The 57,671-nt window shown below is 37.3% G+C and carries 60 protein-coding genes (1 of these 60 running past the window's edge); 41 read left to right on the plus strand and 19 right to left on the minus strand.

Going from position 1 to position 57,671, the window contains the following annotated elements; genetic code table 11:
* The 5 genes from BW964_RS22685 to BW964_RS00025 form a co-directional block, all read left to right on the plus strand.
* The coding region (locus BW964_RS22685; protein ID WP_228437928.1) for a phage baseplate assembly protein V at nt 1-993 on the plus strand (993 nt) is incomplete at its 5' end.
* Nucleotides 993-2,042: a hypothetical protein gene (locus tag BW964_RS00010; protein WP_076503736.1), complete on the plus strand. Its 1,050-nt coding sequence runs from the start codon at nt 993-995 to the stop codon at nt 2,040-2,042. The genes BW964_RS22685 and BW964_RS00010, both read left to right, overlap by 1 nt.
* Nucleotide 2,043: 1 nt before the next feature.
* Nucleotides 2,044-2,646: a hypothetical protein gene (locus tag BW964_RS00015; protein WP_076503738.1), complete on the plus strand. Its 603-nt coding sequence runs from the start codon at nt 2,044-2,046 to the stop codon at nt 2,644-2,646.
* Nucleotides 2,647-2,652: 6 nt separating this feature from the next.
* Nucleotides 2,653-3,030 carry a DUF4280 domain-containing protein gene (locus tag BW964_RS00020; protein WP_076503739.1) on the plus strand — a complete coding sequence of 126 codons (378 nt, stop codon included), beginning with the start codon at nt 2,653-2,655 and terminating at the stop codon, nt 3,028-3,030.
* 313 nt (nt 3,031-3,343) lie between these two features.
* The gene (locus BW964_RS00025) at nt 3,344-5,797 is read left to right on the plus strand and encodes a hypothetical protein (protein ID WP_076503741.1); all 2,454 of its coding nucleotides are present in this window, start codon (nt 3,344-3,346) and stop codon (nt 5,795-5,797) included.
* 184 nt (nt 5,798-5,981) lie between these two features.
* Here BW964_RS00025 and BW964_RS00030 read toward each other — a convergent pair whose 3' ends face one another.
* A complete protein-coding gene (locus BW964_RS00030) occupies nt 5,982-6,875 on the minus strand; it encodes a cation diffusion facilitator family transporter (RefSeq protein WP_076503742.1) in 894 nt (297 codons plus the stop codon).
* 304 nt (nt 6,876-7,179) lie between these two features.
* Between BW964_RS00030 and BW964_RS00035 the strand changes: the two genes are divergently transcribed.
* Nucleotides 7,180-7,437: a hypothetical protein gene (locus BW964_RS00035; protein ID WP_076503744.1), complete on the plus strand. Its 258-nt coding sequence runs from the start codon at nt 7,180-7,182 to the stop codon at nt 7,435-7,437.
* A 60-nt stretch (nt 7,438-7,497) separates the two neighbouring features.
* Here the strand turns inward: BW964_RS00035 and BW964_RS00040 are convergent, their stop codons facing one another.
* The 5 genes from BW964_RS00040 to BW964_RS00060 form a co-directional block, all read right to left on the minus strand.
* Nucleotides 7,498-7,788, minus strand: a complete 291-nt coding sequence (locus BW964_RS00040) for a hypothetical protein (RefSeq protein ID WP_076503745.1) — start codon at nt 7,786-7,788, stop codon at nt 7,498-7,500.
* Nucleotides 7,789-7,887: 99 nt separating this feature from the next.
* Nucleotides 7,888-8,736, minus strand: coding sequence for a transporter (locus BW964_RS00045; RefSeq protein ID WP_076503747.1), 849 nt, complete (start codon nt 8,734-8,736; stop codon nt 7,888-7,890).
* 344 nt (nt 8,737-9,080) lie between these two features.
* A complete protein-coding gene (locus tag BW964_RS00050) occupies nt 9,081-9,272 on the minus strand; it encodes a cold-shock protein (protein ID WP_073331040.1) in 192 nt (63 codons plus the stop codon).
* A gap of 91 nt (nt 9,273-9,363) precedes the next feature.
* Complete coding sequence (locus BW964_RS00055; RefSeq protein WP_073331043.1) at nt 9,364-9,555, minus strand: cold-shock protein; 192 nt, start codon at nt 9,553-9,555, stop codon at nt 9,364-9,366.
* A 91-nt stretch (nt 9,556-9,646) separates the two neighbouring features.
* Entirely contained in the window at nt 9,647-9,838 is a 192-nt protein-coding gene (locus BW964_RS00060; protein ID WP_073331043.1) for a cold-shock protein, read from the minus strand.
* Between the two features lie 669 nt (nt 9,839-10,507).
* Here BW964_RS00060 and BW964_RS00065 point away from each other — a divergent pair.
* The 3 genes from BW964_RS00065 (at nt 10,508) to BW964_RS00075 (ending at nt 13,914) form a co-directional block, all read left to right on the plus strand.
* Nucleotides 10,508-10,939, plus strand: a complete 432-nt coding sequence (locus tag BW964_RS00065) for a hypothetical protein (RefSeq protein WP_076503748.1) — start codon at nt 10,508-10,510, stop codon at nt 10,937-10,939.
* Nucleotides 10,940-11,441: 502 nt separating this feature from the next.
* On the plus strand, nt 11,442-13,463 hold the full coding sequence (locus BW964_RS00070) for an ATP-binding protein (protein WP_076503750.1): 2,022 nt from the start codon (nt 11,442-11,444) through the stop codon (nt 13,461-13,463).
* A 76-nt stretch (nt 13,464-13,539) separates the two neighbouring features.
* A complete protein-coding gene (locus BW964_RS00075; protein ID WP_076503752.1) occupies nt 13,540-13,914 on the plus strand; it encodes a response regulator in 375 nt (124 codons plus the stop codon).
* A 97-nt stretch (nt 13,915-14,011) separates the two neighbouring features.
* Here the strand turns inward: BW964_RS00075 and BW964_RS00080 are convergent, their stop codons facing one another.
* Nucleotides 14,012-14,368, minus strand: a complete 357-nt coding sequence (locus tag BW964_RS00080) for a response regulator transcription factor (RefSeq protein WP_076503754.1) — start codon at nt 14,366-14,368, stop codon at nt 14,012-14,014.
* A gap of 261 nt (nt 14,369-14,629) precedes the next feature.
* On the opposite strand from BW964_RS00080, the gene BW964_RS00085 reads away from it, so the two are divergent.
* From BW964_RS00085 to zwf, 7 genes are all read left to right on the plus strand, one after another.
* On the plus strand, nt 14,630-16,660 hold the full coding sequence (locus BW964_RS00085; protein WP_076503756.1) for a TonB-dependent receptor: 2,031 nt from the start codon (nt 14,630-14,632) through the stop codon (nt 16,658-16,660).
* An 80-nt stretch (nt 16,661-16,740) separates the two neighbouring features.
* On the plus strand, nt 16,741-18,057 hold the full coding sequence (locus tag BW964_RS00090; protein ID WP_076503758.1) for a PQQ-dependent sugar dehydrogenase: 1,317 nt from the start codon (nt 16,741-16,743) through the stop codon (nt 18,055-18,057).
* 392 nt (nt 18,058-18,449) lie between these two features.
* A complete protein-coding gene (gene tkt / locus BW964_RS00095) occupies nt 18,450-20,459 on the plus strand; it encodes a transketolase (protein ID WP_076505340.1) in 2,010 nt (669 codons plus the stop codon).
* Nucleotides 20,460-20,530: 71 nt separating this feature from the next.
* The gene (locus BW964_RS00100; RefSeq protein WP_076503760.1) at nt 20,531-21,007 is read left to right on the plus strand and encodes an RpiB/LacA/LacB family sugar-phosphate isomerase; all 477 of its coding nucleotides are present in this window, start codon (nt 20,531-20,533) and stop codon (nt 21,005-21,007) included.
* 216 nt (nt 21,008-21,223) lie between these two features.
* Nucleotides 21,224-21,847 carry an HAD family hydrolase gene (locus BW964_RS00105; protein WP_076503762.1) on the plus strand — a complete coding sequence of 208 codons (624 nt, stop codon included), beginning with the start codon at nt 21,224-21,226 and terminating at the stop codon, nt 21,845-21,847.
* A gap of 1 nt (nt 21,848) precedes the next feature.
* Nucleotides 21,849-23,285 carry an NADP-dependent phosphogluconate dehydrogenase gene (gene gndA / locus BW964_RS00110; protein WP_317044316.1) on the plus strand — a complete coding sequence of 479 codons (1,437 nt, stop codon included), beginning with the start codon at nt 21,849-21,851 and terminating at the stop codon, nt 23,283-23,285.
* A 37-nt stretch (nt 23,286-23,322) separates the two neighbouring features.
* Entirely contained in the window at nt 23,323-24,837 is a 1,515-nt protein-coding gene (zwf, locus tag BW964_RS00115; protein ID WP_076503764.1) for a glucose-6-phosphate dehydrogenase, read from the plus strand.
* A 417-nt stretch (nt 24,838-25,254) separates the two neighbouring features.
* Here the strand turns inward: zwf and glk are convergent, their stop codons facing one another.
* Nucleotides 25,255-26,331 carry a glucokinase gene (gene glk / locus BW964_RS00120; RefSeq protein WP_084175488.1) on the minus strand — a complete coding sequence of 359 codons (1,077 nt, stop codon included), beginning with the start codon at nt 26,329-26,331 and terminating at the stop codon, nt 25,255-25,257.
* Between the two features lie 181 nt (nt 26,332-26,512).
* Here glk and BW964_RS00125 point away from each other — a divergent pair, with 181 nt between their 5' ends.
* The gene (locus BW964_RS00125; RefSeq protein WP_076503766.1) at nt 26,513-27,214 is read left to right on the plus strand and encodes a MarR family winged helix-turn-helix transcriptional regulator; all 702 of its coding nucleotides are present in this window, start codon (nt 26,513-26,515) and stop codon (nt 27,212-27,214) included.
* Between the two features lie 38 nt (nt 27,215-27,252).
* On the plus strand, nt 27,253-28,449 hold the full coding sequence (locus tag BW964_RS00130) for an FAD-dependent monooxygenase (RefSeq protein WP_076503767.1): 1,197 nt from the start codon (nt 27,253-27,255) through the stop codon (nt 28,447-28,449).
* Nucleotides 28,450-28,572: 123 nt separating this feature from the next.
* Here the strand turns inward: BW964_RS00130 and BW964_RS00135 are convergent, their stop codons facing one another.
* The 3 genes from BW964_RS00135 to BW964_RS00145 all read right to left on the minus strand — a co-directional run bounded on the left by BW964_RS00135 (nt 28,573) and on the right by BW964_RS00145 (nt 30,970).
* Nucleotides 28,573-29,058 carry a hypothetical protein gene (locus tag BW964_RS00135; protein WP_076503769.1) on the minus strand — a complete coding sequence of 162 codons (486 nt, stop codon included), beginning with the start codon at nt 29,056-29,058 and terminating at the stop codon, nt 28,573-28,575.
* A gap of 109 nt (nt 29,059-29,167) precedes the next feature.
* On the minus strand, nt 29,168-29,998 hold the full coding sequence (locus tag BW964_RS00140; RefSeq protein WP_076503770.1) for a helix-turn-helix domain-containing protein: 831 nt from the start codon (nt 29,996-29,998) through the stop codon (nt 29,168-29,170).
* Nucleotides 29,999-30,970: an aldo/keto reductase gene (locus BW964_RS00145; RefSeq protein ID WP_076503772.1), complete on the minus strand. Its 972-nt coding sequence runs from the start codon at nt 30,968-30,970 to the stop codon at nt 29,999-30,001.
* Between the two features lie 250 nt (nt 30,971-31,220).
* On the opposite strand from BW964_RS00145, the gene BW964_RS00150 reads away from it, so the two are divergent.
* From BW964_RS00150 to BW964_RS00160, 3 genes are read left to right on the plus strand one after another with little or no spacing between them, the layout of a single operon-like run.
* Nucleotides 31,221-32,027, plus strand: coding sequence for a helix-turn-helix domain-containing protein (locus tag BW964_RS00150; protein WP_123911979.1), 807 nt, complete (start codon nt 31,221-31,223; stop codon nt 32,025-32,027).
* A 60-nt stretch (nt 32,028-32,087) separates the two neighbouring features.
* The gene (locus BW964_RS00155) at nt 32,088-32,894 is read left to right on the plus strand and encodes an inositol monophosphatase family protein (RefSeq protein WP_076503775.1); all 807 of its coding nucleotides are present in this window, start codon (nt 32,088-32,090) and stop codon (nt 32,892-32,894) included.
* Between the two features lies 1 nt (nt 32,895).
* Entirely contained in the window at nt 32,896-33,522 is a 627-nt protein-coding gene (locus BW964_RS00160) for an NAD(P)-dependent oxidoreductase (RefSeq protein ID WP_076503777.1), read from the plus strand.
* A 120-nt stretch (nt 33,523-33,642) separates the two neighbouring features.
* Here BW964_RS00160 and BW964_RS00165 read toward each other — a convergent pair whose 3' ends face one another.
* Nucleotides 33,643-34,494: a helix-turn-helix domain-containing protein gene (locus tag BW964_RS00165; RefSeq protein ID WP_076503778.1), complete on the minus strand. Its 852-nt coding sequence runs from the start codon at nt 34,492-34,494 to the stop codon at nt 33,643-33,645.
* 98 nt (nt 34,495-34,592) lie between these two features.
* Between BW964_RS00165 and BW964_RS00170 the strand changes: the two genes are divergently transcribed.
* The 6 genes from BW964_RS00170 to BW964_RS00195 all read left to right on the plus strand — a co-directional run bounded on the left by BW964_RS00170 (nt 34,593) and on the right by BW964_RS00195 (nt 40,073).
* Nucleotides 34,593-35,558, plus strand: a complete 966-nt coding sequence (locus BW964_RS00170) for an alpha/beta hydrolase (protein WP_076503780.1) — start codon at nt 34,593-34,595, stop codon at nt 35,556-35,558.
* Nucleotides 35,555-36,136: an NAD(P)H-dependent oxidoreductase gene (locus BW964_RS00175; RefSeq protein WP_076503784.1), complete on the plus strand. Its 582-nt coding sequence runs from the start codon at nt 35,555-35,557 to the stop codon at nt 36,134-36,136. Before BW964_RS00170 ends, BW964_RS00175 begins: the two co-directional genes overlap by 4 nt.
* A gap of 168 nt (nt 36,137-36,304) precedes the next feature.
* A complete protein-coding gene (locus BW964_RS00180; protein WP_076503785.1) occupies nt 36,305-36,901 on the plus strand; it encodes a methyltransferase domain-containing protein in 597 nt (198 codons plus the stop codon).
* A 113-nt stretch (nt 36,902-37,014) separates the two neighbouring features.
* Nucleotides 37,015-38,280: a chloride channel protein gene (locus BW964_RS00185; RefSeq protein WP_076503787.1), complete on the plus strand. Its 1,266-nt coding sequence runs from the start codon at nt 37,015-37,017 to the stop codon at nt 38,278-38,280.
* A gap of 484 nt (nt 38,281-38,764) precedes the next feature.
* Entirely contained in the window at nt 38,765-38,956 is a 192-nt protein-coding gene (locus tag BW964_RS00190) for a cold-shock protein (RefSeq protein ID WP_073330934.1), read from the plus strand.
* A 145-nt stretch (nt 38,957-39,101) separates the two neighbouring features.
* A complete protein-coding gene (locus BW964_RS00195; protein WP_076503788.1) occupies nt 39,102-40,073 on the plus strand; it encodes a hypothetical protein in 972 nt (323 codons plus the stop codon).
* Between the two features lie 60 nt (nt 40,074-40,133).
* On the opposite strand, the gene BW964_RS00200 is transcribed toward BW964_RS00195, so the two are convergent.
* A complete protein-coding gene (locus BW964_RS00200) occupies nt 40,134-40,817 on the minus strand; it encodes a hypothetical protein (protein WP_076503789.1) in 684 nt (227 codons plus the stop codon).
* 427 nt (nt 40,818-41,244) lie between these two features.
* Here BW964_RS00200 and BW964_RS00205 point away from each other — a divergent pair, with 427 nt between their 5' ends.
* On the plus strand, nt 41,245-41,613 hold the full coding sequence (locus BW964_RS00205; protein ID WP_076503791.1) for a hypothetical protein: 369 nt from the start codon (nt 41,245-41,247) through the stop codon (nt 41,611-41,613).
* A gap of 39 nt (nt 41,614-41,652) precedes the next feature.
* On the opposite strand, the gene BW964_RS00210 is transcribed toward BW964_RS00205, so the two are convergent.
* Nucleotides 41,653-42,303 carry a hypothetical protein gene (locus BW964_RS00210; protein WP_076503792.1) on the minus strand — a complete coding sequence of 217 codons (651 nt, stop codon included), beginning with the start codon at nt 42,301-42,303 and terminating at the stop codon, nt 41,653-41,655.
* A gap of 152 nt (nt 42,304-42,455) precedes the next feature.
* Between BW964_RS00210 and BW964_RS00215 the strand changes: the two genes are divergently transcribed.
* The 13 genes from BW964_RS00215 to hisIE all read left to right on the plus strand — a co-directional run bounded on the left by BW964_RS00215 (nt 42,456) and on the right by hisIE (nt 53,178).
* The gene (locus BW964_RS00215; RefSeq protein WP_104669462.1) at nt 42,456-43,028 is read left to right on the plus strand and encodes a C40 family peptidase; all 573 of its coding nucleotides are present in this window, start codon (nt 42,456-42,458) and stop codon (nt 43,026-43,028) included.
* A gap of 25 nt (nt 43,029-43,053) precedes the next feature.
* A complete protein-coding gene (locus tag BW964_RS00220) occupies nt 43,054-43,380 on the plus strand; it encodes a LytR/AlgR family response regulator transcription factor (RefSeq protein WP_076503794.1) in 327 nt (108 codons plus the stop codon).
* 105 nt (nt 43,381-43,485) lie between these two features.
* Complete coding sequence (locus BW964_RS00225) at nt 43,486-43,857, plus strand: DUF2255 family protein (RefSeq protein ID WP_076503795.1); 372 nt, start codon at nt 43,486-43,488, stop codon at nt 43,855-43,857.
* Nucleotides 43,858-43,996: 139 nt separating this feature from the next.
* Complete coding sequence (locus BW964_RS00230; RefSeq protein ID WP_076503797.1) at nt 43,997-44,809, plus strand: 2,3,4,5-tetrahydropyridine-2,6-dicarboxylate N-succinyltransferase; 813 nt, start codon at nt 43,997-43,999, stop codon at nt 44,807-44,809.
* 125 nt (nt 44,810-44,934) lie between these two features.
* A complete protein-coding gene (locus BW964_RS00235) occupies nt 44,935-46,032 on the plus strand; it encodes a glycosyltransferase family 4 protein (protein WP_076503798.1) in 1,098 nt (365 codons plus the stop codon).
* Nucleotides 46,033-46,281: 249 nt separating this feature from the next.
* A complete protein-coding gene (gene hisG, locus BW964_RS00240; RefSeq protein ID WP_076503799.1) occupies nt 46,282-47,139 on the plus strand; it encodes an ATP phosphoribosyltransferase in 858 nt (285 codons plus the stop codon).
* 2 nt (nt 47,140-47,141) lie between these two features.
* Nucleotides 47,142-48,416 (plus strand): histidinol dehydrogenase, encoded by a 1,275-nt coding sequence (gene hisD, locus BW964_RS00245; protein ID WP_076503800.1) that lies wholly within the window; start codon nt 47,142-47,144, stop codon nt 48,414-48,416.
* 4 nt (nt 48,417-48,420) lie between these two features.
* Nucleotides 48,421-49,449: a histidinol-phosphate transaminase gene (gene hisC, locus BW964_RS00250; RefSeq protein ID WP_076503801.1), complete on the plus strand. Its 1,029-nt coding sequence runs from the start codon at nt 48,421-48,423 to the stop codon at nt 49,447-49,449.
* Entirely contained in the window at nt 49,449-50,543 is a 1,095-nt protein-coding gene (gene hisB, locus BW964_RS00255; RefSeq protein WP_076505348.1) for a bifunctional histidinol-phosphatase/imidazoleglycerol-phosphate dehydratase HisB, read from the plus strand. Before hisC ends, hisB begins: the two co-directional genes overlap by 1 nt.
* Before the next feature lies 1 nt (nt 50,544).
* Complete coding sequence (gene hisH, locus BW964_RS00260) at nt 50,545-51,123, plus strand: imidazole glycerol phosphate synthase subunit HisH (RefSeq protein WP_076503802.1); 579 nt, start codon at nt 50,545-50,547, stop codon at nt 51,121-51,123.
* A 3-nt stretch (nt 51,124-51,126) separates the two neighbouring features.
* A complete protein-coding gene (gene hisA / locus BW964_RS00265; protein WP_076503804.1) occupies nt 51,127-51,849 on the plus strand; it encodes a 1-(5-phosphoribosyl)-5-[(5-phosphoribosylamino)methylideneamino]imidazole-4-carboxamide isomerase in 723 nt (240 codons plus the stop codon).
* A complete protein-coding gene (gene hisF, locus BW964_RS00270; protein ID WP_076503805.1) occupies nt 51,842-52,594 on the plus strand; it encodes an imidazole glycerol phosphate synthase subunit HisF in 753 nt (250 codons plus the stop codon). The genes hisA and hisF overlap by 8 nt, the downstream gene beginning before the upstream one ends.
* Complete coding sequence (gene hisIE / locus BW964_RS00275; protein ID WP_076503807.1) at nt 52,591-53,178, plus strand: bifunctional phosphoribosyl-AMP cyclohydrolase/phosphoribosyl-ATP diphosphatase HisIE; 588 nt, start codon at nt 52,591-52,593, stop codon at nt 53,176-53,178. Before hisF ends, hisIE begins: the two co-directional genes overlap by 4 nt.
* 84 nt (nt 53,179-53,262) lie before the next feature.
* Here the strand turns inward: hisIE and BW964_RS00280 are convergent, their stop codons facing one another.
* The 5 genes from BW964_RS00280 to rpmI form a co-directional block, all read right to left on the minus strand.
* Nucleotides 53,263-54,450: a M28 family peptidase gene (locus tag BW964_RS00280; protein ID WP_076503809.1), complete on the minus strand. Its 1,188-nt coding sequence runs from the start codon at nt 54,448-54,450 to the stop codon at nt 53,263-53,265.
* A gap of 87 nt (nt 54,451-54,537) precedes the next feature.
* Nucleotides 54,538-55,722 carry a M28 family peptidase gene (locus BW964_RS00285; protein WP_076503810.1) on the minus strand — a complete coding sequence of 395 codons (1,185 nt, stop codon included), beginning with the start codon at nt 55,720-55,722 and terminating at the stop codon, nt 54,538-54,540.
* A gap of 27 nt (nt 55,723-55,749) precedes the next feature.
* Nucleotides 55,750-56,925 carry a M28 family peptidase gene (locus BW964_RS00290; protein ID WP_076503812.1) on the minus strand — a complete coding sequence of 392 codons (1,176 nt, stop codon included), beginning with the start codon at nt 56,923-56,925 and terminating at the stop codon, nt 55,750-55,752.
* A gap of 235 nt (nt 56,926-57,160) precedes the next feature.
* Nucleotides 57,161-57,505: a 50S ribosomal protein L20 gene (rplT, locus tag BW964_RS00295; RefSeq protein ID WP_034705993.1), complete on the minus strand. Its 345-nt coding sequence runs from the start codon at nt 57,503-57,505 to the stop codon at nt 57,161-57,163.
* A 120-nt stretch (nt 57,506-57,625) separates the two neighbouring features.
* Nucleotides 57,626-57,671 carry the 3' end of a 50S ribosomal protein L35 gene (gene rpmI / locus BW964_RS00300; protein WP_047453167.1) on the minus strand. Its footprint extends 152 nt past the window's final position, so 46 of the gene's 198 nt are visible here — the last part of the coding sequence; its start codon lies off the right edge, out of view; it ends in the stop codon at nt 57,626-57,628.

The raw sequence follows: 57,671 nt of genomic DNA on the forward strand, positions 1-57,671 counted from the left end.
TTTGACTGGCAATTGAATGATACTACTCATTTTATCCGAATGATGAGCCCTGATGCAGGTGGCACAGATGCAGTAAGCCAGAATAGAGGCTTTGTAGCCGTTCCGGAAATTGGAGACCAGGTAATGGTGAACTTTGAATACCATAATCCAGATTTTCCTTTTGCAATGGGGGGGATGTTTCACGGTGGTGTAGGCTTGGGAGGTGGAGTGGATAACCGTGTAAAATCCTTACAGACCAGAAGTGGACATAGATTAGTATTTACAGAAGATGAAAGTATCTTATTGACCGATAAAAGTGGCAATGAGCTGAAGTTTGATACAGAAGGAAGCAACATCAACATCACTGCTCCTGAAACCATTACCATAAAATCCAAGAACCTGAAATTTGATATTGAAGAAAATATTGAAACCAAAGCAGGTAAGGATATGGATACCAATGTCGGACAGAATATCAAGATTATTGCAAGACAAGAAATCAGCCAAGACAGTGGGAAGAGAACTATTATTTCTGCTGGAACCAATACTGAAATATCAGCAAAAGCCCACCTGGACCTTTATGGTAAAGAAAAATTCATAGGTTATACCGATGGACAGACAGAGTTTGGAGCAAAGGATAGAATGCATGTCTATGGTTCAAACTCATTATTAACAGCTAAAGATAAGATTGAGTATAAAGCACCACAGATGAATAAGCTTCCAGAGAATGGGAAGTTTGAATACAACAAGGAAAAGCAATTAGTAAACATCCAATGGATGGATGATGTAGTTGAAAATAATATCCAACAATCTCATCGGGGAAATAAAGTAAGTGTTTTGGCATATACAAGAAACTATGAAGAAGGAGAAACTGTTAGTTTAAAGGTAATTGATAAAAATGGTAAAGAAATTAAGGATGGACAGAAAGAACTTACTTTGTCAGGAACTGTTGATAAAGAAGGATTTGTCATATTGAGAGAAGCAATAGAAATACCCAAAACGAATAATAAAGCATAATGGATGAATTGAATTTAGTACTATCAGAATTTGATGGTAAGAGCATCCTTGACTGGGGGGTTACTTTAGATATAAAAGGTGCAAAAAAGTATATTTTAGTTGCAGGAATAGATTATCATACTGGAAACTCTTTTATTAAATACTGCAAAGATTATAAAGCAAAAATTATTGCTAATAATAAGAGTAAAGAAGATTTGACATTTATCATTATTGACATGAAGGGGACGATTGAAACTATAGATAATGGAAAATCAATATCTGTTGAAAACTATGATAAAATTTCTAAAGCAAACTACCCAGCAAGTAAAGGACATGGATTTGATTCGTTAGGCAAATCAAAATACATTACTAAAAAGAGTATTTATGAGATTGTTGAGGAAATTGGAACTGATGACCCTAATACATTGCAAGAAATAAATGTTTTTTCACATTCTTATGCACTAGGTCCTATTTTAGGTAACTCAAGAGAAACTGATGCGATTGATTTAGACATGAGAGTAAATGATGTGAAAAATAAAACTTTTGATTATGCAAAATTTCAAAAAGCTTTTACACCAAGTGGTCTCGTAAAAATTTGGGGATGTAATATGAATCGTTTTACTAATAATTTGATAAAGCAAATAATGAAGAGTAGCAAGTATTTAAGAAATGGAAAAACCTCTGATTCTACTATTTTCACTATAAAAGATACTCTTTTTCAAAATGGAGATGGAACTCAGCATTCAGTTTCAGAATACATCTACACAGACTGTAGAACAGCTCCTAAAAATGGACTTTTTGAAATGACAATGTTGCAAGTTAAAAAACAATTTGCAAGAAATTATTGGGATTCATATCCTGCTTGGCTTTCAAACAACTGTAATATTAAAGTTTTGTCAGCATTACCTTCCACTTATGCTTTGTTTAGCAGTCCAGATTTATTTAGAATTTCAGATGACACTAGAGGCAATATAAATTTTTTTGAAAAATATTTGAAAATTACAATTGGTGAACACAACTATGGTATCTATGACCAGAGTACTGTTCAAGAAATGCTTAAATTTGGTTAAGATGAAAAAACACTTAATATTTATAATTTTATTCACTTGTTATAATGCTTTTTCTCAACAGTTTAAAAGCACAAAGTTTATTGATAGTGATGTAGATAGTATAAGACTTATAACAGTATATTACCCATCAATGGATGAAATACATGAGTTGAAACCAAGAAATACAAAAGATTTCCCTCGTATACTTAGTGATGAAGAAATAAAAAAACAAAAAGCAATTAGTCAGGAAGATTCAATAGTGAAAAGCCAAAACATTCCTAAGAAAATTGATAGTTGTACATTAAGTAACTTAGAAACAAGAAAAGTTTTAAATCTAATTAAAAAGCCAAATTACGGGCATGCATTACCAGGAGAATATGACATTCAATTAGACTTGTATAAGAATAATAAAGTGGTTCAAATTGTTACAATTTCTTCTCAAACAGAAAACCTAGTTATTAAAAAAGCAGGATGCAAAACCCATATTGATGAAAATGGGCAAGAAATTGACCCTTGCTTCTTTAGAGGGATGGTTTCCGAAAATTTAAAGAAATACATTATTAGTTTGTTGAAAAGTAAAAAACTTTGGAATAAAGAACAACAATTTATGGAGGATTATAAATGATATACTATGTCTCAATATATAACAGATACAACCCAGCTAAAATGGGACAAAGGAGCTTCACCAACTCCGCTCACAGTAACCAGTCAATCCTTTATGAGCATTGATGGAAAGCTACAGGCCACGGAAGAGGACAAACATCCTGATTTTAACATTAAGCCTTTTGGAATGTATCATGTGTTAAGGTCTTCCTGTTCACCCTCACCTATTAAGTGGGACAATACCTCTGATTTTGAAATTGAGGTTAAAAAAGAGCTGTTAGATAGCTCTACATGCCAGTGTTCTGTTGGTGGCAAAATGTCAGTTGTAAAGTCAGCCCAGAGCTTTGTTGAGGAGCAAAAAACAGTCTGGTTTTTAGTTAAAAATCCAATCTGCCTTTTGTTTTAAATAACTAGCTGATAATCAATTTTTTGATATTTAAAATAATGTCTTTACGTTATTACGAGACATTTCAATATAAAAATTCCCTAGATTTTACCCATCTCCAGGTTAAGTTTTCTGAAGTTCAGAAGAAGAAAATTATTAATGAATGCATTAATATAAACATTTTCATTACTATTGTTAAGTAATATATTTTATTAATTGTACAAAATGAAATAGGATAGCCCAATTTTTGCAATAGTTCAATTCTGTGGTCATTCTAACTATAAAACGGAATGAACTAATTATAAAATATATTAAATCCACCAGCTAAATAGATATGAAAAAGATTTTTATCCTGTTGTTATCATTCGGGTACCTCAGCATTTTTTCACAGTCAAAAGTTATTGTAAGGAATTCCGGAGATCAGTCCCCAATTTCTAATGCAAAAGTTTCTTGTAACAGTAAAATAATAGGCAGAACAGATCCATCAGGGACTTCTGTTTTTACAACAAAATGTAAAAAAGTAGAAATTTCTGCAACCGGATTCCAGAATGATGATATTGTTGTTGACAAGGTGATGGAGGTATTTTTAACCAAGGCAGACCCTAACGTCAAAAATATTCAGGCTATTGTTCTGGATAATAAAAGTGATCCCAGGGCATTGGAAATTCTCAGGAAAGTCAACGAAAATTACAATGAAAACTCTCCTAAGAGTCTAGAATCTTACGCATTCAAATCCTATGAGAAAATTTCTCTGGATTTTGACGAAGACAGCATCAAAGCTTATAACGTTTATATCGCCAACCGTATAGATTCACTTAAAAAGCTCCCTCAACTTCCCGTAAAAGCAACGAAAAGAAAGGATTCTTTGGAGTCTGTTAATCTGATGAAGCTTGTAGGGGAAAGCAAAATGTTTTTGTGGGAAAGAGCTTCTCAAAATTTATATTCAAAAAAGTATGGTGAGAAAATCAATATTCTGGATAACAAAGTGGCCGGTCTTAAAGAGCCTATTTATGAGCTGATGGCTTTTCGTTCCAACAGAAATCAGATCCCCAAGGAGGTACGTGAGGAAAACAGGAATCTTTATCGTTTCTTTTTAACGGATTCTATTGAAATAGAAGGACGTGAGAATTATGTGATCCGTTTTCGCCAGGTTGATTATAAGCAATCTCCCAAACAAACAAAATTCAATGGTTATCTGTATGTAGACAAAGCTACCTACGCACTGAAAAAAATCGAAAGCAATAGTAAGATTAAAAGTGAAGGAAGTATTACGAGCATTTGGAAACCTATTGAAAATAAATGGTTTCTTGTCAAAGAAAACTATAAACTGAAAATGGGGTCTGCCTCTTTTGATAATGATGATAAAAAGGATAAAAAAAGAACTGAAGAAGAAAAAGACTCCGAAAAAAAGCATATAAAAAAGTTTGGCAATTATGCTTTTGTCACTGCTGATTATTTTGATTTCAAAACGTCTATTGAAGAAAAACCGGAAGATTTTAAAGGCTATACGATCAGCGTTAAAAATTCTGACGGAGATAAGATTGATCAATACCGTACTGAAAATCTGACAGAACGCGAACAAGCCACCTATACAAAAATCGACAGCTTGAGCGCCAAATATAAACTCAGCCAGAAAGCAAAAGCATTAACAGGTTTGCTCAAAGGTAAAGTAAGGCTGGGGATGCTGGATTTCGACCTTTCTAAAGTCATTGGTTACAACAAATATGAACATATCCGACTGGGGGCTGGTGTCAAACTGAATGAAAAGTTCAACAGGTATATTTCTCCGGATGCTTATTTTGCTTATGGTATTTATGATAAGGATTTTAAATACGGAGTGGGTATTGACGTACGTACAACCTTGGAGAAAAATTCATTTTTCCGTGCTGAATATTTTGATGATGTCATGGCAGCCGGACGCTTTTCAGAAAACCTGTGGAATTTCAGAATGAAAATAATGAATTCCGGAGTTGCTCTGAATAATAACGTATTTTTTGGATATAAAGGTTTTAAGGTGAGTTATGAAAATGACTTTACCAATGCATTAACGATCAATATTTCCACTAAAAGAAGCCAGGAAGAATCTAAATTTAACTATAATTTTAAAGAGCTTGGAAATCGTTTCGATATTACGTCATCTACCATCACCCTAAAATATTCTCCCAACTCTAAAAATATTATGACCCCTACCGGAAAATATACCTATGAACAGAATCTTCCGGAATTCTATCTGAATTATGAGCAAGGGTACAAGGCTCTTGGAGGTGATTTACAATTCAGCAGATTTGATGCACTATTTGTTCAGAATTTTAAGACTAAGCTTGGTCTAACCGGAGTGAGATTGTATGGAGGTTTAGTGACGGGTGATGCTCCGATCTGGAAGAATTTTACACTGAACGGCCTGGGGAATGGAAATGGAGGATTGAATTTTAACCTTACTTCCTATCTTGGTTTTGCAACAATGGAAGGTGGAAAATATTATAATGACAAATTTTTGGGAGCTTATCTGACGCATAGACTGCCATGGTATTTTAAAAGCTTTGGGAAGAATGTTTCAAGTTTCGATGTGATCTATAGAGGGACCATTGGGGATATGAAAAATCCTGAATTTCATCAATTTGAATTTAAAAAATTAGATCACTTATACAATGAGTTGGGTCTGGAATGGAATAATTTTTTATCCTCACAATTTAATTTAGGATTTTTCTATAGGGTAGGGCATTACAATACTCCAAAATTTAAAGATAATTTTGCCATTCAATTTAAACTTAAACTTCTGGGCTTTTAAAAACGACCTGAAATATAACTTAAAATGACTCTTCAAAAGAAGAGTCATTTTTTATAAAGAATAAATGAGGATAGATTATAGATAGGGGTTAATCTTATCAATTCAGTACATAGAATCAGATCTGTCAACAATAGTACTGATATATTGAAAAGAAAGGGATGGTAAGATGACAAATTGGATTATTCTATTCCGGCTGAATGATGACAAACCGGACCAACGGAAATTCATTTTTTATATGTTCACGAATGCGTTGTATAGCTTCGGTAATCTCTTCCGTATCCAGATGATCTTCAAAATCTATGATGAGCATTAATACTACTTCTTCCGGTGATTGGTAGGTAGAGAGTATACTTTTTGTTTTGACCACAGCCGCATCTTTTTCAGCTAGCTTTGCAATCTTGTCTCTTGTTTCAGGAGCTATTCCTTCTCCCATCAGCAAGCTCCTGCTTTCCCTGGCCAGGATAAAAGAAACAAAAACCAGTATTAATCCCACAATTACCGATGCAAGCCCATCTAATTCCGGAATTTGAAACGAATGGCTGATTCCCATCAATGTCATGACAATGATCAGGCCGGCCACTGCTGCGCCATCTTCAAAAACAACAAGAAAGCTTGCGGGATCTTTACTTTTGATGATGGCATCCCACCACCCAATGCCATGACGTGTTTTATTAAATTCTTTTACTGCGATAAACAGAGAAGTTCCCTCGAAAATAAGGGAAAGAGATAATACAATATAGTTCCAGAATGGATCTTTCATCAATTCTGGCTCCAGAATATGTGAAATTCCCTGGTAAATAGATAAAGCACCTCCCAAACCAAATATCAAAATAGAAACAACAAAAGACCAGAAATACAGTTCCTTTCCATATCCAAAAGGATGAGATTCATCTGCCGGCTTTTTACTTCTTTTCATTCCATATAAAAGCAGCAGCTGGTTCGTGGTATCAACCGTTGAATGAATACCTTCAGAGATCATGGAAGAACTATTGGTAAATGCCCCGGCAATAAACTTTGTTAATGCAATTAACAGGTTGGCGGCAAGTGCACTATAAATTGATTTATGATTGTTGGTCATTGATGATTGTTATCAGTATAGAAGGATAAAATTTAAACCTTTAAAAAATCTTTATCTCAGTTCATATAATTAATGATCTAATAAAATTATTGCTTTTAATCCAGAATAAAAAATATCTGGAAAAATAGTCAACTTTCCTTTTTTTTGACCAATTAAACAGAATAAAATACAGCAAACTTTCAGAATGCCCTAAAACGGCTAAAGCTCCCTGTCCTAAAGACAAATTAAAATTCATTGATTGATCAATTCTGGCTTAGTATTTGTAAAAAAAATATTTTAAACAGACAATTAACTTTTTTATATTATGAAAATTACCACTGACATAAAGGATAACGTTTTAACCCGTACCAAACTTATTGATAATATTGAGATTATTTATGGAAAGAAAAAAATACATAATGGAGCGTTATCAGCAGTAAGGCATGAGCCGTTTGAAGTAAAGATATTGGATGATCAGTGTAAGGACGATCCGGAACATATAATCGATTTTGACCTTGCGCAGCAAATAACAATCAAATTTTTTGACGGAACATTGAAAACCTATCAGGATGAAGTTGAATAACTATTATTTACTATTCATACCCTGATTGAATGATAACAATCTATTACGATGAAAGTCTGCTTAAATAAAAGCAGACTTTTTCTGTTTAATGTAGGGAGAATGAACTTCAGTAGCTTCATCACAAAATAAGTGAGTGAAATATGATTTATGATCTGTCTTTGGATCTGTGAATATTTCTGATTGAAGGCGTGTTTTAAATTCCCAGGTATCCCATTTACAAATTCCTTTTTCATAAGGATTGAATGTACAGTGTAATTCGTAATGTTTTTTATTTTCATCGCTGTGAAATTCCACAATGATACTTTTATCACCCGGATGAATTTCCTCCCGTACGGTAGCCATAAGTTTCATAATCTACTTTTTTTCAAAGCTATATTCATTATGCGACAAAAGATGTCGTATAATAAAGGATATTATATTTACCGATCAATAAAATTGTTATATCAGATCTTAAAGGCGATAGGAGGCCCCAATAAAATAATGTTTTGCTGCATCATGCTGTATTCCATAATTAATGCCTGCATCCAGCTTAAAATCTCTTGCCACTTCCATCTGAATAGCGGCATTAAAGAAATTGGAAAATTGATGGGCTTTAAAATCATAGGTATAGTATGTTTCTGCTATTGCGTCAATTCCTTTAGATAAAGGATGACTGATGGTGAGTGTCTGCAAAAACTCAGTGTGCATTGCCTCTTGATCTAGGTCTTTGAGCCGATCAATTTCTACCTGGACTCCAAGTTTCCAATCACCCGGCAGTTGGTAAGACATGGGGACAATAAGACCGCCTTCAAAGCGGCTTTCCTCATCATATTTTGAAGAGGGAAATTTAACGTAAGGTAATACAGCCAATGCAAATTTACCGTGGTCATTTCCTATTAAGTTCTGTTTAATCCTTAGCGTTACATCACCAATCCCGTCACTCATGGTGACAGAACCTGAACGAAGATCCGTATCTTTTTGCCTGCCATAGGTTTGGAATCCAATCTGTATCGCTGTACTACCGGTAATTCCAATTTTCAGGTTAGCCTGATTGATGAGTAAAGTACTTGTTTTCTGTACATCAGATTTCTCTTTGATCAGCCTGACTATGTCTGTTTCATACTGAAAATGTCCTGCATCCACTGTATAAGGAGATTCAGTGACATCAGGCCGGTCGGTCTCCATTTCTCTCATGAGAGCACGCGGGACAGGATTAAAAAGAGAGTGTTTTTGATGAGGTTCTTCTTGTTGTGCGTAGCATACCAATGGCAGAAACAAGCAGCCTAAAACTAATTTGAAAAGGTTTTTATAGTTATTCATAGTTTTTATTTAATGTTTTCCCTTTATTTTATAAAACATTTTTTCTCGAAACTTAAAGAATAAAATTCCTGTTAATAATGATTTATAATATTTCGTAAGGCAATAACAAAGCCACATTCAAAAGGATAAGAAAATATTTTATTCTGCATTCTATTTTTAATTGCAGTTGATTCAGAAAACAATCACTTTTCGTTATTACAAAATGCTTCGGTTACTTTATAAATCTTAACGATTAATAATACTCCCCAAAATTAAATTGATCCAGGAACAAAAAAAAGCAGAGAACATGATGTCCCCTGCTGATATTTATATTGAGAAAAAGCTGTTTAAGCTTTTATCTTAATCTATGCTACTTTTACGTTAACTGCGTTAACGCCTTTGTTCCCGTTTTGAAGATCGAATGTTACGACATCATTTTCACGAATAGTGTCTACTAAACCTGACATGTGTACGAAAACATCCTGACCACCATTTGAAGGTGAGATAAAACCAAATCCTTTGGCATCGTTAAAGAATTTTACTGTTCCTTGTTGCATTGTATTGTAATATAAAATTGTTGTATTGACTTATAAATTGTATTTGGCAGTTGCCATCACTGTGATGATAACATCAAGCAGTTTTTTAAATTTAGGCTATTTTTACGTTAACCGCGTTAACGCCTTTGTTGCCGTTTTGAAGATCAAATGTTACGACATCATTTTCACGAATAGTGTCTACTAAACCTGACATGTGTACGAAAACATCCTGACCACCATTTGAAGGTGAGATAAAACCAAATCCTTTGGCATCGTTAAAGAATTTTACTGTTCCTTGTTGCATTGTATTGTATTATAAAATTGTTGTATTGACTTATAAATTGTATTTGGCAGTTGCCATCACTGTGATGATAACATCAAGCAGTTTTTTAAATTTAGGCTATTTTTACGTTAACCGCGTTAACGCCTTTGTTGCCGTTTTGAAGATCAAATGTTACGACATCATTTTCACGAATAGTGTCTACTAAACCTGACATGTGTACGAAAACATCCTGACCCCCGTTTGAAGGTGAAATAAAACCAAATCCTTTGGCATCGTTAAAGAATTTTACTGTTCCTTGTTGCATTGTATTGTATTATAAAATTATTGTATTAACTGATCAACTGTTTTTTGATGAGACTATCAAGGCATTGATAATTACGTCAAAACAGTAATAAATCGATTTGAAAACAAAAAAGGATGTTGGTATTTTTAGAATCTTGAAATATTCAAGCTGAAAAAAGGGACTGCATCTGATAAATTGATGACAAAAATTAGCGGCTGAAAAAGCGAAGACTGATAGGGAATTGTAATTCAAGAATTTCAGAAGAAGCGTCGGCAGGGGCCTGATTATTTTACAAATGTACGCATAATTTATTGAAAACCAATATTTTTATTTCTGATGGTATTATTTGATGCAATAATAATAAATAAAAGGACGGTAGATCTGGAGTGGTTTGGCCCACTGATCTTTTTTTTCATGAATTAAATTTTATATTAAAGGATGAGCTCCAGTAGATAAGAATTTATCACATCTTTACCTATTGTAAAATGTCTTTTCTTGAGTTTCTGCCTTTTTTTGATGTGAATTGTAGAATCAATAGAACAAAATGTAATACTTTAAAATTCAAATAAATAAGAATCTATCTAATTTTTCAACTCTGTAAAAGCCTTCAACAATAGGGTTGAATGATTTTAAAATGACCATCTGTGGCATAACTTATGATATATAAAGAGAACACTAAAATCATATCATATGTCGGTAAAAGTAAAGGTAGCATATTGCACCCAATGTAATGGATATTATTCGTCAACCCCAGCAGAAATAGGACATTCTAACCATCCTGATATTGTCGATCATTTTTTTTATCACGGTGAACCCTGGTTTACTTTAGATCATCAGACTTTTGCGAAATATAAAAGGTATGAGAATATCGAAATAAGAATTATAAAGCTGGCTGATCATGTAAAAAACGATCTTACCTATTGCAGATGCAGCAAGAAAAAATCTGTACAAAAAATAGCTTACAGACAAGAATTGAAAGAACTGCCAATCAATACTGAATCAGTAGAAAAATATCAAATTGACACAGATATTTATTTTAGAGACTTATACTATACTTCAAAGAACTTTCATGGAAAGACGTATCATGGAATAACAGGTAATGAAAAAAGAATGAGTATTTGAGAAAAAAATACAGATGAAAATGGCATTCAATCGTTCAGATGAAGGATATGAATGTATTTTACACCAATAAAGGTTTAGCTATTCGCTAAACCTTTATTGGTGTAAAATATCCAACTAAAATTACCCAACCTTTCTGTTTCTCCGGAAAATGGCAGAAAACGTTAATCTTTTTTTCGTGCACTTTACCATAGACAATAAAAAAGAAATGTAAAAATAGGATGACAAAGTTATTTTAGCTTTGGTTCATATAAGTAACTTTATTATCCGTGTTTTATATCCAACGAATGGTAAAGTCCTAATCCTGTAATCTTTAGTTGCAGTCCTTCTAATTATTACATTTTACGAATTAAAGATTGAAAAAAAATGTCAAATTACGTTGTATATTTGTTAATTGATATTATTTTAATCCAGTCCGAATTTGGTTCAAAAAATTTTTGATTTGATTGAATGAGATCATCTTAAAAATAGCTTTTTGACTGCCCAATAAAATTTTATATATCAAATGAATTCTCCAGAGTATATCCCATCCGAAAAATTGTTGTCGATTCTTTTTTATTCTCCCAATGCAACCGCTATTTACAGCGGATCGGACATTACCATAGTGAGTGCAAATGAGGCAATGCTTAAATTCTGGGGGAAAAATCGGGAGGTTGTGGGGCAGACATTCGACCAGGCTCTTCCGGAGCTCCATGATCAGCCATTTTCTGGTATTTTGAAAGAAGTCTGGAATACAGGACAAACATATAATGGCAGAGATTATCCTGCTATTCTTAAGGTGGATGGTATCATGCAAAAGTTTTATTTTGATTTTGAATACAAGCCTTTTTTAGATGCTCAGGGCAATACCGAATTTATTTTGCATACCGCATTTGAAGTCACGGAAAGAAAAGAATCACAAAACAGATTGGAAGAAAAATTCAAGTCGGAACAGCAACTTATAGATGATCTATCTGCACTGAATGAAGAATATCTCACAACCAATGAAGACCTGATATCCAAACATGATGAGCTCTATGCTGCCAACAATGAATTACTGGAAGCAAGAAAACAATTGCTGAAAGCCAATCATAGTCTTGCGGAAAATGAAAAACGTTTTAAAACCTTAGTCGAAAAATCACCTGTTGCCATGGCCTCCCTGAAAGGAGAAAATTTCGAGGTCGATATCGTCAATGATATGGTTTTAAAAATATGGAATAAAGATAAGTCCGTTATTGGACTCCCTTTAATACAGGCGCTTCCTGAATTGGAAGGACAGTCTTTTATTGAAATTTTAAATGGAGTTTATCATAAAGGAGAACCTTATTACGGTCAGGAAATTAAAGCTCATATAGCAGAAAATGAAAATCTTGTTGAACGATATCTCAATTTTGTCTACCAACCGATATTTGACGAAAACAACAAAAGCATTTCAATACTCATTGTTGCCAATGACGTCACAGATCAGGTTATCGCAAGGAATTCCGTCACTGAAATGAATAACCGTCTAGAGATTGCATTAGACGCAAGCCGTTTAGGTTCAACCGAAGTTGATCTTAAAACCGGAATCATGCAAAGTACCCATCAGTTTAAATATAACTTTGGATACTTGCCTGAAGAAGAATTTAATTATCCTGATCTTTTTGATGCCATGTTTCCTGAATATCGTGATAAAATAAGAGCTTTAGTACAGGAAGCGATACAGACCAACGGAATTTATAAAGCAGAATACCCTATAAAATGGAGGGATGGAAGCATTCACTGGATACAGGCCCATGGTAGAGCCAGGTACGATGAAAATGGAATTGCCAACAGAATGATTGGGATGACTGCCGACATCACGGATAAAAAACTTATTGAGCAGCGCAAAGACGACTTTTTAAGTGTAGCGAGCCACGAGCTGAAAACACCTCTTACCGCTGTGAAAGCCTCCATACAGTTGTTGAACCGTATTAAAGAACGTCCCTATTCCGATATTCATGTTAAGCTCATTGAGCAGTCAAATAAAGGAATTGATAAGATGAGCGTTCTTATTGACGACCTTCTCAATATGAGTAAGATGGGCCAGGATCAGTTGCATTTGGAATGCAATACGTTTAATCTGCATGACATGTTGCATAAAAGCTGCAGCCACGTTCGTTTAGAAAATGAATATCAGATCATTGTCAATAGCGACAATAGTCTGCAAATTTATGCTGATGAGCACAGGATAGAACAGGTCGTTGTTAATTTCGTCAATAATGCCATCAAATATGCAAAGAATTCTAAAGAGATTCATATTTCTACAGAATTAGTCAACGATCATATTAAAATTTCAGTCAAAGACTTTGGACCGGGAATACAGGAATCGGAGATCCCCCATATTTTTGACCGGTATTACCGTTCCAATCATTTAGGGAAATCCTATTCCGGAATTGGCTTAGGACTCTATATATGTTCCGAAATTATTAAAAAACATTCTGGTAAAATTGGTGTCGACAGCATCAAAGGAGAAGGAAGCACGTTCTGGTTTATCTTGCCTCAAAATATAAAAATTGAACAAAATTAATCATGAAATTTTAAAATAAGGACAAGTTTTTTTTCCTGATGATTTAATTTCTTTACCGCAGATATAAAATATAAAAATGGAGAACAGAAAAAAGAAAATTTTGGTTTTTGATGATGAAAAAACAATTTTAGATGTTTTTACAATCATTTTTGCCGAGAGTGGATATGAAGTTGAGATCTCTGAAACTTCACATGACATACTTGAAAGAGTAGAAAGCTTCCAGCCGGATTTAATTTTAATGGATAACTGGATCCCCAATATTGGAGGAGTTCAGGCCCTGAAACTCCTTAGAAAAAAAGAAGAGTATAAAAAGATTCCTGTGATCTATACCAGCGCGAATAGTGACATTAGCGCACTGGCAAAAAAAGCAGAAGCCGATGATTACATAGCTAAACCTTTTGATCTGGAAGCCCTGGAAAATCTGGTAGAAAAATTTCTTTGTAAAAATTAATGATAAGTTACAAAATCACCGCTTACAGTCCTTGTAAGCGGTGTTGTTTTTCGTCAATCGATAGAGTAATTGAACAGTAGACCAGAGATCTTCTCAATTAATGAGTCAGATTTTTAATTTTCCCAAGAACATCATCGATATCAAATGGTTTGGCAATGAAATTGTCAGCATTGCATGATTGGATGATATGATCAGCTTTGGCATGCGCACTGATAATCATTACAGGAATATGGGAGGTGGCCGGTTCTTTCTTCAGTTCATTGCATACTTCAGTTCCGGATCCGTCAGGAAGCATCACATCCAGTATAAAAATATCAGGATTTACAGATAAGTCGCGGTTCTTGAATGCCTCTACAGTAGAGAAAGAACGTACATCATAGTTTTCAAATGACAGGAGCAACTGTAATGCATCTCTGATGCCTGTCTCATCTTCTAAAATATAAATTGTTTTCATACCCTTGTTTGGCAAAAACAAAGCCAATGATAAAAGAATTAAATTTTTTTTAATAAAAATTAAGAGCAATGAAAATGAAATAAAAGAAATAAATAGGGTGGAAGAATGCCCCTTATCTGAAAAAAAGAAACCTTAAATCCAAAAAATGCTTCCTCCTATTCACAGAGAGGTATTCCTTTAAATGACAATAGAAAATTGAACAGGTCAAAAAGAAAGATCTGCTTACAAAGAAAAAGTATAGTTTTTGCTTTATCTGATACAATGAAAAAAATATACCTTTTCCTTCCTGTATTGTATGCTTCGTTTGTATGGTCTCAAAAAAGAGATTCGACAACATTGATATCACAAGTTCAAATCGATGCTTATAAAAAACCGGCAAGCTTTCTTTCTTCCACAAAATCGGTTTCCGTCGTTTCTGAAAATATGCTCAGTCAGAATACGCCCGAAAGAATGCTGGAATCTATCAATCAGATAGCAGGCGCAAGAATGGAGGAACGCTCGCCGGGAAGTTATAGAATCTCTCTTCGGGGGAGTACTTTGAGATCCCCGTTCGGCGTCCGGAATGTAAAAGTTTATCTCGATGATTTTATTTTGTCCGATGCCTCAGGAAATACCTATTTCAACGTGATATCTCCCGAACTCATCGACAGAATAGAAATCTACAAAGGCCCGGAAAGCGGAGATTACGGAGTGGTTACGGGGGGTACTGTTCTTCTTAAAACTAAAGAATCGGAAAACCTTTCCGCCAATGTATCGATGGGAAGTTATGGAACTTTTAATCAGAGTTTTGATTGGTCAAAACAGAGGGGAAAACATTTTATAGAGGTTTTTCAGAATTATTATCAAACAGATTCTTACAGACAACAGTCTAAAGTACAGCGCAAGCAGGTGTTCATCAAAGATCATTTTCAGTATTCAGAAAAAGGCTTGCTCAAAGCGATGCTCATGTATACGGATCTGGAGTACCAGACTCCCGGTGGATTGACTTTGGAGCAAATGCAGATTGACAGAAAACAGGCAAGACCAGGAACTCCCGCGCTTCCCGGTGCTAAGGAGCAAAACGCAGGAATTCGCAATAAAATGGTTTTAGCCGGACTTTCAAACGAATATACATTTAACCACAACTTTTCCCATTTTATTTTAATTCAGGGGTCCTATGTTGATTTTGAAAACCCCTTCATTACCAATTTTGAGAATCGTTTTGAAAAGAATTTTGCACTACGGACACACCTGAATTATGAGAAAAACTGGAACAACATTTCATTAGCGTACAGATTCGGTTTCGAAGGCGGTATTAACGATATTTTAGTTAAAAACTATGATAATAATAAAGGATATGAAGGCAGCCCGCAAAATTTCGACCGGATCAAAAATACTTCAGGCTTCTATTTTCTCTCACAAAAATTCAATATTAATTCAAAACTCTTTACTGATATTTCGATCAGTCTCAATTCCAGTTCCTATCAGTGGGAACGGCTTTATCCGCAGTCAGAGAACAATAAAGTAGCATTTAAGAATCAATGGCTTCCGAATTTTGGACTCACCTACATGCTGGGAAAAGGCTTTTCAATACGAGGAAAGATAGGTAAGGGAAATTCGGCACCCACCAATGAAGAAATACGCTCCTCCACTCAGGAATTTAATGCCAACCTGAATCCTGAATTCGGTTGGAATAAAGAAGCCGGCATTAGAAAACAGTTCGGGAATTCTGTTTTTGTGGAAGGAAGTTATTTTGACTTCCGGATGAAAGATGCGATTGTTAGAAGGCAAAATGAAGCCGGACAGGAATACTTTGTCAATGCAGGAGAAACGATTCAGAAAGGACTGGAAGTTCTTCTTGAATCCAAAAACTTTGATTTGAAAAATGATTTTTTCACTAAGATCAAATTCCGGTTTTCAGGAGCATTTTACAGGTTTAAGTTTCAAAACTACCGGCAAAACGAAAAAGATTTTTCAGGAAATGATCTGACAGGAGTTCCAGGAACAACGCTCAACAGCTTAATGAATTTCACCTTTTTTAAAAACCTTTCCGTTGATTATTCCCATTTCTATACCTCAAAAATACCTTTAAATGATGCCAATTCCGTATGGTCTGATCCAGGCTTTATCGGAAATATTCAATTCCGGTTTCCGGTAAATCTTGATAAAACCACCTTGAATCTATATCTGCAGATTCAGAACCTTTATAATAATGACTATGTTTTAGGCTTTGATATCAATGCTTTTGGGAACCGGTATTATAATCCGGCCTCTAAAAGAAATTTTGTATTGGGTGTTAAAGCGCAATTTTAATCCGATAAGACTTCAATCGCATTGTGTGAGGTCTGATATTTGTATTGATATTAATTTTAAACATCACATCTCAAAAAAATATGAAAAATTATCTTTTACCAGCAGCAGTGCTGCTTATGGTCGGCTGCAAAGAAAAAAATAAGGCTGAAAAAGGGGCTGACGGTGCTGAAGTTCTCACACAGACCGATACCTTAAAATTGCCCCCGCCTGACGAAAAAAGTTCCAAAAACAAATTCAGTAACGTCATAGGATGGCCTAAAGACAAAGCTCCGACCGCTCCCGAAGGTTTTACCGTAACCCGTTTTGCTGAAAACATTAAAAGCCCCAGAAATATGATTCAGGGCGACAATGGAGACATTTTCGTGGTGCTTTCCAATTCAGAGCGTTCTGCCACAGAAAAAATAAAAAATGACGTGAGTGGAAAGAGTGGCGCTGAAGTTGATGGGAAATCCGCCAACAGAATCATCCTCTACAGGGATGCCAACAAAGATGGAGTGGCAGAATCCTCATCTGTATTTTTAGACAATTTGAACCAGCCTTATGGAATGCTCATTATCAAAGATCAGTTTTACGTAGCCAATACAGACGGTCTGTGGGTATATCCGTACAAAGCAGGAGAAACAAAATTAACAAAACCTGGAAAGAAGATCGTTAATCTGCCGGCAGGAGGCTACAATAACCACTGGACCAGGAATCTCATCACCAATAAAGATCAGTCTAAGATTTATATTACCGTAGGTTCCGGAAGTAATGTGGGCGAAAACGGAATGAAAAACGAAGTGAGAAGAGCGAATATTCTGGAAGTAAACCCTGACGGAAGCGGCGAAAAAATATATGCAGCAGGACTTAGAAATCCCGTGGGGATGAGCTGGAATCCCGTAACCGGAGAATTGTGGACCGTAGTGAATGAGAGAGATGAATTAGGAGATGAGCTGGTTCCCGACTATCTTACCAGTGTGAAACAAAATACATTTTACGGCTGGCCTTACGCCTATTTCGGGAAAAATGAAGATCCCAGAAGAAAGGGGGAAAAGCCTGATCTGGTAGCCAAGACTATTGTTCCGGATGTTCCTTTGGGAAGCCACACCGCTTCTTTAGGGTTAACATTTTATACCGGAGCTCAGTTTCCTGACAAATACAGAAATGGAGCCTTTATCGGGCAGCATGGTTCCTGGAACCGTTCGTCATTGGTGGGCTATCAGGTAGCATTTGTCCCTTTTAAGAACGGAAAAGCCTCTGGTTCTTATCAACCTTTCCTCACAGGTTTTATCGCCAATGAAGCGAAAGGCGATGTCTATGGGAGACCCGTTGGTGTTCTTCAGATTGCGGACGGTTCCTTATTGGTGGCAGATGACGTGAGTGGAATTGTATGGAGAGTTTCTTATCCTGAAAAATAACCTGAACAATAAAAGCAACTGACAACAGTTGCTTTATTTTTTTCAAACTTATATTGGTTAAAAGCTGAGTCAACAGTTAAAATAAAGATAAATAGAATCTTTCGATGGGCAATAAAAAACTGAAGTTTAGATTTTAAAATGGTCACAGTTTTGATGTAGAATCCAGAGTAGTAAATGATTTACCTTATTTTTTTATTTCATTCAGATAGCTGAAAAAACTTAAATAGTACGGTTTATTTTAATATTTACTCCCGTTTTTTGGCCCGTATAGCTTCGAAATAATTGAAGAATTTTTATCAAATGGTCTTTTAATGATCTCAATAACTACAAACGCTTTATTCAATGGTAATCTTCGTAAAAGCGGAAAAATAAGTAAAAAAAGAAATATAAAAATGGACAATAAAAATTTAATTCAAAAAAGTATTGATACCGTAAGAGTTTTGGCAGCCGATGCCGTACAAAAAGCAAATTCCGGACATCCCGGAACGCCCATGGCCTTAGCCCCGTTAGGTCATGTATTATGGTCGGAATTCATGCATTATAATCCTCAAAATCCAGAATGGGCAAACCGTGACAGATTTATTCTTTCCTGTGGTCATGCATGCATGTTGCAATATAGTTATCTGCACCTGACCGGTTATAAAATTACCCTTAAAGACCTTGAAAATTTCAGACAATTACACAGCATTACCGCAGGCCATCCCGAATATGGACTTACTCCCGGAATTGAAGTGACGACAGGTCCGCTGGGACAGGGATTTGCCAATGGAGTAGGAATGGCCATTGCCCAGCAATATATGGCAAAGCGCTATAACCAGCCGGATTTCAATATTTTCGATTATAAAATTTATGCAATTTGCAGTGACGGAGATCTTATGGAAGGCGTTTCAGCCGAAGCCGCATCACTGGCAGGTCATTTAGGGTTGGGAAATATGATTTATTTTTACGATAGCAATCATATTACGATAGAAGGCGATACTGATTTAGCTTTTGATGAAGATGTATCTAAGAGGTTTCAGGCTTACGGATGGCATGTGCAGGATCTGCCGGACATCAATGATCTGGAAGCTTTGTCCAGTGCGATAAAGAGCGCACAGCAAGAAACTGGCCGCCCATCGTTAATAAAAGTTCGCAGCCATATCGGCTACGGAAGTCCCAATAAACAGAATACTGCTGCTGCTCACGGTTCACCCTTAGGGAAAGATGAGGTTCGTTTGGTGAAAGAAAATTTCGGTTTTGATCCTGATAAGAGTTTTGTGATTCCTGATGAGGTTTCAGCCTTTTACCGTGAGGCAGGAAAAAAATCTTCTCAAAACGAAGATGAGTGGAATGAACTCTATAAAAATTATAAGAAGAGATATCCTGATCTTGCTAAAGAATATGAGTCTGTGACTTCAGGGAAATTACCAGAAGGCTGGCAAGAAAAACTTCCGGTATTTGAACCCGGTGAGGAAATAGCCACCCGCAAGGCTTCAGGGAAAACACTGAATGCTATTGCAGAATATTTACCACAGTTGATCGGCGGTTCAGCGGATTTATCTCCTTCCACGGATACGGTTCTGGACGCTTACCAATCCTTTTCAGCAAAAGACCGGGACGGACGTAATTTCCATTTTGGAATCCGCGAACACGCCATGGGAGCGGTTCTCAACGGAATGGCTCTCAGTAATTATTTAGTTCCGTATGGCGCAACATTTTTAATATTTTCAGATTATATGCGTCCACCGCTTAGGTTGGCTGCTATCATGAAAATACGTCAGATTATGGTTTTTACCCATGATAGTATTGCTCTTGGTGAAGACGGAACGACCCATCAGCCCGTAGAACAATTGATTGGATTACGAACAGTTCCCAATATGACCGTTATTCGACCGGCAGATGCCAACGAAACCGCACAGGCCTGGCGTGTCGCCATTGAACATAAAGATGGACCAGTCGCTATTGCATTAACCCGCCAGGGAATTCCGGTGATCGATCAAAACAAATATGCAAAAGCAAAAAATCTTGAGAAAGGAGCCTATATTCTTTCAGATTCAGAAGGAGAACCGGATATCATTCTCATGGCCACCGGATCAGAAGTTCATTTAATCCTTGAAGCACAGGCAGAATTAAAGAAAAGCAACATTAAGGCACGGGTGGTAAGCATGCCATGCTGGAATTTATTTGATCAGCAAACTGATGCTTATAAAGAACAGGTTTTACCAAAGAGAAATAGAAAAAGATTGGCAGTAGAAGCAGGCTCCTCTGTAGGCTGGATGAAATATACAACCGACGATGGTGATGTGATTGGAATCGATAAATTTGGAGAATCTGCACCCGCAGAAGAAGTAATGAAAGAATATGGATTCACCGTGGAAAATGTAGTGAAAAGAGCCAATGCTTTATTTTTAAAAAAGGGATAAGATTTTTCACGAACTTAGTATACATTCTATTCCGTTAAAAAATCATTTCTGAACTTACTAAAAAAAGAACAATGTCAATAATACTGAGAAAAATAGGTATTTGCGCGGATCACGGCGGGTTTGAACTCAAAGAAAGAATGAAATCTTTTTTAATTGAAAACCAATTTGAACCGGTAGACTACGGCGCAATGGAGCTCGATAATACAGATGATTTTCCTGATTATGTAATTCCACTTTCAAAAGCAGTAGCGGCCGGAGAAGTTTTCCGTGGTATTGCCATTTGTGGAAGTGGAGTCGGTGCCTGTGTGGCTGCCAATAAAGTCTCCGGCGTCAGAGCAGGTTTAATTACGGATCATTTCTCGGCGCACCAGGGGGTCGAAGATGATGATATGAATTTAATCTGTCTTGGTGGTCGGGTGACAGGCTATGCAAATGCGGAAGAGTTGGTTTTGGCGTTTCTCAATGCGCAATTTATAGGTGCGGAAAGACATCTTCGCCGTTTGAAAAAAATTCAGGATTTGGAAAGTAATAATCTGCGTAGACTTTAATAATGGATGTATGGAAATTGTAAACCCTTAAGAAACTTTAGGAGTTTAGGAACATTAAGAAGAGATCCAGGGAATTTTTTTAAGCTGTTCGCCTTAAAGCGAAACTCAAAATTAATATTCTGAAAATCTTAAAAACATCCTCATGGTAGAAATCTAGGATTTACTAAATAAGCTATCAGTAACGGTTCAGGGTAGTAATAATATAAAAAATAAACAATGACTGAGTTTAACGTATCGAAAATAAAAGTGATCTTTATGGATATTGGAGGGGTATTGCTTTCCAATGGCTGGGATTACAATTCGCGGGAAAAGGCTGCGGAAATTTTTAATTTTGATTTTAAAGAAATGAATATTCTGCACAATTTCATCTACAATGTTTTTGAAATAGGCAGCGTTTCATTCGATCAATATTTGAATACCGTTTTATTTCATAAACCCCGTGATTTTACGAAAGAGGAGTTTAAAGAATTTATTTTTTCCCAATCCACAGAATTACCATATATGCTAGAATGGCTGAAAAAATGGAAAAAACAAACCGACCTGCCCTTATTTGCCCTCAGTAATGAAAATGTAGATCTCAACGAATATCGGATTCAGACTTTTAAATTACATCAAGTGTTTGATGGCTTTTTCTCATCATGTTATGTTGGGGTGAGAAAACCGGATCCGCGAATTTTTAAAATGGCAATGGATATCGCTCAGGTTAAACCCGATGAATGCATTTATTTTGACGACAGACCCATGCTGGTGGATGCTGCTAAAAATTTGGGAATTAATAGTATCCTGCACGAAGACTTCGAAACGACTAAAACAATTCTCCAAAATTTTATAAGAAAATAATATGATGGAACACGAAAATAAAAATCAGAACGCATTCGGAATGATCGGTTTGGGGACCATGGGCTCCAACCTTTTACAGAATATTACCGACCACGGTTATCATTGTGCCGGATACGACAACAGTGTGGATAAAGTAAATGCCCTTAACCATTTAAACAATCAAAATATCCATGGATATTCAGATCTGAAGGAATTTACCGACAGTCTTAAAAGTCCGAAGACGGTGATGTTGCTGGTTCCTGCCGGTGAAATAGTGGACAGCGTTATTAAAGAATTGCTGGCTGTTTTGGATACGGGAGATATCATTATTGATGGCGGTAATTCGCATTATACGGATACCGAACGAAGATATAAAGAATTGGAAGATAAAGGACTGCATTTTGTAGGAATGGGTGTTTCCGGAGGTGAAGAAGGAGCACGGAGAGGTCCAAGCATGATGCCCGGCGGTGATAAGGAAGCCTACGAAATCATAAAACCTGTTCTTGAAAAAATTGCCGCACACGTCAATGGTGAACCTACCGTTGCGTTTATGGGAGATCGTTCCGCGGGTCATTTTGTAAAAATGGTACACAATGGAATTGAGTATGCGATCATGCAGCTCATCTCTGAGTCCTATGAAATCATGAAGAAAGGACTTCAAATGGACAACCACCAAATACATGAAGTCTATAAAAAATGGAATGATGGTCACTTAAAATCTTATCTGTTAGAAATTACCACTGATATTTTTAAGTACAAAAACGACGGAGAAGATCATCTTTTGCTGGATAGTATCAGAGATGAGGCGAAAGCCAAAGGAACAGGTAAATGGACTTCCCAAGCAGCCATGGATTTACATCTACCCACTCCAATTATTGACATTGCCGTTTCGATGCGTGATCTTTCCAGTTTAAAAGACCTGCGTGTGAAGGCTTCGAAAATATATCCGGATGTAACCGAAATGCACTATCAAGAAAATAAAAGTGACTACTTAGATAAACTGGAAGATGCTTTTTATTTTGCGATGGTTTCCGCTTACGCACAAGGAATGCATTTGCTTTACCAGGGAAATGAAGAATTTAAGTATCAGCTGAATTTAGATTTAATTGCAAAAATCTGGCGTGGAGGCTGCATCATCCGATCTGAATTTTTGGAAGATATTTATGCCGCTTTCAACAAGAATCCGAAACTGCAACATTTACTTTTGGATGAAAATGTTGCAGGAAGTCTTACTAAAAGCATTCCGGGCATTCGCACTGTCGTTTCTGATGCGGTGATTCACGGTATTTCTATACCAGCGTTTTCTGCTGCACTAAGTTATTTCGATGATTTCCGAAGTGAAAATATGCCGACCAACCTCATCCAGGCACAACGTGATTATTTCGGTTCACATACTTATGAACTCAAAGGGAAAGAAGGCGTTTTTCATACCGAGTGGATGGAAAACAGCAAAAATTAAAGTGTTTTTTAATCATCATTTTTATAAAAATTAAATAATGGCAAACCCATCAAATATAAAAGTAAATCCCACTGTTATCATTATTTTCGGGGGTAACGGAGATTTAACGAAACGAAAAATTATTCCGGCTTTATACAATCTTTTTCTTGAAAACCGGCTTCCTGAACAATTTGCTATAATCGGGACTTCGAGGACCGGTTTTACGGATCAAAAATATCGGGATTCTTTATTGGAAGGAATTAATGAATTTTCAAGGACAGGAAAGGCTAAAAAAGAAGCATGGGCTAAATTTTCTTCAAATATTTCTTATCAGGCATCGGATATTAAGGATGTTGCTTCTTACAATGAGTTTGATTCGAAAATCAGCACATTGAAAGAGGAGTGGAAACAAGACCCTTCAATACTGTATTACTGCGCGGTTTCGCCGGATTTATTTTGTACCATTGCAGAGAATATTTCAAAAAGTAAATTAGACAATCATAAGGAAACCACACGCATCATTATTGAGAAACCATTTGGCAGAGATCTCGAATCTGCAAAGGCTTTGAATACAAAATTGCTGACGATCTTTGATGAAAAACAAATTTATAGAATCGACCATTACTTAGGAAAAGAAGTCGTTCAGAATGTCATGGCTTTCCGTTTTGCCAATACGATTATGGAACCACTTTGGAACCGTACCCATATTGAGCATGTGCAGATTTCCGTTACCGAACAGATTGGGGTAGAAGACAGAGGCGGATATTTTGATCATTCCGGAATTTTGAGAGATATGATTCAAAATCATTTGCTGCAATTATTGTGCATCATCGCCATGGAACCGCCTGTCAACTTTGATGCAGACCTTGTGCGTGATCGAAAAGTGGATGTGCTGAAAGCGATACGAAAAATTGTACCGGGAACAATTGATACAATGGCGGTGAGAGGACAATATGGTCCGGGTTGGGTCGAAGGAAAAGAAGTTTCCGGATATCGTGAAGAAGTGGATGTAGCCCCGGACTCTAACACCGAAACCTACGCTGCGATGAAATTCAATATCGATAACTGGCGCTGGCAAGGGGTTCCTTTTTATCTGCGAACAGGCAAAAGACTTTTTAAATCAGCTTCACACATTATCATACAGTTTCGGGAAGTTCCCCATAATATGTTCAATAACGGAGAGCAAAATGTTCTAAAACAGAACCTATTGATCATCAGTATTCAACCCGATATGGCAATCAGGTTTCAACTCGAAAGCAAAATACCGGGTCTTGAAATGAATTTGAACACGGTGGATATGGTATTTGATTATTCAGCGAAAACAAAAATAGATGCTCCTGAGGCCTATGAAACCCTTTTGCTGGATGTTATTTCAGGAGATCAGACTTTATTTATGCGGGCAGATCAGGTAGAGGCAGCTTGGGAAGTGGTCATGCCGGTTCTTGACTATTGGAAAAAAAATACAATGAACAACTTTCCGAATTATCCCGCTAACTCGTGGGGTCCCGAAAATGCAGAAGCACTCATCGCAAAAGATGGCTTTCACTGGATCAATCTGCCGGACAAAAAATAAAAATATGGAGAGGCGGGTTAAATTGAAGTCAAGAATTAATACAACTGTTAAACCATTAAGAACATTGAAGAAGTTAACCTTCCATGAGAAAAATCAGATAGATTTTTAAATACATCTTAAAGCGGAGATAAACTTAATATTCTTCACTTCTTAATAAGATCTTAATGGTAAAAATTTAAAGGTGAAAAATGTTAAAATTTAAACAGGGTCCTAATTTTTGGATTCTTCCTTAACCAAGCTTTTTACAAAGTAAAATAATAAAATATTAAAAAATGTTTCCTACAATACATCCCACAGAAACCAATTAGCCGCCAATCTACTTCCACAACCGGATAATAATGATGAAATAGACTCCCACGATGCTTCTGCCAAAGGATTGATCAATGGGTTAAAAAGTGGCGGTATGAATCGTTGTTATCATTTCAAAATTCCCATTGCCGCATAATAGGCCGCTCCCATCAAAGCTGTTTTATCATTAAGCACGACTTTGATGGGAACGGTTTTTAGCAAATGTTCCATTCGTCCGACATTAATAAAATTTTTGTAAAATTCTTTCTTATCAATCAAACTGAGAATTTTCGGGGGAATTCCTCCGCCAATATAAATTCCGCTGGTCGCTTTAGCTTTTAAAGCAAGTTGGCTGGATTCTACAGCCAGGTATTTTAAGAACAGCTGCATGGTTTCAACACATACAGAATCTGTTTTTTCAATGGCTGCCGATGATATTACTTTGGAGGGGTTGTCACCTTTTAATTGTTCCGTAAGCCAGTCAGGTTCTTTTTCGTTCCTGTAATTTCGTAAGAATTCGTATATATTGTTGATGCCTTGCCCGGAAATCACTCTTTCCCAGCTTACATGGTTAAATTTCTTATTTAAAAATTTCCATAATTCCAGATCCAGTTCATTGCCTGGCGCAAAATTAGAATGTCCGCCCTCTGTGGCGTATGGATGGTAGCATGTGCCGTCCCAATACATGCCTGCTTCACCAAGACCTGTTCCCGGTGAAATAACGACCGCATTCCCTTCATTTTTTTCTCCTTTGGAAATCGTTTCAAAGTCGGAAGCTTTAAGGGCAGATAAGCCGTAAGCATTGGCCTCAAGATCGTTGATAAGCAATACCGTCTTTATATCCAAATCAACTTCTAATGTATGGGCGTCTATTTCCCATGCAAAGTTAACGCCCTGAACTTTATCACCATCTACCGTACCGGCAACGCCTAAACAAGCACAATCAATAACAGAATTTTTATCCTGGTGGAAATGGCGGATGGCTTTTACAAATGAATGATGATCTGTAGTGGCGTACCGTTCACTTTTGATGGAAACCAATTTGTTTTTTTTAATCTGGAAAAGCGCCAGTTCTGTTTTGGTTCCGCCTACATCTGCTGCTAAGACGATTCCTGATTCCGGTAATGTTTTTTGCCCGGAAGGATACGCCATTGATAAAGTAGTATGCGAAAGGTCAGGTAAGCTGATTTCTTGAAAATTCTTCATTGGGGTGGCATTGGTAATTAACAGGTTAATTTAGCTAGATTTTTTGACATTTAATTGTTTAAGCACGTTATAAAAAATATAATATTTTCGTCGTCAGCCTTTTTACATTCAAAATACTGCTGTTATTTTAGAATGTATTCGTATTTTTATTTATATATTTACAACGTAAACATTTTAATTTATGGCTTCCAAAGAAATTTTGAAACAACTGATCGATCATTTGTATGAATTTGATAGCCAATATCAGGGCAACGAAGATTACACGATGACTGATTTTCTGGGGTTTTTAAACGCAAGTCAGGGCAATCAGCTCCACAGCACACGGGAACTGGCAGGGGGTGAAGAAGAGTGGGTTCGCGATAATCAGGATCAGAATACTGAAATTGCAAGAATGCTGGTATTTATTCATCGGTATGCGGTAATCTATTTTAAAAAGGCACTAAAGGAAAGTACTATTAATACTTTAGATGAATTCTCATTTTTAATCGTCCTGATGACTTATCCTTTTCTCACGAAAACCGAACTGATTAATAAGCTGATTATGGAAAAAACTTCAGGGGTTGAAGTCATCAAACGGCTGCTAAAACAGGAACTGATTCGTGAATTTGACAATCCAAATGATAAACGAAGCGTCATGGTTGCTATTACTCCAAAAGGAAAACAGGAATTATCCGAATTGTTACCTAAAATGGGACTGGTGGGCAGTGTAGTGGTAGGTAATTTAAAGCCAACAGAGATTAGTTCTTTGTCATTCCTCTTACAAAAGCTCGACTATCATCACAATGATATTTTTATGAACTATAAAAGTCTGGGTCTGGAAGAGCTTTTCCAAAAAACAGAAGACCTGAAAAAAGGAGATAAAAGATTTGATAACAACAACTGAGAGCATATTACCAATTGAAAATTTAATAGATAAACAAAATGAATAGTAAAAGAAAAGTACTCATATCCGGTGCAAGCATCGCAGGGCCCACCTTAGGTTTCTGGCTGGCTAAGTATGGCTTTGAAGTAACGATTGTGGAACGTTCCCGGTCGCTGAGATTGGGCGGCCAGAATCTGGATGTCAGAGGAGCCGGTCGCGCTATCGTAAGAATGATGGGCATTGAGAAAGAAATATTAGCTGCTAATACAGGAGAGATCGGTTTACAATTCGTCAATCGCAATAACGAGGTTGAAGCTGAATTTCCGGCAGAAGGAGCGAACAGCTTTACCAGTGAGGCAGAAATATTAAGAGGAGATTTAGTGAATATCTTACATGAACACACTAAAAATGACGTCAAATATGTCTTTGGCAAATCCATTACATCAATCCATCAGAAGCCTGATAAAATTGAGGTTACATTGAATGATAAGGAAAGTGAATTGTTCGACCTTCTGATTGCCGCTGATGGAGTGAGATCTACAACGAGAACGTTAATTTTTGGCGACGAACCCGAATTAAAATTTGCAGGACTTTATAACGCCTGGTTTACGATACCCAGAATGGAAAGAGATACTCAGTGGGCACGCTGGTATACAGCACCGGGATCGCGGGTTATGCTTCTTCGGCCAGATAATCATGGTACCATTAGGGCTTCCTTCAGTTTTCTGTCAGATGATAAAAAGTATCCCAATCAATCTGATAGGGAACAAAAAAAAGTATTAAAAGATAAACTATTGGGTGCCGGATGGGAAGAAGATCGTTTAATGAAAGAAATTGATGATAACAATGAAGTGTATTTTGATGGCATCAGTCAGGTCAAAGCCCCACGATGGTTCGATGGCCGGGCTGGGATGATTGGTGACGCTGCTTATTGTCCGACTCCTTTAACGGGGATGGGTACTACACTCGCTATGGTAGGAGCCTACTTACTGGCCGGTGAACTTTCCCGCCGTGATCGTCATGAAGATGCATTTGCAGCATACGAAAAAAGGATGCGTCCATTCGTTGAAAAAGTTCAGAAGTTGCCACCGGGGGTTCCCTGGCTTGCGCATCCGAAATCAAAACTGGGGGTTAGTATAGTGAATACGGTAGCAGCTCTCTTAGCAAGTCGCCCGGTGAGGATGGTTGGTCAACTGTTCGGTAATAAAGAAAAAGATGTTACCAAAGATGAGATTGAACTTCCTGTATTTGACTAGAGTATATTGATAGAAGAGATAAAGAATAAAAATCTCCAAAGCCGTGAGACTTCGGAGAGTAGGGGGCTATCGAAATGTAGTATCCTAGATTAATGAGACTTCTAAAATATTCACTCTAAGCATTTATTTTTTTGGCTTCAGGGAAAAATTGTCCACGTAAACTGCCTGATGTACTCCATTCAGCAAAACTTTCAGACCCAAACTTGAATCTTTTTTTAAAGAGATCTCAAATGTTTTTTTACCTCCCGTTATTTTTGAGGGATTAGCTATTGAAACAAACGATTTTGAATCGGATGGGTTGTTGATGGAGAACAATTCAAGAGTCGTTTCTCCTCCGTTGTCTGAAATATCAAGAGAAAGAGTGTAGGTTCCCGCTTTAATTTTTGGAGTCACCAAATACATATTTTCTCCCGGGCTGCTCATCGAATAAAATATAATTCTTTTATCACTGGCGTACAGCATGGCTTTTCCTTGTTGTGCAGTCCAGCATTTGTTGATATCCTTCCAGGTATCAAAATTTTCTGTCATTGCAGATACAGTGGTACACTGTGCATTGGCCGTCAGAAGTCCTCCTAAAGTCAAAATTACTGCAAGTAAGATTTTTCTCATAAATCATCTATATATTGTGAGGTAAAAATAGTTAAAAAAGCTTGTATAGGAAAGGTATTGTTTATTATTCCTGGACAATAGTAGTGCAGGATAGAAGAGGAATGGCGGGTCAGTATATCTTCTGACTATCGTTTAAATATAAAGTAGGGGCTTTACCGAATTTTTTCTTGAACGAATGGGAGAAGTGAGACAAGCTCTCAAACCCTAAATCTAAATAGATTGCTAAGGGTTTCTGATGCTTTGTTTCTATAAGGTATTTTGCGGTGTTCAATCGTTTGTCCTGCAACCATTGGCGTGGCGGTGTACCAAAAATTTTCTGAAAATCCCGCTTAAAACCTGCAAGGCTGCGCCCTGTAAGCTGTGCGAATCTTTCAGTGGTAATATTGAAATGAAAGTTACTCATCATAAACTTTTCCAGATCTATTTTATACGGTTCCGAAAAGTCAAACAAAAAATTACGCAGCACCGGCAGAGCATGCAGCAGTAATTTAATTCCTTCTTTCACTTTCAGGATACCCATTTCGTCCGTCATGTTCGATCCAGAGCTGCGGGCATAGGGAATAATAGACTGAAAGTACCCTTGCAGAAATTCATTGGATGGGATTAAGATATTGGGAGGACCGATATATTTTTGGTCTGCTTCCAGCTTTTCTTCCAACACTATTTTTCGCAGCAAGTCTTCCTGCAGGGATATTACAATGGTTTCATAATTTCCGCCAGGCAGTGGTGTTTTGGTAAGAGTACCCAGCTGATTTCTTCCGATCAGCAGCAATTCTCCTGCGCTCATTGAAATCGTCTGCCCCGAGGTTTCTAAGATCAATTGTCCTGAAACCTGTAATACTAAGGTAGGGTGATTCCAAAAACAAACTTTCTCTTTCCGCTCAGCGGAGAGGTAAGAATAAAAAATAACTCCCGGAAGGATTTCTGCTGGACTCTTCATTTAACGTTGTAAATATGTACTGCCTTTAATGGCCCCTATTGCAAAGGTAGTGTTTAAGATATTCATTTCTTCGTGTGTCAATACAATATCCATCGCTGCTATATTTTCCGGCAAACGGGATCTGCGGCTCATGCTTACTAAAGGCATAATATCATCACCCTGTTCTTTTACCCAGGCAATTGCAACCTGTGTTGGCGTAAGATCTTTACTATGGGCCAACGCCTTTAAAACCTCCACTTTTTCTAAATTACTGATTAAATTTTCACCTTGAAAACGGGAGAAATGGTTGCGGTAATCGTTATCTGTAAGCGGAGCTTTTAGTTCACCCGTCAGCAAGCCTTCCGCAGTATTTGCAAAGGCAACTATCCCAATACCTAATTCTTTTGCGGTGGGTAAAAGTTCACGCTCTATCTGACGGTCGGCCAGAGAATAGCCAATTTCAAGGGCACTTATTGGGTGAATGCTGTTGGCTTTCCGCAATTGGTCAGCCGAAATCTCTGATACCCCAATGTGTCGAACTTTACCTTCCTTTACAAGATCGGCAACCGTTCCGATGATGTCTTCCACCGGTACGCTGTTATCCATTCTGCTGGGTTGGTACAGATCAATGGTTTCCATCCCCAAACGGGTCAGAGAATAGTTGATGAAATTCTTAATTGAAGTAGGGCGAAGATCCATTCCCAACCATTGACCGTTATGAAAGATCGCACCAAACTTTACGCTGATAAAAGCATCATCACGCCTTCCTTTAAGAGCTTTTCCTATCAGCATCTCATTATGACCTGCGCCATAAAAATCTCCGGTATTCAGAAAATTAATCCCGTGATCCAGCGCTTCATGGATGGTAGCTATACTTTCTGCTTCATCAGGAGCGGAACCTCCCCAAATAGGAGACATTCTCATACAGCCTAAACCAAGTTTTGATACAAGTGGACCATTTTGTCCCAACTGAATTTTTGTAATGTTTTTCATACCATAAAATTAAATGTTTAAAGAAAATAAAAGTTGCGTGTACGGCTCAAAAAATTTGTTTGTACGGCTCACGATGGATCCCATCATAAACAATTGATTCATTAGAAATTTTTAATCTCTATTTTTGTAAGGAGTAATTAACACATTGTATTTATAAACTCTCTTTTTTACCCCATTGAAAAATCAGCACCATACAATTCAACAATTTGAACTTTCGCCTAAAGCAAAAGCAGGAGTTATAATAGTCAATATGGAAGATCAGGAAGTTGGTGAGCATGAAATTTCCAAGCCTCATCGTGACAATCACTGTCAGTTAATGTTGGCCTTACATGGTGACTTCAAGTTGAATATTGATTTTAAAGAGGTTAAATTTAAGGGATCCGCATTACTCTGTGTATTCCCTGAACAGGTACATCATATGGTAGAGGCAAAAGATCCAAAAGGATGGATGATCAGCTTTGACCCTTCACTGGTTAATCAGGAAGTGATGCAGCTTTTAGAAAACAAAATCACCAATCCATTTTTACCTGCACAAGAAACTGCCTTTTTTCAGCATCTTACTCTATTGATGGATATAATGGAGAAGATACAGTTGCAAAATACGAATACCTATATTCAAAAAAGTATTCATGGCCTGTTGAATAGTCTCTTAAGTCTCATTGCAGCAGAACTTATTGCTAATTTACCTGGTAAAAAAGAGAAAGAAAATAGAAGTATTATCATTAAGGAACAATTTCTAAAGCTTACCAAAGAATATTTCAAAACCTGGAAACAGCCGGCTCAATATGCTGCAGCCCTCTCTATTTCGACGGCTCATTTGAACGATACCGTAAAATTATTAACAGGAAGCCCGGTGTCTGCTCATATCCAGGAAATATCAATAATGGAAGCTAAAAGATTGCTGTATTTTACAGATCATACTGTGAAGGAGATTGCTTACGAAGTTGGCTATGAAGAACCTGTTTATTTCGGAAAACTTTTTAAAAAAATAACTCATCTCACGCCTCTGGAATTTCGGAAAAAATTCCGTGATCAGGACTATTCTTCCCTTCATTGAAACTATTATTAAGGACCATCCTCTTCTTAGTTTTGCATAGTAATTAATACACTATATCCTATGCAAAACGAAATCAATATCCCGGTCATACTCGATGCAGTACGAAAAGCGGGAAACGTCTTTTTAAGAGATTATAAACAAAATTCCATTCCGAAAACCAGGGATGAGCTTCTACAACAATTAGAAGATATTGATACGTGGTGTCTCCATTCTTTACAACAAGATCTGTTGCTTGAATTTCCAGCTATACCGTGGCATATTGGTGATGAATTCGATACAGATGCACAAAGAACTCCTGCTGAAAATGCTGAATACTGGCTTTGTGATGCCATGGATGGCGCGATACAATATCTTCAGCATATTCCGGGATGGACTATCAATTTAGTTCTTGTCCGTGATGGAAAACCTTTATTTTCTGTTATCTACGATCCCTTAGCCAATGAAATGTTTTGGGCAAAAGACGGAGAAGGTGCTTTTATGAATGGTAAAGCACTTACAATTAGTGATAAAACTGATTTGGGAATTATGCTGGCAGTTTTTGAGTATGGACATCAGGATAAATCAAATACTGGTTTAAATGAAAAAATGGGTGATACCGTTACAAAATTACTCGATAATTTTGGAATTGTAAGAAACTACGGACCTCACGGACTGCAACTAGCCTATGTGGGGGCAGGAAGAATCGATTTATTCGTTCAGGAAGATATGGATACTTTTAACTGGATCGCAGGATTACTGATTGCCAGGGAATCTGGTGCAGAAATACTGACCACAGATGGAGACTTATGGAAGTGGGGAAGCGAAAGTTTGTTGGTGGCACAAAAAAGGATTAGCGAGAAATACCTTCAAATTAAATCTGCAAAATAAAATGAAGATCGCAATTATAGGAGCCGGAGCCGGAATCGGATTACAGGCTGTAAAGCAAGCGCTTAAAAAAGGACATTCTGTTACTGCATTATCTACCAATACAGATCAGCTTCCGGATCATCCTCAAATGATTAAAATAAAGGGAAATGCAACATCATTTGCTGACTTAAAAAATGCCATCCAAGGTTCTGATGCTGTATTGATCACTGTTGGAACAAAAAATAAAAAAGCAACCACTCTTTTTTCTGACATCGCCAAAACATTGATAGAAGTAGGCAATGACTTAGATTTCTCTTCCCCGGTTCTGACCATTACAGGTTTTGGGGCAGGAGAGAGCAAAGGGTATTTAAGTTTTTTTATGCGAACAGTCATTTCATTATTCCTGAAAGAGCAGTACATCAATAAAACAATAATGGAAGAATTAATCACCGGAAGTACTTTAAAATGGGAAATAATAAGACCCGGAATGCTTACGGACGGGAGTCAGACTTCTTCTTATAAAGCAATATCCGGCCTTCAAAAAGGAATGAAAGTGGGGAAGGTGTCAAGAACAGAGGTTGCCCGCTTTTTGATTGATGAAGCCGAAAATCAAACAATGCTGTATCAATATGTAGCATTAACCAATTAAGTCTGAAAAACCAGTAATAGCGCAACTTCTGTTGCTGGTTTTAAGGTTTTCAGAAATTGAATCGATTTGCGGTAATTTTTTGGAACTCACTTTAATAAACTAAATTTAATACGTTTACAATCACGAGACCTGCATATTTTCCCGTTTACAATTATCCCTGTAAACACGTAAACTTAACCCTCTATGTCGTTTGAAAAATTTATTGATGTGGCTTTCATCGGCAAATCCAAATTCATCGGCTATTTCGTGAATTCTTTTATCGCTGAAACGTAACCGGTGTTCTATCAACCGAATACGGTATGAAGATATATATTGTTGTATTGATTCATGGCATTGCTTTCTGAAATAACTGCCCAGGTAAGTGCCAGACAATCCAAATTTCTCCGCAATGACACCTATTTTCAGCAGTTCAGGCTGACGAATATTTCCCTGGATGTAGTCAATGATCTGTAGTATCCGGGTATCGGCATTGGGAGAAATAGATTCAGGCTTAATCACCGATATATTTCGGGCAGCAATGACAATAATGGCATTAACTAAATGACGCATGAGATCTTCGCTGTAGATAGAGGTCAATTCTGCGGTGTGCTGTAAATTTTGCATTAAATTGGCTACCATTATCTTATCCGCTTCAATAGTTAAAATAGAACCTGAAAAATGGGAAGCATAGTACAAAAGACATTCAATATGGTCTATACTTTCCCAATGATAACTTTTTACATAAGACGGCGCAAAGCGGACGACCATAAATTCACAGACCCTATCCAAATCAAAGGAATGGTAATCATTGGGCGTGATCAAAAAAAGATCTCCTGCTTTGAAAGGAAGTAGATTACCATTGATTCCATGATTTCCTTTGCCTGATAATACATAAACAAATTCAAAAAAATTGAATTGCCGATCCCGTAACGGGCAGCAGTCTATCTTTTCATAATAAACCTCTAATGAATGATGAATATTTTCCTTAGCCATAACGCAAAGGTACCCAAATAGGCTTTAAATGTACCTGTATTTTGCTTATAATTCAGTCTATTTTTGTTGAAACTCTATTGTATACAAAATAATTAAGGATGAAAAGGATAATTAAAAACATAGATGCAGAACTTTGGGAAGCCATCTCGAATAGTGCCTTTAATCAGATAGATTATGAAAGCCTGCTGGTAAATAATCCTGCGAAAATCAGGGAAGAAGAAATGAATATAATCGTAAAAGAAGGACCGCTTGCTATTCCAAAACAGTTGGATGTTGAGAATATTCATATTCCATCTTCAGACAAATTCAGAAAGATCAGATTGAGACTATATAAAGCTAAAGGAAAACAGAATTTACCTGTATTATTATATTTTCATGGAGGTGCATTTATATATGGTACTCCCGAACAATATGATTTTCTGTTCTTTCGGTTAGCTTTAGATATTGATATGATGATTGTGTCTGTCGATTACCGACTGGCTCCCGAGCATCCATTTCCGGCAGGCATGCAAGATGGATTTGATGCATTGCTTTGGTTATCTCAACATGCTGAACAAATAGAGGGAAACAAAGACAATATCCTTATTGGTGGAAGCAGTGCCGGAGCAACAATGGCCGCATCCGTTACCCAACTGGCAAGAGATACAAAGAAAGCCGAAATTAAGCATCAGTATTTGCTATACCCTCCAATGAGTCATCTTCTACAAACACCATCTATGAATGAATTGGCCCATGCACCCATGCAAACCCAAAAGGCTGCAGCGTTGATGTGGAAACATTATTTACAACATACAATAATTCAGCCTCCAAAATATGCCGTTCCGCTATTGGTTGAAAATTTCCATAACCTGCCCAATGCAACGATCATTGTTTGCGAAATAGATCCGCTAAAAGATGAGGCAAAAATATATGCCCGGGAATTAGAGAAAGCAGGAATTTTAGTTAATCTATGTGAAATAAAAGGAGCGGTACACGCTTTTGATTTTTTCTCATGCTCATTATCCAATCATTTTTATACAAAACAAATTGAATTATTCAATCAAATTTTAAATCCTGAACAATGAAAAAAATAGTAGTGATTAATGGACATCCGAATAAAGAAAGTTTTAACAGTGTTATTGCAGATTCCTATATTCAATCTGCATTGGAAGCGGGCTCCGAAGTGCGATATATTGCCGTTGGAGAGCTGGATTTTAATCCCAATCTACAGTTTGGTTATCGAAAGAGGATGGAGCTGGAGCCAGATTTACTAAAAGCACTGGCAGATCTTCAATGGAGCGATCATCAAGTATGGATCCATCCTTTGTGGTGGCTTGGTATGCCGGCAATAATGAAAGGCTTTTTTGACAGGGCATTTCTTCCGGGCATCACTTTTAAAACCAATAAAACAGGGTCTGCGGAGGGATTGTTGAAAGGCAGAACAGGAAGAATCATTACTACAGCAGGCGATTTATCTGTAGATAGCTATAAGGAAATCTATGCATCAAGTGGGCTTATACAATTAAAAAAAGGAATCTTGGAATATTGCGGAATAGCTTCTATCCAGGATCATTTTATCGGGCCTCTTTACGACCTCAGTGAACATGATAGAGGAGAATGGATCGTCCAAATAAAAGACTTTGCCAGATGGGACTCGCTGTAGAGAACATATTTTGCCTATAGCGTAGATGTATTGTGGTATTCTGACTGGGCGACCGCGAAATTTTAAATACAAATGCTTACACTAAAAAGAAAGCTCATCATACTGTAGGTTAATTTAATTATTTTTATTATATTAAATATTACTTATTAGCAAAAAAAAATTTAGGATATGATTTTTGAACATCTCAAACTCAATATTGATGTTAAAGACAGTACTTTTAATGAACTTTATCCAAATCATATAAGAGAATTGGCCAGCCAGCACTGGACCCCTGTAGATGTTGCGAAAATGGCGGCTGATTATCTCGCTGAAAAGCCTGATAGTAAAATATTGGATATCGGGGCCGGGGCCGGAAAATTTTGTCTGATTGGCGCCGCTTCTACAAAAGGAATGTTTTTTGGAGTCGAGCAGAGAGCTTCTCTTACCAAAATATCAAAAAAAATAGCTGACCGGTATAAAATTACCAATGTAGAATTTATACACTCCAATATCAATGAAATTTCTTTTTGTGAGTATGATGCCTTCTACTTTTTTAATTCTTTTTATGAAAATGTAGACACCTCCGGCTCAATTGACGATAAGATCATGCCGGATAAAGATTTATATTATTCTTATTCACAATACGTCAAAGAACAACTGGATACAACTCCTGTGGGAACACTGTTGGTTACCTATTGGAGCAAATGGGATGAAATTCCGGGTAGTTTTGATTTAACGGGGACTGCGTTTAATGGATTATTGAACTTTTGGAAGAAAGTTGTATAAACAAGAATCATGGAGGGGCAGGGATCCGGGACTTTTTCAAAATCTTTATCCCATTTTTTTTGAATACAATCTCATAACACCTAATTTTGTGGAAATTTGAATCCAATAAGGTTATGAAAAGGACAAAAATACAAAGACACCACTATTTCAGATTAGTTTTGGTTTCCGTTTTAATCAGTATCTGTGCGTCCTTTTTGGGATATTCATTGAAGGTTATCACCGAGCATTTTCAAAAAATTATATTTCATTTCGCAGAAAATACCAGTTCTGTTTTCTTTATATTTCTTCCAACCATAGGAATTACAGCCATTTATTTTTTAAGAAAATACCTTTTCATGAACAGAAAAAATAAAGGCATCACTGAAATTTACAAAACCGTGGATCAAAGAAAAGACCACTTACCTCTGTTCAAAATTCCATCTCATTATTTTAATGGTTTTCTGACGGTGATTTTCGGAGGTTCTACTGGCATTGAGGTTTCTACCGTCGTTGCAACAGCAACTCTTGGAAATGCAGCCTATGAAAGACAGTTTTCTGCTAATATTTATAAATTGGAACTCATCTGTGCAGGCGTTGTCGCGGGGGTCGCTATTTTGTTTGGAAGTCCCATGGTAGGGTGGCTTTTTGCGATGGAAGTCATTGCCAGAAAATTCAATAAAACCCTTTTGATCAGTTGTACCACATCAGCACTTATTTCAGGGATTTTTCTTTATTTCCTTAAAAGCGAACCCTTACTCCCTTTTGAGATTACAGGTTGGAAATGGATGGCTGTTCCGTTTTTTGTAATTCTCAGTGCATTAGGAGGTGTTTTATCTGTTTATTTTACAGTGCTGGTCATTAAAATTAAAGACTTTTTTTCTGGGATCCCGAATAATTTTTTGAGAGTGAATCTTGGAGCTTTGCTTGTGGGAAGTATGATATTTTGCTTTCCATTTTTATATGGCGACAGCTATCATTCACTTTCTGAAATTCTGACGCATCCTCAAAGCTATTCATTTGCTTTTCTCATTTTGCTGATTTTTTTAAAACCTTTGGCTTCTTCATTAACCCTTGGAGCCGGGGGAGACGGTGGTGTTTTTGCCCCTAGTATTGTAGCAGGTGCTTTTCTGGGATTTACATTCGCTCTTTTCTGCAATACATTCTTTGAAACCTCCCTTATCTATCTGAATTTTGTTTTAGTAGGAGCCGCAGCTACCTTATCAGCCTCTATCTATGCTCCTTTTACAGCGCTTTTCCTGGTTTGCAATCTCGTTCCAAATGGCTATGTACTGTTTTTTCCGATCTTGATCGGCTGTTTCATTTCAAAATATTTAGCGAAAAAAATATTGCCGTATAATGTATACACGTATCATTTAAAAGATGAGGTAAAAGTACAGTAAGGGGAAGTTATCCTTTGTTTTCCGCAAAACAATCAATACAGTATCCGAATGGATCAATAGACATATCGAGGATGTCAGAAATGAACAAACTAAATACGTGTTCAGGCTTCTTTTTCATGTCCGACCATGATTTAAATTTTCATTTTTAAATCTAAATGTATGTTAAAGTCATAAAAAATAGTGTTTTTCAATAAATTAAGCGTATATTTGTAAAATAATCAGGCTTCTGCCGACGCTTCTTCTGAAACTTTTGAGTTAATCTCTTCTATCAGTCTTCGCTTTTTCAGCCGCTAAGTTTTGTTACCAATATAACAGGTGAAGTACCTTTTTTCCCACTTGAATAGTCTTCAGGTCTTTAAAAATAACAACATCATTTCTTGTTCACAAATCGATTTATTATTGTTTTGATGAGATCATCATTTCAGTAATGGCCACGGCCAAAAACAATTTATCAACGAATACAATAATTTTATAATACAATACAATGCAACAAGGAACAGTAAAATTCTTTAATGATGCCAAAGGTTTTGGTTTTATTACACCTTCAAATGGCGGTCAGGATATCTTCGTACATTCATCTGGTTTAAAAGATGATATACGTGAAAATGACACTGTAACATTCGATTTAGAAAACGGTAAAAAAGGCGTTAACGCAGTTAACGTACGCGTAGCATAAATTAAGAAGGAAAGTTAAAATCCTTCTCTCTATTAAAAGCAGCAGATAACATTACGCTTATCTGCTGCTTTTTTTTATATACTTGTATAATGAAACAGGTAAGTTTTGATCATTCATCCCAAACGCAATATAGAGCAAATATAAAATGAGAAAATTCATAGTATCAATGGTAATAGTCGCGTCGGGTTCCGGTGGATGTCAGCAAAAGCAGACAACCAATCCCGTTGTTAATCAGCTGGATAAGAATGTAGGCCAGAAGATGCTTGATATTTATAAGCAGGTGAAAACGTATGATCATCATCCAGTATATGAAGTAGAATTCAGTCAGGATGCCTGTGGCTATGAGATCCTGATCAATGATGTGCCCCTGCATCGTTATCTGCTACCCGGTAGTGCCAATGAGCAGCGTATTCAGATCAATGATCATCTGCTGAAGACTGGAAAGCAGGAGATGACGATACGTTTATTTCCGCCAATGCTTTCAGATGGAAGCTGGTCGCCCACTCTTGTTGATGCTTCTGCATTTAAAATTAAAGTGATTCATCATCAATCTAAGGATGCTTTGGAAGATTACAAACAGGTTTTTGAATTCAGCACCTCCAATCAGCCGGGAACAGAGAAATTCATGGCCAGCGGACAAAAATTTTTTGAATTTAAAGGCTTTTTTTATGCACAGATCCCTTATCAGCTGGAAGGCTGGCAAAATTCCGCAGACTTAAGGCAAGAAAATCAAGATCAATTATTGAAAGAGGCAGTGACAGCGTATAACAATTTCAGAAATGTGCTCATCAAAAAAGATGTGAATGCCTATGGAATACTCATGTATGATAAAGAAGTTGAAATAGCAAAAGCATATTACTGGAGTACACCTTTGGATTCTAAAGAACGATGGAACGAAATGAGAGATGCAGTCCTTGAAAAAAGAGAAATCCTACCCCTGAAAAATTTTAAAATGGTTCTCTATGCAGGCGGAAAAGTAGTAGCATTACAACCAACAGACGAGAGGTATAAAGATTATTTGTCAGCCATTCATGCTCAGACAGCGGATGAAGATATTCAGGTTTCTTTTCTGCTGCATAAAAAAGCAGGAAGCAATGAACTGACACCGATACGATAAGTCATATAAACAAAATAGCTGCATTTTTAATGCAGCTATTTTTATGAAAAGATTGATTTTTTAGTTACTTTTTGATCGGGATATGGACAAAAGATACACCAAATGCGCAAACATACTTCTTTTTACCGATTCTATTTTAATATCACCGGTGGCCTGATTAATAGTAGTCACAAGGTCTGCATTACACTGTCCTGAAAAACTGCCACTTCCCAAATAGTTAGCGGAATTGGCAGTAGGATAGGAGATTCTTGGATAGTCTGGAGCGACCTGCTCAGCAGCTGTTGCTCCTCCTACATATCCTTTATTATCGATGAAACGGGAGGCCCAGGTTCCTAAAAACTGTCCATTAATCGTATTGATCGTCTGTCCTACCACAATCTGAGTATCGATAGCCCGGGTAAAACCGGCGCAGGTACTGTAATGATTTACTTTAACCGTACAGGCGGAAGCATTGTCTGTTGGCTGAAAACATTGCCCTTCATAAACAGTCAGTCTTTGCTCGGCAGCAGAAGTGGAGGTATTCAGCAATGCCTTTGGAGAAAAGATTTCTTCGGGCGAGATCAACGTTAAAACTCCCTGCTGGTCTGCTGCCACAATTTTCCTCTCCGTATTAGCTAAAGCTCTGACTCTAACCAATCCGTTGACATCCAGAGTATGGGAAGGAGTAGTAGTATTAATCCCTACCTGGGATTTAATGCTGCTGAAAAAAATTACAGCAACAAAAAAAATAAGTCTTGTTTTCATGTTATTAATTGGGTTTTAGTGAGTTTTATATTTTTCACTAAATTAAGAAATATTTGTGATTGTGAAAGCAAATTTCATTTAATTTACAAATGATGTATTAAAAATAATTTATTTTGAAAAAAATAGATAAAATAAACACTTTATGGCAATACAGTGTCAATACTGTCATCTGTTCAATTTTTTGATATCCTATACGCTGATTCCTTGTTTCCATTTGGGAAATAATTGTATTTTAGCCAAAATATACTGTTAATTCATAAAAATATAAACAGCTGATTAAAATTCAGATAATCTGAATAAAAAAATCAGTAGATTTGCACGGAACAAGCCGGAAAAACAACAAACATTAACTCATATACCTATTTTAAGAATAGATATATAAATAGATAACAATAAATTTGATTAGGTTATAAAACTATTAGAAACTATGAAGAAACTTTTTTTACTTCTTTTAACAGCTTTTTTATTTATCGGATGCAGCTCTGATGATGACACTATTTATGATTATATAGGAACGTGGTCAGGAAAGTATACGGGAAGCGATGACGGAACCTGGAACCTTGTAGTATCCAGCGACGGAAAAGTAACCGGAACGATGCACTCTACGGTCAATGATGAAAATTATAATATTTCCGGAAACTTAACCGATACCGGAGATCTTACTGCTGTAATCGGGCTTCCTGATGACGGAGAATTCAAAGGAACCCTTTCAAGAGAGAAAAAAGGAAACGGAAACTGGTCAAACGCTGTTCCTACCCCCGCAAGATACGGGACCTGGACAGGAGACAAGAAATAAAACAGAAAGCCTGCAGATCAATCTGCAGGCTTTTTTTATCTAAACAAATCCCATATGGGTAATTTCTCCTTTATTCCAGATCACCAAAAAGTAGAGTAGGAGGTGGGTCCCTGAAAATTGTTTTTTAAAATGAATTTTTTTCCCTTGCTCTGCCAACAGCCGCTCTTCAAAATATTCACTTGAATAATGTTCAAGATTAGGTTGTATGGTTGTGATTACGACTTCATCATTTACCGAAAGCTTGTCCATCACATTCAGAATCAAATTTTCATTCTCTTCCGAAACAAAGATCTCCGGATCAATATTCTCTTTTTCTCCAAACCTGAATGCTCTAAGCAACCTTAAACCTTCTGGAGTGGTAAGTCCTTTTTGTACACATCTTTTTCCTCTTTCTGAAATGACGTCAAGATCTTTGATGACCGTCATCAGTTTTGCAAATTTCTGATAGAGCAGCGGGTCGCCAGCCAACTTAGTATACCTTTCAACACAGCTCCGTATGGTTTTTCCTGCTTTGGAACAGTGCCCGAATTCGGAACTGTTTTGTCTTACTTTCTCATAGGAAGCATTTTTTTTGAACGCCGTTTTATTAAATCCGCTTTTTTTCCGAACCACATTTTTTCCGTTCAGGCTGTAAAAAACCAGATCACCTACGCTTCCGTTGATTTTGATTACACTTTCATACGTTGCCATATCGTAAAATTGAATTCAAATATACTAATAAATATAGAAATTTAATATTTTAACATATATTTATCATATAGTTGTAGTATAGTTATCATATAATTTAAATATAAAATGTATATTTGTGTGTAATTAGTTACTTCATTTAAAATCAGATGACTATGATACCGGGATTATTTGAAAAAAACTTAAGAATAAAGCAGCTTTCGGTTCTGCTGATCGCCTCTGTGATCACCGTCTCCTGCGGATCATCAAAAAATGTATCCTCTAAAAAAAATACAGGCAGTAAAACAGTGGTAAAAGCTGAAAATCTCCGAAAACTGGATTCTAAATTTGATGGTAAAATTTCTAGATCCGTCAGTGATATTCTGAAAGATGCTGAAAAGTATATCGGAGCACCTTATAAATTTGGTGGAAATACCTCTTCTGGTTTTGACTGTTCCGGATTCACAGTAAAAGTTTTTGAAGAAAACGAATTTTCACTGCCCCGCAGATCTGCAGATCAGGCCGATGCAGGTCAGAAGATTGACATCAAAGAAGTGAAGCCCGGAGATTTGTTATTTTTTGCCACAGCAGGAGGAAGCAGAGTTTCTCACGTAGGTATCGTTCATGATATCGGAGCCGACGGAGAAGTGAAATTTATCCATGCTTCCACTTCAAAAGGAGTGATAATTTCTTCATTAAACGAAAAATACTGGAACAAAGCTTATCTCCACGCTCAGAGAGTTTTATAAGCCATTACCTAAACTGATCATTGAAGTGGATAACCGGACCTTTGCTTTCATTAAAACAGATAAAAAACTGGTGAAAATTTTCTTTAAAGACATTATCGTGATCAAAGGTTTAGGGAATTATGTGGAAATCAATACTACATTCAACAAAAAATACATTTACTACAAAGCCCTCAAAGATTTAATTGAAAGCCTTCCTGAAGAATTCATGAGAGTCCACCATTCTTACATCGTCAATTTAACCAATATCGAATATTTTGAAGACAACCAGCTTGTCTGCGAGGATCATAAAATTGCCGTGGCGAAAAGTTATAAAGAATGCCTCACTACGGCCCTCAATACAATGATGCTCTGAAAATTCAACATCAGAAAACAATCATCCTGAATAATATTTCCTTTATACGATATAATAAATTCGCTAAATTCTTGCATTCATTTTAGATTCGTAAAAAAAAGAACAATGAACAAAGACTTAGCATTGGATTACATCAACCGCCATAATATTATTGAAATAAAGGCAGGACAGCAACGAACCACTTTCCTTGAAATCTGGATGGTTACCGTTAATGACAGAATTTTTGCCAGATCATGGGGACTGGCAGAAAAAAGCTGGTACTCTACTTTTTTAGAAAATATCCAGGGCCAGATCAAATGTGGAAAGCAGATATTCAATATAAAAGCTCTTGTTCCTGACGACCTTAAAGAACTTACGCCTGACATCAATATTGCTTATTTAACAAAATATAATACAGGTTCAAATCTTCAGTATTCACAAGGAATCATTCAGCCAAAACACGCTCAAAAGACTTTAGAATTCATTATTTACGAATAATACTTAAAAAGTAAACAGGAAATTATTCCCATTGAGCGCTCTTTACAGAACTTGTATACTAAAACAATCTTTTGTACTTTTGACCTTCAAAACTGTGGAAAGCCGCAGAGATAATGTATACTAAAATCAAACAAGAGACATGTCGTTACAACAAACTATTGAAAACATTTGGGATAATAGAGATTTATTACAGAACGAAGACAGCAAGAAGGCGATAAGAGAGGTTATTTCTTTATTGGATTCAGGAGAACTTCGTGTGGCTGAGCCTACGGACAATGGATGGCAGGTAAATGAATGGGTAAAGAAAGCCGTAGTAATGTATTTCCCAATCCAGAAGATGGAAACTATTGAAGTAGGTCCGTTTGAATTTCATGACAAAATTCCTTTGAAGAAAAATTATGCTGAAAAAGGAGTAAGAGTTGTACCGCATGCGATTGCAAGAGAAGGATCTTTCGTCGCTTCAGGAGTTATTTTAATGCCTTCTTATGTGAATATCGGAGCTTATGTAGATTCAGGAACCATGGTGGATACCTGGGCTACTGTAGGAAGCTGTGCACAGATCGGTAAAAATGTTCACCTGAGTGGTGGTGTTGGGATCGGTGGAGTATTAGAGCCTTTACAGGCAGCTCCGGTGATTATTGAAGACGACTGTTTCATCGGTTCAAGATGTATCGTGGTAGAAGGGGTTCACGTAGAAAGAGAAGCTGTATTGGGTGCGAATGTAGTATTGACTGCCTCCACCAAAATCATTGACGTCACAGGTGATCAGCCTGTTGAGATCAAAGGAAGAGTTCCTGCCCGTTCAGTAGTAATTCCGGGAAGTTATACAAAACAGTATCCTGCCGGAGAATATCAGGTTCCTTGTGCATTGATCATTGGTCAGAGAAAAGAATCAACAGATAAAAAAACATCACTTAATGATGCTTTAAGAGAGAATAATGTAGCCGTATAAGTTATATTTTCTCTAAATTTTAAAGATTCACTTTTAAAATTTATACAATAAACCCTGAATAGTCATTTAGGGTTTATTTTATTTATACCTTTAAACCGTTAACAAAGCTTATTAAAAACATTGATATGAAGATTGCCTTCGATGCAAAACGTTTTTTTCATAATACGTCCGGATTGGGCAATTATTCAAGAGACCTGGTCAGAATTCTTTCTCAGTACTATCCTGAAAACGAATACCTGCTGCTGAACAAAAACAGTTCAGAAAGAGGAAAAGAAATTCTTGAGAAACCGGATGTGCGCTTTGTGGAAACCTCCAAAGGAAAACTCTCCCGACAGTTTAAAATGGGGAAAGATGCCCAAAAAGAAGGCGCTGAAATCTTCCATGGACTCTCAGGTGAATTGCCTTTGAAATGGGGCAAAGAACCCATCAGAAAAATAGTAACGATCCATGATCTGATTTTCATGAGATACCCTCAGTATTATTCTTTTTTTGACCGTAAAATCCATCTGTGGAAATTTAAAAAAGCCGCCGTTTCGGCAGATGCCATCATCGCGATTTCAGAACAGACCAAAAGGGATATAATCACCTATCTGAAAGTTCCTGAATCGAAAATTCAGGTTATTTATCAGGGATGCCATAAAGCTTTTAAAGAACAGCAATCTGACGAATCTATTCAAACGGTAAAAGAAAAATTCAATCTTCCCGGTCGTTACATTCTGAACGTAGGAACCATCGAAGAACGCAAAAATCTCTTAAGCATCGTTAAAGGCATTAATGGAACAGAAATTCCGTTAGTTGTAGTCGGGAAAAAGACCAGCTACTATAAAAAAGTAGAAGCTTTCATCAGAAAAAACAAGATGGAGAAACAGGTGATCTTCCTGGAAGGAGTTTCTATGGATGAACTGGCGGTGATCTATAAACTGGCCGATATTTTTGTTTATCCCAGCTTCTTCGAAGGCTTCGGAATTCCAGTTATAGAAGCACTTTTCTCAAAAACGGTAACGATTACCAGCAATACAAGCTGCCTGCCGGAAGCAGGAGGGGAAGACTCCGTTTACATCGATCCCGGAAATGATCTTGACCTGGGCGCCAAGATAAAATTTCTTTGGGAGTATGAATCCGAGAGGAAACGTCGTGCAGAAAAGAGTTTCGCGTTTGTTCAGAAATTTAATGATGAGCCTATAGCCACTCAGTTGATGCAACTTTACAAAAAAAATCTGTAAAAAAACTTTGCAGTTTAAAAATAAGTCCTACATTTGTACCACAATTTAAAACAATGAAACTTAATTTTTTAACACTTCATCATTATCATCATCATCTCTGCTAAGACGGAATTGATTGATATAAACATGTGTTAAAATCAAAAATAATTAAAACCGTCTGAGTAAACAGACGGTTTTTTTGTTTCCCGAATTCTTCCCGGAAATATCCAACAAATCAGTTTTTATTTACTCAGACCTCAAAACAATACAATGAGTAAATTAAAAATTGCGATCCAGAAAAGCGGCCGTCTTTACGAAGAATCCCTACAGCTCCTCAAAGACTGCGGTATTTTCGTCAACAACGGAAAAGACCAGCTGAAGGTTTCCGTAGACAACTTTCCAATGGAGATCATGTATCTCAGAAATTCAGACATTCCCCAATACCTTGAAGATGGAGTGGTAGACGTTGCCATCGTTGGCGAAAACCTATTAGCCGAAAAACAGAAAAATATCCAGATCGTTGAGAAACTTGGATTTTCAAAATGCAGGGTTTCCCTGGCCGTTCCCAAAGAAGTGGAAACTGATGACCTGTCGTACTTTCAAGGCAGAAAAATAGCCACTTCCTATCCCAATACCCTTAAAAATTTCCTCGACAAAAGCGGAATCCAGTCCGATATCCACATCATTTCCGGCTCCGTTGAAATAGCTCCCAATATCGGTTTGGCAGATGGCATCTGTGATATCGTAAGCTCCGGAAGCACCTTATTTAAAAACGGATTGCGGGAAACCATTACGATTTTGAAATCAGAAGCCGTTTTAGCAAAAACTTCAGTGCTTAATGCTGAAAAGGAATCCATTCTTAATAAATTTTTGTTCCGGATTCAGTCTGTTCTGAGAGCGAAAAACTCAAAATACATCCTGATGAATGTGCCCGATGAAAAGATTAAAGATATTGCTTCCGTTCTTCCCGTTTTGAAAAGCCCTACGGTCATTCCTTTAGCAGAAAAAGGATGGAGCAGCATTCATTCTGTAATTGATGAAGAACGATTTTGGGATGTCATCGACGAACTGAAAGAAAACGGAGCCCAGGATATACTCATTATTCCAATCGATAAAATGGTTATTTAATTATGAAAATATACAGATTTCCAGAAAAAGAAACATGGGCAGACCTTGTTAAACGGCCCGTTTTTGAACGTGAAGAAATGTCAGGACTGATGAAAGAAATATTTGAAGCTGTAGAAAAAGATGGTGACCAAGCTCTTATTCAGTTTAATGAAAAATTTGATAAAGCTATAACTCCACAAATTGTAGTTTCAGAAGCTGAAATAAAAAAAGCCGAAGATGAAATCCCGGATGCATTAAAGAAAGCCATCAGGCAGGCAAAAGAAAATATTTTAAAATTTCATGCTGCCCAAATCATTGAACCGGAGAAAATTGAAACAGCAAAAGGAGTAATATGCTGGAGAGAAAACAGAGCCGTAGAAAAGGTTGGAATCTACATTCCCGGTGGTACCGCACCTTTGTTTTCAACAGTTCTCATGCTTGCGGTACCTGCCAATTTAGCAGGCTGTAAGGAGATTGTTCTCTGTACACCACCTGATCGTAACGGAAATATTAATCCTGCTATTCTGTTCACGGCAAAACTCTGCGGGATCACTAAAATATTCAAAACCGGTGGCGCACAGGCGATTGCAGCAATGACTTTAGGGACTGCAAGTGTTCCCAGGGTCTATAAAATTTTTGGACCGGGAAACCAGTTTGTTGTGGCGGCAAAAGAATATGCACAGCGTTACGGTGTAGCTATTGATATGCCTGCAGGACCCAGCGAAGTTCTTGTTATTGCAGACCATAAGGCGGTCCCTGAATTCTGTGCGGCAGATCTTCTCTCTCAGGCAGAACACGGAAGTGACAGCCAGGTGGTTTTTATTACCACAGATCTCACCGTTTTCACCGAAACCATGGACGAAGTAGAGAAACAGGTAAGCAGGCTTCCAAGAAATGAGATGGCCCGGAAAGCACTGGATCACAGTCTTTTTATAGTGACAAAAAATATCGAGGATGCTTTGGAGTTCAGCAATCTTTATGCTCCGGAACACCTTATTATGGCAGTGGAAAATTTTGAGCAATCTATTCCTCTGATTGAAAATGCAGGATCTGTATTTCTTGGGAACTATTCCTGTGAAAGTGCGGGAGATTATGCCAGCGGAACCAATCATACACTGCCTACCAATGCGTATGCAAAGAACTACAGTGGAGTTTCGCTGGACAGTTTTCTCAAGAAAATTACATTCCAGCATCTTTCCAGAGAAGGTCTTAAAAACATAGGGAAAACAATAGAAATCATGGCAGAGGCCGAAGGTCTTATTGCCCACAAAAATGCAGTATCGATCAGATTAAAATAATACAATGAAAGAATTCAATATCAATAGTTTCGTAAGAGAGAATATCCTAAAATTACAGCCTTATATCAGTTTCAGGGACCACAATGAATTTAATGCTCCGGTATTGCTGGATGCCAACGAATGCCCGTTCGGGGAATTCAACAGGTATCCGGATTCGTCTCAGAAAAAGCTTAAAAATAAATTAGCTGACCTTAAAGGTCTGTCTTCAACTCAAATTGCAATAGGAAACGGCAGCGATGAGCTGATCGATCTAATCATTAAAATCTTCTGCGAGCCTAAAAAAGATGCTATTCTGATGATGAATCCTTCTTTTGCGATGTATGGCTTTTATGCGGCCGTCAATGAAAATGGAGTGGTAAAACTGAATCTGGACGAGAATTTTGAAATTGTCAAAGACGGTTTTCTAAAGATCACTCAGGAAAAGGACCTTAAGATCTTCTTTCTTTGTTCCCCCAATAATCCAACCGGAAACAGTGTAGAGGACATCGAATTTTTTATTCAGAATTTTGATGGGATTGTTGTCATTGATGAAGCGTACATCGAATTTTCAGAAAACAGATCAGGAATTGAGTTGCTGGATCAGTATCCTAACGTCATTGTCCTTCAAACCTTTTCAAAAGCCTGGGGAACGGCGGGAGCAAGAGTGGGAACAGCGTATGCTTCCGAAGAAATCATCCGTTTTATCAATACCGTAAAAGCACCTTATAATGTGAATTCCCTGAGCCAGGAACTGATTCTAAATTTATTGGATGATGAAAATAAGCTTAATGATAATGTTGCAAAGGTTTTAAGCGAAAGAGAATGGCTCAAAGAAGAGTTTAAAAGGATAGACTGTATTGAAAAGGTATTTCCTACGGATGCCAATTTCTTCCTGATCAAAATGAAAGACGGGGCAAAAGTGTACCAGACCATGCTTGATGAAGAAGTTTTAACCAGCCAAAGAGCACCTGCGATACAGAATTGTATCAGAATCAATGTAGGGACCCGTGAAGAAAATGAAAAATTAGTGAATGTATTAAAAACCGTAAAATGATGAAAAAAGTATTATTCATAGACCGTGACGGAACACTTATCGTAGAACCGCCTGTAGACTTTCAGGTAGATTCATTGGAAAAACTGGAATTTTATCCCGGAGTTTTTCAGAACCTTTCCAAAATTGTCAGAGAGATGGATTACGAACTGGTGATGGTAACCAATCAGGACGGTTTGGGAACGGAAAGTTTCCCCTTTGAAGATTTTATCAAACCTCAGGAAAAAATGTTGAAGACCTTCGAAAATGAAGGAATTATTTTCAGCGATATTCTGATCGATAAAAGTTTTGAACATGAAAACCTTCCTACCAGAAAACCGGGAACAGGAATGCTTTCTAAATACCTATACGGCAACTATGATCTTGAAAACTCCTATGTCATCGGAGATCGGGGTACTGATGTGCAACTTGCTAAAAACATGGGAACTCAATCTGTTTTTCTCAATGAAAACTTTAATGAGGAGGCGACCCTTAGTACCACCAGCTGGAACGGTATTTATTCATTCTTAAAACAGGAATCCAGAAAAGCTAAAGTCTACAGAAAAACCAATGAAACCGAAATTGATATTGAGATAGACCTTAACGGAAACGGTTCCTCCGAAATCTCAACGGGTCTTCATTTTTTTGATCATATGCTGGAGCAGATCTCAAAGCACGGAAATTTAAATTTAAAAATCAAAGTAAACGGAGATCTTCAGGTTGATGAGCACCACACAATTGAAGATACGGGAATCGCTTTGGGTGAAGCATTTTTAAAAGCCTTGGGAAATAAAAAGGGAATTGAAAGATATGGTTTTCTGCTTCCTATGGACGACTGTCTGGCCCAGGCCGCGATCGACTTCGGAGGAAGACCCTGGCTGGTTTGGGATGTAGATTTTAAAAGAGAAAAAATAGGGGATGTTCCTACGGAAATGTTTATTCATTTCTTCAAGTCATTCACCGATTCTTCCAGATCCAATCTGAATATCAAAGCGGAAGGGAGTAATGAACACCACAAAATAGAAGCGGTCTTCAAAGCATTCGCAAAAGCAGTTAAAATAGCGGTGAATCAGTCGGATAGCAATTATAATTTACCATCAACCAAAGGAAGTTTATAACATGATCGCATTAATCAAATACAACGGAGGAAACGTGAGTTCGGTTCAAAATGCATTGGCCCGCCTTAACATTGAGTCCATCGTTACAGACGATCCGGAGCTGATTCTGAAGGCCGATAAAGTTATTTTCCCGGGAGTAGGAGAAGCCTCTTCAACGATGAAGGTTTTAAAAGACAAAGGTCTTGATCTGCTGATTCCTGCTTTGAAGCAGCCTGTTTTAGGTATTTGCCTTGGTATGCAGCTGATGTGCGGTAATAATGAAGAAGGAGAGGTTAGAGGAATGGGAATTTTTGATGTTGATGTTAAAAGATTTCCGCCTGAAGATCTGGTTCCCCACATGGGCTGGAATACGATTTCGGAGCTTAAAAGCCCATTATTTTCAGGTATTGAAAACAATACTGATGTTTATTTTGTTCACAGTTATTATTGTGGTCTGGCAGAGGCAACAATTGCGAAATGTGATTATATTCTGCCGTTCAGTGCTTCGCTTCAGAAAGATAATTTCTTTGCCGTACAGTTTCATCCGGAAAAATCCGGAGTGGCAGGTAGTAGAATATTAAACAACTTTATTAAATTATAAACGATGAAAATTATTCCAGCGATTGATATTATTGACGGAAAATGTGTCCGCCTTTCAAAAGGAGATTATGCCACAAAAAAAATATACAGTGAGAATCCGGTAGATATTGCCAAGGAATTTGAAAGCTACGGAATTCAGTTTCTTCACCTTGTAGATCTCGACGGTGCGCGTTCTAAACATATTATGAACCAGAAGGTCCTGGAGGATATTTCCAGGGAAACATCGCTTCATATTGATTTTGGAGGCGGATTAAAAACGGGTAATGATATAGAAACCGCCTTTAGCTCCGGGGCAAAACAAATCACGCTTGGCAGTATCGCTGTTCAGGATCAGGAATTCTGTTTAGATATGATCATGAAATATGGCAGCGAAAAGATTATTCTGGGAGCAGATTGTGAAAACAGAAAAATAAAAACTTCCGGGTGGCAGGAAGAAAGCAGTTTAGATATTATTGATTTTCTTTTGGATTATCAGAACAAAGGAATCATTCAGACCATATGCACAGATATTTCAAAAGATGGAATGCTGGAAGGTCCTTCCAAAGATTTGTACAAAGAGATCCTGGATAAAACATCTTTAAAACTTACCGCCAGCGGTGGTATTTCCTGTATAGAAGACGTGGAGAGGATGAAAGAGATCGGATGTTCGGGAACGATCATAGGAAAGGCGATTTACGAGGGAAAAATAGAATTACAACAACTTCAGGAATTTATTGAGAATGCTTAAAAAAAGAATTATTCCGTGTCTGGATATCAAAGACGGGACAACGGTGAAAGGCGTCAATTTTGAAGGTTTACGGAATGCCGGGGACCCTATAGAGCTTGCCGTAAAATATGAGCAGGAAGGAGCTGATGAGCTTGTTTTTCTGGATATTACAGCCACATTGGAAGACCGGAAAACATTTGTAGGTTTGGTGAAGGATATTGCAAGAAACCTTAGTATTCCTTTTACGGTAGGCGGAGGAATTTCGTCTTCAGAAGATGTGAGAAAACTTCTGGATGCCGGAGCAGATAAAATCAGTATCAATTCTTCTGCGGTCAAAAATCCACAATTAATCCACGAACTTTCGAAAGAGTTTGGAAGTCAGTGTATCGTTGTGGCCATAGACACGCGATTTACTGATGGGTCAGATCTGGTATATGTGAGAGGAGGAAAGGTAGCCACCAGCTTAAATACGGTAGAGTGGGCGAAAGAAGTGGTATCTTTAGGTGCCGGTGAAATTCTCCTTACCTCCATGGATGGCGACGGAACAAAAAATGGATTTGATATCCGAATTACGAAACTGGTTTCAGAGGCAGTCAGTATTCCGGTGATTGCTTCCGGAGGAGCAGGCAGTGCAGATGACTTTGTTCAAGTGTTTCATGAGACCAAAGCTACCGGTGCATTGGCAGCCAGTATTTTCCATTTTAATGAAGTGCCGATTCAAAAATTAAAGCAACAATTGAAAACTCAAAAAATATCCATACGATGACAATAGATTTTGAAAAAAGCAACGGACTGGTTCCGGTAATCATTCAGGACAGCAGAACACAGCAGGTACTGATGCTGGGTTACATGAATGAAGAGGCATTAGAAAAAACAGAAAAAGAAGGTATTGTCACCTTTTTCAGCCGTTCCAAAAACCGACTCTGGACCAAAGGAGAAGAATCCGGCAATTTCCTTACCGTAAAAAAAATAAGCATCGATTGTGATCAGGATACTATTTTAATTCAGGCAGTGCCTAAGAATACGGTCTGCCACACCGGAAGTTTCAGCTGTTTTGGTGAAAAAGATACCAAAGGATTCCTATATGAACTGGAAGCTAAAATAGCTGATAGAATTGATCGCAAGACCGAAGGGTCTTATACGTATTCCCTTTATCAGAGAGGAATCAATAAAATGGCTCAAAAGGTAGGTGAGGAGGCCGTAGAATTGGTCATTGAAGCGAAAGACAGCAACGACGATCTTTTTAAAAATGAGGCTGCTGATTTGCTCTATCACTTTTTGATTTTGCTTAAAGCGAAAGGATTTTCTATGCAAGATATAGAAGAAATCCTGTGCAGTAGAGATCAATAAAGAAGATGATTACCTATCGGAATGAGGCATAAAAAAGCAGGAAGAATCACTTCCTGCTTTATGTTGTAAAGGTAAGTAGTAAGACTATCTTTCAATCAAAATTTTTCGGACAGCCGTTTGGCCATCAGCTTTGATAATGCCCATATAAGCTCCTTCAGGAAGTCCTGAAACATTAATTTTGGTTTCATTATTCTTTTTTAAAAGTACTTTTCCGGAAAGCTCTGTAATTTCAAAGCTGAAATCTTTAATACTTGTGTCCGGAAGCTCAATATTAACGGTATCTTTAGACGGATTGGGGTAAATAGATACGGATTCAAGAGAATGGGCGGAAACGGCTTCCTTTGTTTTCATTACCAGTGAACTGGCAGAAGTAGCAACGGCAAAATGCTGCAAAGCGCCTACGGTCGCCTTTCCTATTTTAAATATATAAACAGGATCTGTATTGGCAAAAGTATCATTGGACGTATGCGGATACGTACTTCTTATTCTTTCAAAAAAACCGGTGATGATTTCCCCTTTTCTTTCAAAAGGTATGTAGTCTGTATCTTCTGCCGGATCTACGGCTGTCTGAAGAGGCGAATACAAGGCCGTACAGTTTCTGAGTTGTTGGGTGACTGCCGCAGCTGCTGCATTATTACTGGTTGGTCCCGCCTGATCCTGGTCACAGTACACGGTGTTATTGTTATTTCCCATAACACCGCCTACCTGGTCAAGATTAAACACAAGTTTGATATCCAATACTCGTACACCGTTCTGATACGCCACATTATTGACATAATGGGTACTCCCTCGCAATCCTTGTTCCTCACCGGAGAAATGGATGAATTTAATGGAATATTCGGTGGGAACATTTCTTAGAATTCTTGCCGCTTCTAAAATGATAGAAGTTCCGCTGCCGTTATCATTCACTCCGGGACCATTAATACTGTCAAAATGCCCGCAGATAATCACGTATTTATTGGGATAAACAGTTCCCGTTTTGGTAATGACTAAGTTTTTAGAACTTGTACTGCCAAATGTGAAAGGATCCTCTACGATCTGGCTGGCAGAATACCCGTAAGAAATATATTTATTTTTTATCCACGTTAAGGCATTGGCGTTATTGGCGGAACCCGTGGTCTTGATTCCAAGATTGGAGAACTGTTGTAAGTTCGTGGTAATATTGGTTTGTGAAACCAGATTGGCCCTGTCCTGATACGCCTGAATAAAACTCTGAGCCTTACTGGCGGATACTGCCAGAAGAACCGACAGAATAGTGATTGTTTTTTTCATGTTAATTATATTTTATGATGTAGTGGTTGGTAATCTTTATGAATAATAAAAGTCCGGGATTAAAATCCAGGACTTGATGATTGATCGTTATTTTTCAATAATGATCTTTCTTGTAACGCTGGAACCTTGCTTGTTGACGGTACATAAATAAATTCCATTTTTCAGGCTTGAAATATTAAGCTGAGATGTATTTTCGTCTTTTAACATTGAAAGACCCGAAAGATTAGTAATTTCAACCGTGAAGTTTCCTGTTCCTGAATCCGGCCATTCAATGTTTAAAATATTTTTAGCAGGATTCGGATACATTTTTACTGATTCCAGTGTCGTTAACGGCTTTTCTTTAGAGGCTGAAACAGGCGGAACCGTAGATGATGCCGTTGCAAAGTGCTGCATTGCCCCTACAGCAGCTTTGGCTACTTTAAATACGTAAACAGGATCTACATTGGCAAAGGTATCATTGGTCGTATGCTCATTATAACTTCTGGTATATTCATAAAAACCGGTGATCACATCTCCCTTCTGTTCAAAAGGCATATAATCGGATGAATACGCATTGGAAATACTGGTCTGAAGAGGAGAGTACAGGGTCGTACATGTGGCCAGCTGTTGCGTCACTGTATTGGAAGCAGCATTATTTCCTGATTGTCCCGAGGTATCGCGTTCACAGATGATCTTATTGTTGACATTGCCTATCTTACCGCCTACCTGGTCAAGGTTGAAAACCAATTTGATATCCAGCTTTCGTACCCCGCTCTGAAACTCTACATTGTTAGCATAATGAGCGCTTCCGTACAAGCCTTGTTCCTCACCGGAGAAATGAATGAATTTAATAGAATATTCTGTGGGAACATCTTTTAAAATTCTGGCCACCTCTAAAATAACAGAAGTTCCGCTGCCGTTATCACTGGTGCCGGGACCCGTAATGGTGTCAAAATGCCCGCAGATAATAACATATTTATTAGGATAAAGAGTTCCTGTCTTGGTAATCACCAGGTTCTTCGAACTGGTACTTCCAAACGTAAAAGGATCTTCTGCGATCTGACTGGCTGAATAGCCAAAAGAGGTATATTTGTTTTTGATCCAGGTTAGGGTATTGACATTATTGACAGATCCGGTAGTTTTGATTCCCAGATTGGAAAATTGCTGCAGATTGGTGGTAATGTTGGTCTGTGAGACCAGATCTGCCCTGTTCTTATACGCCTGAATCAGAGTCTGGGCACTGACGCTTCCGACCGCTAATGCAGTGCACACAAATGTGGTAAGTTTTTTCATATAAAATATTTTGTGATTGGGTTGTGATTATTTTTCTATAATGATTTTTCTGGTTATACTATTTTTATCTGATTTTAGCGTCACCATATAGGCTCCGCTGGTCAATCCTGAGGTGTTTATCGTCTTTTCGTTTTCAGCATTGAGCAACAATCTGCCATTCATATCACTGATCTCAACTTTAAAGGCTTTATGATCCGTTGGTAATTCTATATTAACCACATCATGAGCCGGGTTAGGATAGATTTTAATCGTTTCTGATGAATGATCTGCCGGTACTTCAACCGTTGCTAAAGTCGTGGTGGAAGCTCCCGCAAAGTGCTGTAATGCACCTAAGGCGGCTTTCCCAACATTAAATACATACACAGGATCTACGTTCGCAAAAGTATCATTTACAGTATGCTCATTATTGCTTCTTGCCGTTTCATAAAAGCCTGTAATAATATCGCCTTTGTTCTCGAATGGAATGTAATCTGAATTGTAGGCATTAGACATGGTAGGCTGAAGGGGAGAATAGAGCGTGGTGCAGGTCGCCAGCTGTTGAGTCATGGCCAATGAAGCTGCATTATTCCCGGTTTGTCCACTCTGATCACTTTCACAGTTGATATTGCTGTTGATATTACCAAGTTTACCACCTACCTGATCAATATTAAAAATAACTTTTAAGGTAAGTTGACGTACGCTATTCTGAAAAACCACATTATTGACATAGTGAGAACTCCCCAGATATCCCTGTTCCTCTCCTGAAAAATGAATGAATTTCACAGAATAGTCAGTAGGAACATCTTTTAAGATTCTCGCGGCTTCCAGCAGGATAGAGGTTCCGCTGCCGTTATCACTTACTCCCGGACCTGTTACGGTGTCATAATGACCGCAAATGATCACATAGATGTTAGGGTAAAGTGTTCCTGTTTTGGTAATGATTAAATTCTTTGAGGTATTCCCGTTGTAGGTAAAACTATCTTCAGTGATCTGGCCTGCGCTGTATCCGTAAGACTGATATTGGGTTTTAAGCCAATTCAGTGCGTTGGTGTTTTCCGGAGAGCCTGTAGTTTTTACACCAAGATTTCCAAAACTCTGAAGGTTGGCCGTAATATTGGCCTGTGATATTTTAGCTACCCGGGTTTGATAAGCCTGTATAAAATTCTGGCCCTGAAGGGTATATGCTGATAAAGAAATGAGTAAAAGAGTCGTTATTTTTTTCACTTTTAACTAAAGTTTTATAGATTTAATAATTCAACAAATGTAGATAATAAAAATCGATTTTATTTTATGCAAAAAGGAAAAATTAGTTAATATCGTGTCGTTTTTTCTAATAAGCCTGAAATGGTGAAATTTAATCTATGTTGTTCTGTTTTTAATGAAAAAAAGTCATAAAACAGGGGTGCAAAAAAAATCCCGGGCAAAGCCCGGGATTATATTGATAACAAAAAATTCTACATTATTTTACTTGATCTACAACTGCTTTGAAAGCTTCAGGGTGATTCATTGCTAAATCAGCTAAAACTTTTCTGTTAAGCTCAACGTTGTTCTTTTTAAGAGCTCCCATAAATTGAGAGTAAGACATTCCATGCTCTCTGGCACCCGCGTTGATACGAGTAATCCAAAGTGATCTGAAATTTCTCTTTTTCTCTTTTCTTCCACGGTAAGCATATTGCATTGCTTTTTCTACCGCGTTTTTAGCTACCGTCCAAACGTTCTTTCTTCTACCGAAAAAACCTTTAGCTTGCTTAATAATTTTCTTTCTGCGAGCTCTTGAAGCTACTGCATTTACTGATCTTGGCATAATTTAAATTGTTTTTTTGAAATGTGCGGTAATTGTTTCATTACTCTTAGTGGCTCCATTTCAGGGTTAAATTGTTGAATTTGTTTGAATTCTTATAAACCGAATATAGATTTATAAAAACTACTTAATGGCTAATTGACGTAGAACGCTTTTTGTATCCACAGCA

Origin of the sequence: Chryseobacterium shigense (genome assembly GCF_900156575.1) — a bacterium.
Classification (GTDB): Bacteria; Bacteroidota; Bacteroidia; order Flavobacteriales; family Weeksellaceae; genus Chryseobacterium; species Chryseobacterium shigense.

Coding starts and splice junctions, on each gene's coding strand:
- BW964_RS00010 (WP_076503736.1), top strand. CDS start 993: ATGGATGAATTGAATTTAGTACTATCAGAATTTGATGGTAAGAGCATC.
- BW964_RS00015 (WP_076503738.1), top strand. CDS start 2,044: ATGAAAAAACACTTAATATTTATAATTTTATTCACTTGTTATAATGCT.
- BW964_RS00020 (WP_076503739.1), top strand. CDS start 2,653: ATGTCTCAATATATAACAGATACAACCCAGCTAAAATGGGACAAAGGA.
- BW964_RS00025 (WP_076503741.1), top strand. CDS start 3,344: ATGAAAAAGATTTTTATCCTGTTGTTATCATTCGGGTACCTCAGCATT.
- BW964_RS00030 (WP_076503742.1), bottom strand. CDS start 6,875: ATGACCAACAATCATAAATCAATTTATAGTGCACTTGCCGCCAACCTG.
- BW964_RS00035 (WP_076503744.1), top strand. CDS start 7,180: ATGAAAATTACCACTGACATAAAGGATAACGTTTTAACCCGTACCAAA.
- BW964_RS00040 (WP_076503745.1), bottom strand. CDS start 7,788: ATGAAACTTATGGCTACCGTACGGGAGGAAATTCATCCGGGTGATAAA.
- BW964_RS00045 (WP_076503747.1), bottom strand. CDS start 8,736: ATGAATAACTATAAAAACCTTTTCAAATTAGTTTTAGGCTGCTTGTTT.
- BW964_RS00050 (WP_073331040.1), bottom strand. CDS start 9,272: ATGCAACAAGGAACAGTAAAATTCTTTAACGATGCCAAAGGATTTGGT.
- BW964_RS00055 (WP_073331043.1), bottom strand. CDS start 9,555: ATGCAACAAGGAACAGTAAAATTCTTTAACGATGCCAAAGGATTTGGT.
- BW964_RS00060 (WP_073331043.1), bottom strand. CDS start 9,838: ATGCAACAAGGAACAGTAAAATTCTTTAACGATGCCAAAGGATTTGGT.
- BW964_RS00065 (WP_076503748.1), top strand. CDS start 10,508: ATGTCGGTAAAAGTAAAGGTAGCATATTGCACCCAATGTAATGGATAT.
- BW964_RS00070 (WP_076503750.1), top strand. CDS start 11,442: ATGAATTCTCCAGAGTATATCCCATCCGAAAAATTGTTGTCGATTCTT.
- BW964_RS00075 (WP_076503752.1), top strand. CDS start 13,540: ATGGAGAACAGAAAAAAGAAAATTTTGGTTTTTGATGATGAAAAAACA.
- BW964_RS00080 (WP_076503754.1), bottom strand. CDS start 14,368: ATGAAAACAATTTATATTTTAGAAGATGAGACAGGCATCAGAGATGCA.
- BW964_RS00085 (WP_076503756.1), top strand. CDS start 14,630: ATGAAAAAAATATACCTTTTCCTTCCTGTATTGTATGCTTCGTTTGTA.
- BW964_RS00090 (WP_076503758.1), top strand. CDS start 16,741: ATGAAAAATTATCTTTTACCAGCAGCAGTGCTGCTTATGGTCGGCTGC.
- tkt (WP_076505340.1), top strand. CDS start 18,450: ATGGACAATAAAAATTTAATTCAAAAAAGTATTGATACCGTAAGAGTT.
- BW964_RS00100 (WP_076503760.1), top strand. CDS start 20,531: ATGTCAATAATACTGAGAAAAATAGGTATTTGCGCGGATCACGGCGGG.
- BW964_RS00105 (WP_076503762.1), top strand. CDS start 21,224: ATGACTGAGTTTAACGTATCGAAAATAAAAGTGATCTTTATGGATATT.
- gndA (WP_317044316.1), top strand. CDS start 21,849: ATGATGGAACACGAAAATAAAAATCAGAACGCATTCGGAATGATCGGT.
- zwf (WP_076503764.1), top strand. CDS start 23,323: ATGGCAAACCCATCAAATATAAAAGTAAATCCCACTGTTATCATTATT.
- glk (WP_084175488.1), bottom strand. CDS start 26,331: ATGAAGAATTTTCAAGAAATCAGCTTACCTGACCTTTCGCATACTACT.
- BW964_RS00125 (WP_076503766.1), top strand. CDS start 26,513: ATGGCTTCCAAAGAAATTTTGAAACAACTGATCGATCATTTGTATGAA.
- BW964_RS00130 (WP_076503767.1), top strand. CDS start 27,253: ATGAATAGTAAAAGAAAAGTACTCATATCCGGTGCAAGCATCGCAGGG.
- BW964_RS00135 (WP_076503769.1), bottom strand. CDS start 29,058: ATGAGAAAAATCTTACTTGCAGTAATTTTGACTTTAGGAGGACTTCTG.
- BW964_RS00140 (WP_076503770.1), bottom strand. CDS start 29,998: ATGAAGAGTCCAGCAGAAATCCTTCCGGGAGTTATTTTTTATTCTTAC.
- BW964_RS00145 (WP_076503772.1), bottom strand. CDS start 30,970: ATGAAAAACATTACAAAAATTCAGTTGGGACAAAATGGTCCACTTGTA.
- BW964_RS00150 (WP_123911979.1), top strand. CDS start 31,221: ATGGAAGATCAGGAAGTTGGTGAGCATGAAATTTCCAAGCCTCATCGT.
- BW964_RS00155 (WP_076503775.1), top strand. CDS start 32,088: ATGCAAAACGAAATCAATATCCCGGTCATACTCGATGCAGTACGAAAA.
- BW964_RS00160 (WP_076503777.1), top strand. CDS start 32,896: ATGAAGATCGCAATTATAGGAGCCGGAGCCGGAATCGGATTACAGGCT.
- BW964_RS00165 (WP_076503778.1), bottom strand. CDS start 34,494: ATGGCTAAGGAAAATATTCATCATTCATTAGAGGTTTATTATGAAAAG.
- BW964_RS00170 (WP_076503780.1), top strand. CDS start 34,593: ATGAAAAGGATAATTAAAAACATAGATGCAGAACTTTGGGAAGCCATC.
- BW964_RS00175 (WP_076503784.1), top strand. CDS start 35,555: ATGAAAAAAATAGTAGTGATTAATGGACATCCGAATAAAGAAAGTTTT.
- BW964_RS00180 (WP_076503785.1), top strand. CDS start 36,305: ATGATTTTTGAACATCTCAAACTCAATATTGATGTTAAAGACAGTACT.
- BW964_RS00185 (WP_076503787.1), top strand. CDS start 37,015: ATGAAAAGGACAAAAATACAAAGACACCACTATTTCAGATTAGTTTTG.
- BW964_RS00190 (WP_073330934.1), top strand. CDS start 38,765: ATGCAACAAGGAACAGTAAAATTCTTTAATGATGCCAAAGGTTTTGGT.
- BW964_RS00195 (WP_076503788.1), top strand. CDS start 39,102: ATGAGAAAATTCATAGTATCAATGGTAATAGTCGCGTCGGGTTCCGGT.
- BW964_RS00200 (WP_076503789.1), bottom strand. CDS start 40,817: ATGAAAACAAGACTTATTTTTTTTGTTGCTGTAATTTTTTTCAGCAGC.
- BW964_RS00205 (WP_076503791.1), top strand. CDS start 41,245: ATGAAGAAACTTTTTTTACTTCTTTTAACAGCTTTTTTATTTATCGGA.
- BW964_RS00210 (WP_076503792.1), bottom strand. CDS start 42,303: ATGGCAACGTATGAAAGTGTAATCAAAATCAACGGAAGCGTAGGTGAT.
- BW964_RS00215 (WP_104669462.1), top strand. CDS start 42,456: ATGATACCGGGATTATTTGAAAAAAACTTAAGAATAAAGCAGCTTTCG.
- BW964_RS00225 (WP_076503795.1), top strand. CDS start 43,486: ATGAACAAAGACTTAGCATTGGATTACATCAACCGCCATAATATTATT.
- BW964_RS00230 (WP_076503797.1), top strand. CDS start 43,997: ATGTCGTTACAACAAACTATTGAAAACATTTGGGATAATAGAGATTTA.
- BW964_RS00235 (WP_076503798.1), top strand. CDS start 44,935: ATGAAGATTGCCTTCGATGCAAAACGTTTTTTTCATAATACGTCCGGA.
- hisG (WP_076503799.1), top strand. CDS start 46,282: ATGAGTAAATTAAAAATTGCGATCCAGAAAAGCGGCCGTCTTTACGAA.
- hisD (WP_076503800.1), top strand. CDS start 47,142: ATGAAAATATACAGATTTCCAGAAAAAGAAACATGGGCAGACCTTGTT.
- hisC (WP_076503801.1), top strand. CDS start 48,421: ATGAAAGAATTCAATATCAATAGTTTCGTAAGAGAGAATATCCTAAAA.
- hisB (WP_076505348.1), top strand. CDS start 49,449: ATGAAAAAAGTATTATTCATAGACCGTGACGGAACACTTATCGTAGAA.
- hisH (WP_076503802.1), top strand. CDS start 50,545: ATGATCGCATTAATCAAATACAACGGAGGAAACGTGAGTTCGGTTCAA.
- hisA (WP_076503804.1), top strand. CDS start 51,127: ATGAAAATTATTCCAGCGATTGATATTATTGACGGAAAATGTGTCCGC.
- hisF (WP_076503805.1), top strand. CDS start 51,842: ATGCTTAAAAAAAGAATTATTCCGTGTCTGGATATCAAAGACGGGACA.
- hisIE (WP_076503807.1), top strand. CDS start 52,591: ATGACAATAGATTTTGAAAAAAGCAACGGACTGGTTCCGGTAATCATT.
- BW964_RS00280 (WP_076503809.1), bottom strand. CDS start 54,450: ATGAAAAAAACAATCACTATTCTGTCGGTTCTTCTGGCAGTATCCGCC.
- BW964_RS00285 (WP_076503810.1), bottom strand. CDS start 55,722: ATGAAAAAACTTACCACATTTGTGTGCACTGCATTAGCGGTCGGAAGC.
- rplT (WP_034705993.1), bottom strand. CDS start 57,505: ATGCCAAGATCAGTAAATGCAGTAGCTTCAAGAGCTCGCAGAAAGAAA.